Origin of the sequence: Leptolyngbya sp. FACHB-8 (genome assembly GCF_014695575.1) — a bacterium.
Classification (GTDB): Bacteria; Cyanobacteriota; Cyanobacteriia; order Elainellales; family Elainellaceae; genus Vacuolonema.
In genome coordinates this window covers 57,672-115,342 of the sequence record NZ_JACJOO010000068.1, presented here as the reverse complement: position 1 = coordinate 115,342, position 57,671 = coordinate 57,672, and the positions used below count along the sequence as shown (strand labels likewise).

Here is a 57,671-nt window from a genome sequence, read left to right as displayed (position 1 = left end):
ACTCCTCAGCCCACCAAAAATTGGGATGCAGAGGTCTCCAGTGCTGCTAACCCCACACAAATCGCCCAGGCAGTAGACCCCATGGATTCCGGAACCATGGATGCCCCCATGAACGAACCGGAACCTGGGGCTCCCAGTATTACTGAGTCAATGGGTTCGCCTGTCGTTGCAGACGAGCCTATCGTTGCAGACGAACCTGTCGTTGAGACGCCTGCTCCCTTTGCACTGAACGAAGATAGTGCAGCGGCAGTCGACTTAGAGAGCCCTGCTAATCAAGAGCCAGCCAGTCTTTCCACAGACGAGCCGAATACCCTACAGCTCATTCAAACTCAAGATGGGACTGAAATCGCCCAGCGAGTAGGAACCCGTTACCGTTACAACTTCATCGGGATTGGCCCCAACGTTGGCATTACAGGGGATACCGCCATTGGTGACACGAGTTTTGCGATCGTCAGTCGATTCGCCGTTACCCCCGCCTTCTCGGTTCGTCCAGCAGTCTTCATTGAAGATGATGTCAGCATTCTGCTGCCTGTAACCTACGACCTTCCCATCTCTGGTCCCGGTGGAATTGCTCCCTATGTGGGCGGTGGTCTCACTCTAAGCACAGGTGATGACTCTAATCTGGATTTGCTCCTATCCGCAGGGCTTGACATTCCCCTGAATGAGAACTTCGCCATTACTGCAGGTTTGAATGCGGCTCCTTTTGATGAGTTTGACCTGGGAGTGTTTGCAGCAGTGGCTTACACCTTCGGGGGCGTCATCACTACGGATGATGCTGTCGAAGCTAGTCTCTCCGAAGCCGAATCGGAAGTTGAAGAAACGGCTGCGGAATTAGGGCTATCCAGCCGCCGCAATAATCCCAGCTTTATTGGAGTTGGCGCTAACTTGGGAATTGGTGGCGACACAGCTCTGGGTGACACCAGCTTCGCAGTCGTAAGCAAAATTACCGTTGCTCCATCTATTTCGATTCGTCCGAGTCTGCTGATCGAGGATGGCGTGTCAGCTTTGGTTCCAGTGACCTATGATTTTGATGGATTCTCAACTGAATTTCTCTCGTTCTATCCCTTCATTGGAGCAGGAACAGCGTTCTCCTTCGATGATGACGATAATGAGTTTGACCTGCTATTAACCGCTGGGGTCGATATTCCGATTACCTCGAATTTGGCCTTCACATCGTCCGTTAACGCTGGGTTACTCGATAGTTTTGATATCGGTGCTCTGCTCGGTATTGTGTATACGTTCAGTTCCTTCTAACACGGCGATCGCCTATTGTGTGAGGACAAGAAGAGCGGGTAGAAGATGACGTCTACCCGCTCTTTTGATAGGCCATCAGAAGGCTTTTATTCCATAAAGAAGGGGCAGATGCAAAGCATCTGCCCCTTCTTTATGGAATTAGTAACCAGACCGAAAATTGAGGTGATTCTACACAGAGCTTTTAAGCTCTAGAGAGTACCAAGTCACGCTGAGAAACATCCCGGTGCATATACCAGTAATGTTCCAAAGCTTGCTTGGCTTCCTGTTCGCTGGGAAAGCGAAGTTTGACCTTATAAAGAAACGGTAACTCGCGATCGTTAGTGACAGGAGCAGGTTCCCATATCTTCAACAACCAGTCTGTGCCGGTATTGGTAATTGTGTATTTCATAATTCAGATTGAGAAGGGGGCAATGTGATGTTTCTGCGACCTAACAGCCAAAACACATCAGATAGCCAGGAGTCTTGCCAAGGAGCAGGACTCATTTGCTCAATCTGAATCGGGTAGATGGACAGGGCTGTTCTTGGTTTTTAACCTAACCCTGATCAAGACTGCAGCCAGCGGGCTGCATCCTTGGCATGATAGGTCAAAATTAAGTCTGCACCCGCACGTTTGAATCCAGTTAATGTTTCGATTACAACGCGTTGTTCGTCAATCCAACCATTAAGAGCAGACGCCTTGATCATAGCGTACTCACCAGAAACGTTGTATGCAGCTACGGGTAGATGAGTTGCCTGCTTAACCCGCCAAATAATATCCATATAGGCGAGTGCTGGTTTAACCATGAGCATATCCGCTCCTTCGGCAATGTCAAGCTCAATTTCTTTCAGAGCTTCTTCACCATTGGCCGGATCCATTTGATAAGTACGGCGATCGCCAAATTGAGGGGTTGAATCCGCCGCATCACGGAACGGCCCGTAATAAGCCGAGGCGTATTTTGCCGCATAGGACATGATAGGAATGTCCTCGAATCCATTCTCATCTAACCCTTGACGGATGGAGGTTACAAAGCCATCCATCATGCCAGAAGGGGCAATAATATCGGCCCCGGCATTGGCTTGAGAAACGGCAGTTTTCTTCAGTAACTCAAGGGTAGGATCGTTTAATACACGACCGGTTAAATCCCCTGTTTCGAGATAGCCACAGTGGCCATGGGAGGTGTATTCACAAAGACAGGTATCAACCATGACGACGAGGTCGGGAACAGCCTTTTTAACGGCTTCTGTGGCTTTCTGAACAATGCCACAATCGTGCCATGCACCTGTTGCATCAAGATCCTTATCTTCCGGAATACCAAACAGAATGATAGCCGGAATACCCAAATCGTAAGTTTCTTTTGCTTCTTCAACGATTTTGTCAACGGATAGTTGATAAACCCCCGGCATCGAGCGCACTTCATTCGCAATCCCGCTTCCGGGTACGGCAAACAACGGGTAGATGAGGTCGCTGGTGGTCAGCTGGTTCTCAGCCACCATACGGCGCAGCTGAGGGTTAGAGCGAAGGCGACGGGGACGATGAACTGGAAACATAGGGATTGAGCAGAATTCACGTATTAAAGAGTCTAAAGCTTTGAATGAGCGAAACTGTCAGGGTTTACGTTACGTTCTGTGAAATTGCATAGGGCCTATACTCTTCGCCCTCATCTAATCACGATGGCGATTGCTAAAAAAAGAAGTGGCTCGGTGCGTTGCACCGAGCCACTTCTTTCGATAAGGACTAATTAACGAGAGGACGGCATCCTGCAAGGATGTCGTGCATAGCGACAATGGAACCGATGACGGCGATCGCAGGAGCTTCAAAACCCGCCTGTTGCACTTGCTCGGCAATCGTTTCCAGGGTACCGATCAGTTCTTCCTGTTCAGGCCGGGTACCCCAGCGCACCAACGCGACAGGGGTTCTGCCTGAAAGCCCTCCGGCTTGTAATTCTTGAACAATATAAGCCAGGTTGTGAACACCCATGTAGATGACGATGGTTTCGCTGCCCTGGGCGATCGCCCGCCAATTCACAACTGGGCGATACTTCCCAGCCATTTCATGGCCAGTTACGAAGGTTACCGAGGAGCTATAGGCGCGGTGGGTCAGGGGAATGCCGGCATAGGCAGGGGCCGCAATACCGGAGGTGATCCCGGGTACTACTTCCACAGAGATGCCAGCTTGCACCAAGTCCTCCATCTCTTCGCCGCCACGCCCAAAAACGAAGGGATCGCCGCCTTTGAGCCGAACAATGACGGCATGGGTCTGGGCCTTCTCAATCAGGAGTTGTGTAGTGTCCTCCTGCATTAGCGAGTGCCGCCCCCGACGTTTTCCAGCGTTAATCATTTCGGCGTTAGGGTTGCACATTGCGAGAATCTGAGGGCTGACCAGGGCGTCATAAACGACCACATCGGCATGTTCCAGCAGCGTCTTGCCCTTCAAGGTAAACAAGCCGGGATCACCGGGACCTGCGCCAACGAGATACACCTTTCCAGGAGAATGTTGCATGGAGGCAAATAGTTAAAAGAATCTAAAGAACGGAGCGTCGCAGACTTTTGAGGATTATCCTTCGGCATACGGTGGCAGATCGTATCTTTTGTTACGAATGTGCTCTCGAATGCATTTCATGTAGAGATGAAATGCAATTTTCGCATGATTAATGAAGATTCAACACATTTGTCAATACCCATTGTTCCAGGGGGGCAATTTCGCTCAGGGCTGGCAGGGCCTGGAATCGGACGTAAGGGTATCGCTGGGAAAGTTCATTCAGGGTCGTGGCGATCGCGTCGGTAATGCCCGCTGGAAATAGGATGTAGGGAAAAACGATGATTTCCTGACATCCCTGGCGGATTTGTGCTGTGACTTGCTCTTCCAGGGTGGGAGATACTGACCAATAGGCGGCGATCGCCCCCAGACGTTGTGCGAGAGACTCGATAGGGTCATTGCCGCCCGGACGGCGGCTCCCATGGGACATAATGATCATTCCACCGGGACGTGGCCTGGGAAGTACTGACCTCAGGGATTCAAAGAGCTGTGGGTTTGCGCCCAGGTAAGGGCGAATGTGAAGTTGAACGCCTTGTCCCAGGGCTTGTTGGGCGATCGCCACTTCCGCTGGAATGTCATCCATCACATGCACCCCCGGCAATAGGAACAGGGGCACGATCTCCAGGGTTGAGATATGAGCAACGATTGCTTGCTCTGCAAAGTTCTGGATTTGCTGATGCAGAGGCTGGGGTTGAAGTTCTAAACAGGCTGTTTCAACTAGAGGGATGGTGGTTGCCGGCTGAGTCGTTGTTGAAGAGGGAGTCGTTGCCAATGCCGGGGTTGTTTGAGCCAAAGCTTGTTGAACGCGCTGCCCCAGGGTTTCCAGGGCAAGTTGCGGACGGGGATCGCGACTGCCGTGGGCGACCAGAAGGTATGCAGATGTGGGCATAGGGTCAGTGAAGTGGCACGGTCAGCAGGAAAGGCGCGGATTCTACCCGGCCCATAGTCAGATCATAGCCCCTTTCCTGAGGCGATGTCCGGCCAGGCAAATTAAAAATCCAGCATGTTGTAAGGAAGCTTAGACTCCTTGAAACATGCTGGATCGATTGCGGTGTGCAAGAGCTTATGAGTGCCCGTTCATAAGTTGAAACGCGGGGGTCAAGCTTTCGCGAGCCAGGAAGTGGGCCAGGTGGAATGCCCGGTCTTCGGTTTCGAGTAGGATTTTTTCGTAGAGGTAACGGGTCGCGCGATCGCCTAAGCTCTCAGCTTGCCCCGCCTGCCGCCTCAGAAGTTGAATGATGGCTTGCTCCGCAGCCAGGTCATTTTCGACCATTTGACGGCAGCTATATTGACCATCGGGCTCAGGGGTAAAGCAGCAAAGTTCCGCTAATTTGGAGAAGCTAGCAACGGGAACACCGCCTAATCCATTCAGGCGCTCTCCAATTTCATGCACATGGCCTTGCACTTCGTCATAGCTTTCGTTGAAGAACTGATGGAGAGAATAAAATTCAGCTCCTTCCACAACAAAGTGATGCTTTTGATACTGCAAGTACAAGGCTTGAAAACTTGCCAGGGTAATATTGAACCCCTCACAAATTGGCAACGTTACATTGGACTCTAGCCCGATTGGATTAGGCCCCATTGTCGTGAAACTTTGAACTAAATTTGCTGTCGCGTCCATGGTTTTCCCCTAGAAAACAACATCCGTGTGCACCAACAGAGCTTAAGAATGCAATAAGTTTCTGGGCTCTTATAAAAATTATATCCAGCATTCTTAGAGGTCAGTCACTCTCAATCTACCACCTCTTTATTGGGCGTCAATCCCTCATCATTATCTCACTATATTCATTTGTTCGAGCAGGAGGAGAGATACAGTGTGCTATACCGCATCTCTCCTCCTGCTCTAATAGGTGAATGGGATTATTCTAGAGGACGTATTGAACGAAACAGTAACGAAGAATGCCCTACTCTATAAAGGTCGTACGGTTTTTGGAGTGAAAAACTGAACATGTTGTTAACTGGTCTAAAATGTTCAAGAAAATTCAAATGAAGTTTACTGTCATAACTGCAAATTATTCCTAATAAACGCTTTCGGAAATCTGTTGATCCTGGCTTCTCTTTGCCTGGTGATACTTCTACAGCAAGGCTCCTCTAAAAATGAGAAGTTATTTCACTTAAGGGTCAGTATTAAGAGAGTATAGATAAACTCAGATAAGAAGCTTAAATTTTTGCGGCACAGAATTTTTAAGAAAAGCTAGAGAAAATTGAATTCATTCTAAAAATGTTTTTATAAATACATCTTTTAGAGTACCCATCACTTGCTCAGGTCAATTAAAATAAGGCCCACAAAAGTTGTGCTACGTACAAGGCGGGTCACACAGCTTTTGTGGGCCTTACTTTAATCGTAACGGCCTACTTCTTTAGAGTTACTTGCGTTAGCTACTTAGATGAGCATGGACACGTTCAATCAGTAGATAAACGAATTAACGCCTAGCTGAGTTTTTATCTACAGGTTCGAATAGGGCTTGGGGTATGAGAGAGGGGCGTGAGACGTCGTCCTATGCCCCTCTCTCATACCTCATTAACCTGAGTTCGGGTTAAGGGCGTTTTCGAGTGGCGCGCGTCGTGCGGCACTCGAAAACGCTCATTTTGTCGTGCGCTTTGCGCACGACAAAATGAGCACTTCAGCTTATCCCGAACTGAGGTTCATTAGATCGGAAAAGATATATCAGTTTGGTGAAAGTAGTGCTAAATAAGGTTTTGGAGATGAAATGGCGGTAAGTTATTGCATTGCATGATTAGGGTAACGTTACGCGAGAGCGCTATAGCCAGGGGCAACAGGCGATCGCCACAAACAAAAAAGGTGCTGCTCTATACAGCACCCTTAGAATTTGAGTCTCGGTACGTTGGGTTTAGCCCTGAAGATGCGTATTGAGAATCTTAGCCAGCCCAGGAACGGCCTCTTCAATATCTGTCTTTACTGACTTGCGCAGTTTATTGTAGGAAGCACGCACAACGCCATTCTTTGCCTTCTCAATACGGGCATCTGTTGTGCTTAGCAGCATATCAGCGGTTCGAGAGCGATGTTCACTCAAGTATTGCACGGGGTCACCAGACTGAACGCCCTCATTCCAGATGGGCTCAAGGGCGGCAACCGCCTCGGGTAAAAGCCGTTGGATAGCCCCCGGAATGTAACCGGGCTCAACGCCTTTGACAGCGCCATAGGTCGCTTTAAACGCTAGGCCTCCCAGTCCACCTTTGGCGGCAACTTGCTCATCCATCAACTTGACGCAATCTGCGACTACATTAGCCCGTGTATCTGGATTACGAATTCCGTCACTCAGCCCCATGTTGCTTCTTCTCAAGATCAACGTGTGTCATTTTCCGATTATCGTCAGGGTTTTGCAAGATGACGCCCTCATGCGTAATTTCTTGGCATACCTTTACATAGCTGTAAATTTTTGGTTCTATTTCAAACTTGTTGTTATCCCATTAGTTTGAACCGTTTTTCTGAAACTCCTGATTTTGCGTGCGCGAAGCGCACGCAAAATCAGGAGTTTCAGAAAAACGGTCCAGAGTATTGATCAGTAGCTCACCTCATATTTTGCGTCCCTTCAGTCCAATCTGTCAGAACTGGCTTTGAGGCGAGCTGTAGAAGGCTCTAATGACATTAAGTCATTGATGTTACGCTCAATCGTTTTGCAGATGGTATCTAAGGGGAGGTCGTTAGAGTCACGCCCAAACGGGTTTTCAATCTCGATGCCGATTTCTTCAATGCCAAACAGCGTGAAACTAATCAGAATTACCATGGGGCCTGTCCAGAACCCCAGATCTTGAACGAGTTGAAACGGTAGCGTGAAGCAGTACAGCAGGAGCAATTGCTTTAGGTGAATAGCATAAGCCATTGGAATGGGTGTCTTGAGAATACGCTCACAACCGCCAAGGTTATCGACCAGGGCGTTAAGCAATTCCTGCATACCATTGAGCTGGTAGACGTTAATGGCCCCTTGATGAAATTTTTGTTGCAGAAAATCACTAATCCAGAATGCCACCTCTAAAGGAGGATTATTCATAGATTGAAGCTTTTGGTAGCGCTCCAGAGTAATTAACTCGGCCAGTTCTTCATTAGTAGGTTCGTCTCGTAAATGCAGTTTGGTCGCAACTGCAAAAGCTGCCAGTGTATAGAGTGCAGCTTCTTTATCAGCGCGATCGCCCGCCTCCTGTTCCTGTACCACCACCCAGATATTTCGGGCCAAGTTACGGATATTGTTAATCAGATTGCCCCATAGCTTGCGGCCCTCCCAATAACGCTCGTAGGCTGTATTGGTGCGAAAGACCAGCATTAGACCTAGCACCACATTGGGAATAATGCTCACCAGTACGGGAACATAAACTGGAAGCCCATAGTGATATAACACTGCAATCAGCAGTCCAAATAACCCGCAGATTAGTGTTCGTGGCAGGATCGATGGAATGACGGAACCCCGCCATCGCAGCGCATAGAGAAACCAGGGACGAGATTCATCCATAGGGAAGGGGAGAGTATCAATGCATGAGTCTGACTCATTAATGCTTCCCATTATGGAACGCTAACGTTCATTCAGCTTTTGCTTTCGTCAGGTGTAGTTGGGAAAACCGTTACACCTGGTGAAAAACGCGAAATTTTGGTTAACAAGACTGACGCATTTTTGTTGTGTGTGGTGGGCTTCGCCCACCACACACAACAAAAATGCACTAAACATAGCGGGCTTGTGTAAGACCTGGTTAATTGCGATCGCTATAACTAGAGGCCTGCAATCGGAACATTTCTGCATAAGTGCCGCCTTGGCGCATCAGTTCGTTGTGGCTGCCCATTTCGATGATGGTGCCATGTTCGAGGACGACAATGCGATCGGCCATACGAACCGTAGAGAAGCGGTGGCTGACCAGGAAGGTCATTTTTCCCTGAGTCAGTTGTTGGAAGCGTTCGAACAGGTCAAACTCAGCGATCGCGTCTAATGCTGCTGTAGGCTCATCCAGAATCAAAATCTGTGCTGGGGTCATGAAAGCTCGTGCCAGCCCAATCTTCTGCCACTGCCCACCAGAAAGTTCAGCACTTTCAGAAAAGGTTTTGCCGAGAATAGTTTGATAGCCAAATTCCAGGGCATCAATGACACCAGAGGCCCCAGCATTCTGAGCAGCTTCCTGGATGCGGTCCAGGTTCTCCCGTTGGGGAAGGTCACCAAAGCCAATATTGTCCTGCACGCTCAAGTTGTAGCGGGAAAAGTCTTGGAAGACGACCCCTACGTTGCGCCGTAAATCGCTTAGCTCAAACTCATGAAGGGGAATACCATCAATGGTAATTTCTCCCTGTTGAACGTCATAGAAACGGGTGAGAAGCTTCAACAGGGTCGTTTTCCCCGCTCCGTTGAGGCCTACTAAGGCAATGCTTTCGCCGGGGGCTACCGTCAAGTTAATGTCTCGCAAGGTCGGTTCTGGGGCACCGGGATAGGCAAATCCCACATTCCGCAACTCCAAACCCTTGCGCATGGGAGTTGGGAAGGGCTCAGGATGAGGTCGGTTAACGACCTGGGGTTCGAGGTTGAGAAATTCAAAATACTGCGAGACGTAAAGGTTGAATTCGTATACCAAAGCAATGTTGAAAAGAATGCCCTGGATTAGCCCTTGAGATTGCTGAAAGGCCCCCGTGTACATGGTCAAATCGCCCACTGTAATGTGCTGCCTCAGCGTGCCGATAATTACCCAGGCGTAGGCCCCATAAAAGCCCATAGAAGATACCAGACCCACACCAAAGCGTAGCCATGCCTGCTGGCTTGCCATTTCGGCGAGTTCCCGGTTAAAGCGATCGCGAATTTCCTGCCATTCGCCCAGCAAATAACCCCCCAGGTTAAAGAGCCGCACCTCTTTGACGAACTCCTGGGTTGTCAGCACTTTTTGCAAGTATTCAGCCATGCGCCCGCTCTGGGTTTGCCGCCGCATCAACCGAAAGCGCACCCCTGAGAAGCGAATGCCTACCCAGAGGGCCGGGAGGGCGCTGAGCAGCAGCAGAAATACGATCATCGGGTTGAAACTGAGCAGCAGAGTCAGCAAACCTGTAAAGGTCACGACTTGGCCCATGAGGCTGGTGAGTGTGCCCAACACCCTGACTGGATAGCTACTGCCGCTTTGCTGAGCACGGCTGAGAGTGTCGTAAAAATCGGGTAATTCGTAGTGGGCTAAATCGAGTTGAATGGCCTGTTGCAACAGGACGCGGTTGGCATAGAGGGTGAAGCGATCGCTCAACACCTGCGATAGGTAATTATTGGCCTGGGTAAACCCCCCCTGGGCCAGCATCAGCCCCAAACCTGCGGCAACCAACCAGAGGAGGGGCGTCCATTCAATGCCCGGTTGCGTCAGTTCGCCAATAACTCGGTCAACAATCAGCTTGTTCACGTAAAGCTGTCCAACGGGAATTAAAGCCAGAGCCAGGGTGACGATCAGGGTTAGGGTTAACGTGCCCGGGGTCGCTTCCCAGACTAGTTTGAGCAGCCGGGGCGTGTTTGCCACCATTTGCCAAAAACGAGTTTGATTCGTCTCAGTCGGTCGTTTACGTGCCACAGAAACCGTCGGGGGAATAGATGTCTTTTTCATTATGCTGATTACAGCGATCGCCCGTGGCATTACGGTAGAAGAAGCAGGCTGATGTGTTGATGCTAGATGTCGTGAATTGCATATACCGCTTCACCCATAATGCATAACCCACAGCTAACTGATGTGAGTCCTGAAGAACTTTGATTGGCTATTCATTAAGTTGATAGACAAGTAATACCGTTTTCACAGACGGCTGCACAAAAGAAAGACATTGAGTGTAGCCTCTCTCATTCTGTGTAACTTCATACATTCATATGAAGGTATTAGAAAAAACAGTGAAGGTCTTTATGTAAGCCTTCCTCATACAGAAGTTACATTTTTTGAAAAGAACTGAAAATTCATACATTTCTTCTGTCAGTCATACATGTAAACGGTTATGCCTTAGAAAAACTTGATGCATTACATGTATGGCAAGTCATTCAGGACTTACGTATTTGTGTTGTGGGTGGGGTGCTTCGCACCCCACCCACAACACAAATGCGTAAGTCCTGTCATTTTAGGTTTAGTTTCTCGAACAAGACTGACTTCATGGGAACGCTAATTCTTTCCAGAGGCTCCAAAGGAGTAATACAGCGTTTTTCGCTCGGGCGAGGTGCGACAGGTTGATGTAGAGCATAGACCTACATCTATCTCTCATATCTCACTCGGTTAGGAAGGGTTATAAGTAACTCTACTCAATTAAACACAAGACCCTACTTACTCGGTGTTTCGGTTTTATGGTTATTCAATCAATGTTGATATAAATTGTAGGAGTTAGATGTTTCGGGAGCTGCTTTCCGTCCTCAAGAATATAAATTCAGTCTTGATAGTCTGATCTTGAAAGTGTTTTTTAGAAGCGGGATTTCAGCTTAGTACTGCACGGCGAACATCAACCTATGTGTGGTGATGTGAGGTGCGAAGTGCCTCACATCACCACACATAGGCAAACTTAAACCGTCAAGTATCAGTCCGAATCTGGGCATAATAACTAAGTGAGGCACTGAAACTATCTTTCTATCGAACATGATGTTACTCATCTATAGAAGTATTTCCCATAGTTTTCAGGTGTAACATTGCCATGCCCAGGGCCCCCATTCCTGACAATGAACACGAGAGAATCGCGGCACTTTTGCAATATCAGATCCTAGACACGGAAGCGGAGGAGGCATTTGATGACTTGACTCAGCTGGCTTCTCGCATCTGTGGAGTACCCATTGCTCTCATTACGTTGATTGATCACGATCGCCAATGGTTTAAGTCCAAAGTTGGTTTAACGGTCAGCGAAACCAGTCGAGACTCTGCTTTTTGTGCCCACGCCATTATGCAACCCAACGACATAATGGTTGTGCCTGATCCACTTCAGGATCCTCGCTTTGCAGATAATCCTTTGGTGATGACGTACCCTAATATTCGGTTTTATGCAGGTGCCCCTCTGGTAACCCCTCAAGGTTTGCCCCTGGGAACCTTATGCGTGATCGATCGAGTGCCCCGGAACTTGACGGATGCACAATTGGAAGCACTGGAAGCCCTTTCTCGCCAGGTCATCAGCCAGCTAGAACTTCGGCATAGTATTAATCGTCTGGCCCAAGTCAACACAGAATTAGATCGAGCCACTCAACTTAAAGATGAATTCCTGGCCAACATGAGCCATGAACTTCGTTCTCCTCTCAATGCCATTCTCGGTATGTCTGAGAGTTTGCATGATGAAGTTTTTGGCCCATTAAACGAGCGCCAGAAAAAGATGATTTCAACGGTTGAGAGTAGTGGCAGGCATTTATTAGAATTGATTAATGACATTCTTGATCTATCTAAGATTGAGTCTGGAAAACTAGATTTAGAAATCAAAGATATTGATATTCGTCATCTCTGTGAAGACAGTCTAACTTTTATCAGACAGGTTGCTTCCAACAAACGGATTCGACTCTCTTTAGAGATATCGAATACATTAGAAACGTGCCAATTTGATGAGCGGAGGATGCGTCAGGTACTCATTAACCTTCTCAGCAATGCTGTCAAATTTACGCCGGATGGAGGCAATATTTGCTTAGAGGTGGCCGTCAAACAACCTGGTGAGATGCTGGAGGAGCGGAGTGGCGATCGCTTTCCTGCTTCAACTCCTTTTGTTTGCATTGCTGTCCGTGACAACGGAATTGGCATTTCCCGCGAAAACCAGGAGCGTCTTTTTCAACCGTTTATTCAGATCGATGGTAGTTTGAACCGGCAGTACCAGGGCACCGGGTTAGGATTGGCACTGTCTCAACGTATTGCAAATTTGCATGAAGGGTGGATTACCCTCAATAGTCGGGTTGGAGAGGGAAGTTGCTTTACAGTTTATCTACCCCAGCCTTATTTAGCGTTTGCTTCCCCTCGCCCAACCCCCGCATCACCTCAGGAATCTACGGCTATAAAGCCTTCAAAGCCATTGCCCTCCGGCCCTGAAAATTCCTCTCCTCTTATTCTCCTGGCCGAAGACAACGAAGCAAATCAGGAAACCTTGCTGGCCTATCTAGAAAATAAGGGGTATCAGGTGGTGTTGGCGCATGATGGGTATGAAGCGGTAGCGATCGCCCAGGCTCAAAATCCTGACCTGATTCTCATGGACATTCAAATGCCAGGTATTGATGGTCTGGAGGCAATCCGCCAAATTCGTGAGCATCCGCCTCTAAAGCATGTGCCAATCATTGCGCTCACGGCCTTGACGATGCCAGGCGATCGCGATCGCTGCCTTGAAGCAGGGGCTGACGAATACATCAGCAAACCTGTTCAACTAAAAGCCTTAGTAGCGATGATAGAAACTCTTTTAGGAGGGGGAGCAACTTGACGTTTCCTACACTTACAGCGCTTTGCGCTTGAATCAGCCACGGTTGTTTTTGTGAGAGCCGTGCTCCGCGCGGCTCTCACAAAAACAACCAAATTTTAAGCGTTTGGAAAGCGCTGTAGTTAGGAAATCTGCTCATACTTTTCCATTAGGGGATGCCTGGCCTAGATGATTATTCTGTGCTGGTGTTGGTGCTGCTTATAGCAACAGCAGTTCTCATTATGAGCTTCAAAGCCAAGATTGCGCGCCCGAGGGGCGCGCAATCTTGGCTTTGAAGCCCGAAAACCGCTTGCCGAAGGCAAGCGGTTTTCGGGCCTAATTCCATACTGAGAATTGCTGTTATAGCAACGTTAGAGCCTGGTGGATGAACATCCTTCCCAAATTATGTCGATCTGATTTTGAAATGGCGAATTATATTTCTCGCAAAAAGATCCCCGGTTTCTTGAAGAAACCGGGGATCTAATTTTCGCGTTACTTAGAAGCGATTACTCAATCCCTTCAATACGATCTTCCACTTCTTGATACAGTTCGCGGAGGCGATCGAGGTTCTCCTCGCTAGTTTCCCAATAACCGCGACCGTTGACCTCAAGCAGAGTGCCAACAATCTTGCGGAAGGAGTGGGGGTTGAGGTTGAGGAGGCGTTTCCGCATTTCCTCATCTTCGATGAAGGTGGTGTTCACATCTTCATAGACCCAGTTGTCTACTGCGCCAGCGGTGGCCGACCAACCCATCGTGTTCACCAGGCGCTTCGACACCTCGCGCACCCCTTCGTAGCCGTGGGACAGCATCCCCTCATACCACTTAGGATTCAGTAGTTTGGTACGAGCATCCAGACGGACAGTTTCTGACAGGGTCCGCACCTGAGCGTTGGCGGTGGTGGTGTCGGCAATGTAAGCGGTGGGCTGCTTACCATCGCCCCGTAGACGACCGACCAGCTTGGTGGGGTCAGAGTCGAAGTAGTGGGATACATCTGTCAGGGAGATTTCTGACGAATCCAGGTTTTGGAAGGTGACATCTACCGTCTTCAGCGCAGTCTCGAAGATTTCCTTCGATTCCACCATCACACCGGGGTTGTCGGAGTTGAAGGCAAAGCCCTTCCGTGCCAGGTACATATCCTGAAGCTCGGACTCGTTTTCCCAGGTGCTATTTTCCACCGCCAGGTTGACGTTGGAGGAGTAGGAACCGGAGGCGTTGGAGAAGACGCGAGTTGCAGCCTGGCGCACATCGATCTTCATCTCTTCCGCTTGCTTTAGAGCATGTTTACGGACGAAGTTCATCTCCAAAGGCTCGTCTGCTTCGGCAGCCATCTTGATGGCGCGATCGAGCAGGTTCATCTGGTTGATGAACAGGTCACGGAACACACCAGAGCAGTTCACCACTACGTCTACCCGGGGGCGACCCAGATCTTCCAGGGGAATCAGTTCCAACTTGTTTACCCGGCCCAGGGAATCGGGCACAGGACGCACACCCACCAGCCACATCACCTGAGCTAGAGATTCGCCGTAGGTCTTGATGTTATCGGTACCCCACAGCACGAAGGAAATAGTTTCGGGGTAATTACCACCGTTGTTTGCCATTTCCCTTGCCAGGAGCCGTTCCACGACCACCTGAGCAGACTGGACTGCCGCTGCGGTGGGAATGGATTGGGGATCCAGCGCGTGGATGTTCTTGCCCGTGGGCAGTACATCGGGGTTACGGATGGGGTCGCCACCGGGGCCGGGAAGGATGTATTCGCCTTCCAGACCCTTGAGCAGGGCACCCAGTTCGTTATCCGCGCAAACTTGTTGCAGGCAGAACTCCAGATACTCGAACAGGGGCTTCAGGTCGTCGTTGCTGACCTTGGGATAACCTGCTTCTGCGAGGGCTTCTACCCAGGGTTCCTTGCGACCAATGTTGAAGAAGTTGAGCTTGGTGATGAAGGAGACACGACCTTCGGCATCAGTCTGTTCCTTCACCATGGCGGCTACTGCTTTGCGAACGGCCTGGTTGATGTCGAACAGCAATTGCACATCGTCGAGGACGCCGCGATCGCTATTCCGATACACTTCATCCAGATCACGACCCAGGCTCTCCGCAATGATCCGCTGGAGGCTCTTGATATTGTCCTCGGGGCGATCCAGACCGGCGATGTTGACCAGGGTGGCGATCGCCTCCTCCGCACTTGGGGGTTTACCCACCACGTGCAGACCGCAAGGCAGCAGACGGGACTCAATCTCCATCAGCTTGATGTAGACCTTACCCACCAGAGTGTCACGAGCCTCTACTGATAACTCGACGCCTTCCTCCGGCAGCTCAATGTCCTTGTCGAGGTTCACCTGACGGCACTTCTCAACAATCGCATTGATAATCGAGGTGGCCCGACCGCCATCCTTCAAGGTCTGGTAAGAGCTGATCAGTTCGCTCAGTTCCTTCAGTCCCTTGTACAGGCCTGCGTTTTCAGCGGGAGGGGTGAGGTAGCTGATGGTTTCGGCGTAGCTCCGACGCTTGGCGATCGTCGCCTCAGACGGGTTGTTCGCCGCGTAGTAGTACAGGTTGGGGATATTCCCAATCAGGTTATCGGGGTAGCAGTCGCCCGACATCCCCATCTGCTTACCGGGCATAAATTCCAGAGAACCGTGGGTGCCAAAGTGCAGCACCGCGTCAGCTTTCCAAATTTGCTCCAGGTAGGTGTAGTAGGCGGCGAAGCCATGGTGGGGGCTGGCAGAACGGGAGAACAGCAGCCGCATCGGGTCGCCTTCGTAACCAAAGGTGGGCTGTACGCCGATGAACACGTTGCCGAACTGCTTCCCGAACACCAGCAGGTTTTGCCCATCAGTGTTGAGGTGTCCCGGAGGTGCTCCCCAGTTTTCTTCCAGACGCTTGGAATAAGGAGTCAGGGCTTCGTACTCGGGCACCGACATCCGGTAGGCCACATTCAGCTCGGGGCTGGCGTATTGAGCTTGAGCGTCGTGAATTACCGCTTCCATCAGAGCCATCGGAGAATCGGGCAGCTCTTCAACGGTGTAGCCGTTGTTCTGGAGGGCCTTCATCACTTCAAAGATGGAGCCGAATACATCCAAGTAAGCGGCGGTACCCACGTTCCCTTTGTCAGGAGGGAAGCTGAAAACGGTGATGGCAACTTTCTTATCGAGCTTGGGCTTGCGGCGCAGGTTAGCCCACTTCATGGCGCGCTGGGCGATCGCCTCAACCCGGTCTTGCAGTGCAATGGCTTTACCCGTTGCACCATCCCGACCCGACATGATGATGGGTTCGATCGCCCCATCCAGCTCAGGAATTGCGATCTGCAAGGCCACCTGAATGGGATGTAGGCCGAGGTCGCTATCCTGCCACTCTTCGGTTGTCTGGAATACCAGAGGTAGCGCCACCATATAGGGACGGTTCAGTCGTTTCAGGGAGTCGATCGCCTTGGGGTGATCCTGACGAGCGGGGCCACCGACCAGCGCAAAGCCTGTGAGGGACACCACCACATCCACCAGGGGATTGCCCGAAATGGGGTCGAAGAAATAAGCATCTACTGGCTTGGAGAAGTCTAGACCGCCTGCGAACACGGGGATTACCCGCGCACCCATGCATTCCAGCTCTTGTACCATCGCTACATAGTGGGCATCGTCTCCGGTGACCAGGTGCGTCCGTTGCAGCACCAGACCTACCGTAGGAGCCAGAGGATCTTTCAAATCATCCCCAATGTCTCGACGGGAGGTGTTCCAGTTCAAATACTCCTTCAGATCCTCATACATCTGAGGGGCTAGAGGATGCCAGATACCCATATCCGGGTAGGTGACAGGCTCCAGGTAATCAGCTGTGGGCTTAGGATTGGGAATTTCTGGCTTGACGTACTTGTCTACCAGCATCAGCAAGAAGTTTTCCAGGTTGTCGGAGGAGCCACCCAGCCAATATTGGAAGCTGAGCATGAAGTTCCGAGCATCCTGGGCCTTATCCATGGGCAGGTATTTCAGCACCTTGGGTAAGGTGTTGAGCAGCTTCAGCATGGCATCCTGGAAGCTACTGCCGGATTGCTCCTTGCGCTTCTTCATGAACTGGCCGATCGCACTCTTCGATTGGCCGAGCTGTGCCATGGAAAAGGTGCCCATCTTGTTCAGGCGCATCACCTGGGGCATGGAGGGGAAGACAACGGCAACGTCAAGGCGATCGCGCACGGGTTCTACCGCTGCAGTTACCTTCTCGGCTAGCTCTTCAATAAAGATCAGCGAAGCAATAAATACGTTGGCCTCAGCGACATCCTTCTTGAAAGCTTCGTAGTTCTCAGCACCACGGAGTTCTTCGAGGAGGTAGCCACTGATCTCAACGGCGATATTAGGGTTGTTTTGGTTAATGGATCGCACCGCCGCGGACAGCGCGCTCTGATATTGAGGTTCCAGAACGACGTAAACCACTTTGACAAGCGCACGGCCGTTCAGATCATCCGGGGCGATGTGGCGAATGGCGGGCTTGACGTTTGTGAACATTCAATAGGCTCCTTCTCAAAGCATCGGGAAAAACCCGGTCAGCCAGTAGTCAAACCAGACAAAGGGGGAATCCTTTTTAGATAGGTCCCTTTATCACTGGCCAAGACCCAGGCCGCCATCGGCAAAGATAAAAAGTGTTACAGATTAGTTTGTACCAGAAAACCCTTGCAAAATAACCTTTTCACCTGGCATCTGACACAAATTGATAAGAAAGGTGAGATGATAATTTACAAAACTTGACAAATTTGAAAGCATCTGCTCAAAATACTCTTAATATTTCGTGTGTTAGGCAGGCCTTTTGGGAGGTGGGTGATCTGAATTGTCCGTCTGCAAGCCTTTTGGCGTTTTCAAGTCTTTAGCTTGCCTCTGAAAAATTTCCTTATTTCTCTTTGCTTCCACTCGTAAAATCTATAGAATAAAATTTTCATTGTCTTCTATGTTTCTGGATTGAATTGAGTTAATCCTGAGTTCAATAGAGCTTAATTCTAATTACTGAAGTTAGATTTTAAGAGGTGGAACATGCTTGGCACACTCCACCTCTTTTTTAGATTTATTGAGATTGTTTGAGTCATTGAAACCCTAGAGATTGGCTTGAGAAGCTCTACGTTGTTGGCTCTCTGGCGGGAAGGTAGCTCTCGTAACCAAAAAGGTTGTCCTCCGCCTTGGGATGGGTTTATGGAGTTTCTGCTGGCTGAAAGATGTCATTATCAATTATGCCTTTTAAGGGGATTCTGTAGGCCTCGGCTTGAGCCTTAATCCTGCTAGAAGGACGGAAATAAATGACGTCTTTAGAGGCTGAAAGCATCTCTGGTTTGGATAATCTGGCCTCAGGGCTAAGAAGAAGAAACTGAGTCTGCTCCTTCAGCAAATAGCTGAGGGATATCAAATCTCCAAGATTTGTCCAGTCATTTCCTTCATCACTGATAACAAGGGGTTGGGGCAGAGCATTAATGTATTCTGCGATCGCTCCGTTGAAATAGCTCAAATCCTTATTCCACCAAGTATTAGCCTGCGAACTAACCAGGATTGAGGTGAGGCTGCCTACCAGTAACAGTCCGGCAATGCTATACCAGAGCGATCGCCGTATTCTGGCCCAGCTATCTGCTAGCCAAAATCCGACTGCCAACTGCACTCCAGGAAAACAGGGAATGAGATAGCGGCTCACAGTCGATCGCTTATTTCCTAACAGGAGATCGGGTAGCACCAATAGCAGAAAGGGAACGAGAATCATCACCAGAATAAAGAGCCAGATTTTGGAGGGCGATCGCCGCCACACCTCATAACACGACATCAGAATGAGCAAGACATAGGGAACCCGCAACCAGAAGGTGACGGGATTATTGAATCCAAAATCCAGATCAAAAAATAGGGCGGTAAAACTCAGAACCCAAAACTTGATGAGGGTCACGTAGCCGGGAAAAATGGCGGCCCAATCCGTTGTGGCCATGGCTCGACCAAAATTGCTCAGAATGACCCAGAGCCAGGGGGAAAAGAGCAAGGTCGCGGCGGCCATCGACAACAGGAAAGGGCGGAAGGGCGATCGCCCCTTTCTGGCGCCACTGCCCAAGGCGAAACGGGTGGGGGGCATTAACACCTGACGTGCCAGCACATAAAGCCCGTGGGCAATGAGGGTTAGCCCAAAGAAGGGATGGGTGTAGAGCCCTCCAACGGCAGTGCTTGTATACAAACCCCAGTGCCAAAAAGGCCGTTCGGGTAAGCGAAGTGCCCGTAGCAGAAACCAGCTGCTGAGGATGGTGAATAGGGTCAGCAAACTGTATTGCCTCGCTACTTGGGCAAACAGGATGTCAAACGGGGAGAGCGCCAGGAGTAGCGTTGTGAGCCAGGCTGCCAGGGGTGAGGAAAATAGCTCCAGGCTGAGCCAATACATGCCAGGTAGGGCCAGCAGGCTAAACAAAACCGCCAAACTTCGGGATGCAGCAATGGAACTGCCAAACATCTGCATCCACCAGCGCTGCATTAAAAAGTAGAGAGGAGGATGTTGCGGGTCTTCTATGGCAAGGGAGCGAATGGTGTCTTGAGATGAACTGCCGGGTTTGATGGCTTGATAGGCTAAGAGATCGGAGGGGTGGAGGAGGCGATCGCGAAATATCTCGTCTCCAATTTCATGACGCTGGTAGCCAGCAGCTCGTATGGAGGTATAAACCTCGTCGTGCCAGTAGAGTTTGCCATCTAGCCGATAGGTATGTAGAAAGACCGCCACCACCATGAGCGGCACGAGAGCCAGCATGGGAAAGGGGGCAGCGGCCTTGAGAAAGCTATTTTTCTGGAAAATGACGCGTTGGGGCATTAGCTTGCCTGGGCATCTCGCGCTCGTTTTAAAGTTTCTATAGTAGCGTCATGTTTTCCCTCGGCAGCCCAGATTAATGCCGTCCAATTGTTCTGATCACGAGCCCGGAGATCGGCTCCTTGATCGATGAGGAGTTGGGCGATCGCCGTCTGCCCCTGGGCCGCTGCGCTCATCAATGGGGTTAGACCAAATGCTGTCTTGCTGTTCACGTCAGCCCCCTGCTCTAATAGCAGGGAAACAATCTCCTCATGCCCGGCAGCCGCGGCGGCCATCAAAGCGGTCCAGCCGTCTTCATCCCCTGCATCCACAGCTGTTCCTTGAGCCAGTAGATCTTTGACAGTTACTAAGTTCCCAACTTCTGCGGCTTCTCGCAGCAACTCCTCAGGAGATGGGGTCGTGCCACTCACCATAGCTTTGATCGCTTACTTCAAACGTAATGAACATCCATAAGCTTACCGAGGAGCCGTACCACTGAACTAGTCTGGCAATATTCATAGCCATTCAGAGTACTACGGCACCGCAGGGATTTTACCGGTGTGATGTGAAGCACCCAATCGCTCTTTTTGTCCTAATCTGGATGGCTATAGCTCGTGGACGATCGCCCCATGCCCTCCTCTCCCATCGATATTCTCATCCTGTCCAATGGCCCTGGCGAGGTAACAACCTGGGTCAGACCAGTGGTGAAAGCTCTGCGAGAATCCCTGGGAAACGACCGTGCGCTATTTCGCATTTCCTTGGTACTATCCCCTTGCCCTAATGGGACGGGGAAGGAGGTGGCGATCGCCCAGACCTATCCTGAGATCGATCGAGTGCAGGGAGCTGAACACTTTTTCCCCTTTCTGCTGTGGGGAAAGACAGCGGAAGGCTGGGAGTGGGGCGATCGCGGGATTGTTCTCTTTCTGGGGGGCGACCAGATTTACCCTGTGATCATTGGCAAACGCCTGGGCTATCGCACGCTCATTTATGCCGAGTGGGAAGCCCGATGGTTGCGCTGGGTGGATCGGTTTGCGGTCATGTCTCCAACGGTCAAAGAGCGTTGTGCTGCCGAGTTTCAGGATAAGGTGGCCGTCGTGGGAGACTTAATGGCAGAGGCAGGGGCTCATGCTGGGGCTGCTCCTCCTCCTGATGGGCGACAGATTGGTTTGTTACCCGGTTCTAAAGCGGCAAAGTTGACCCAGGGAGTCCCGTTGATGTTGGCGATCGCCCGCCATCTACGCCAGGCTGACCCCACGTTGCGCTTTGTGCTGCCCGTTGCTCCCACGCTGGATCTGCCCACCTTAGCCCAGTTCGCAGATCCAGAGCAGAACCCGATCGCCCATTACTTTGGCGGACTGCGAGCCACCCTCGTCGAAGGCGAACCCCCATCTCTGATGACCGAGGATGGGCTGAAAATCGCATTACATCAAGAGTTTCCGGCCTATGATCTGTTTCGGCAATGCCAGCTGTGCCTGACCAGCGTTGGAGCCAACACAGCTGAATTGGGTTCCTTGGGTGTGCCGATGATCGTGCTGCTGCCAACGCAACAACTGGATGCCATGCGGGCGTGGGATGGTATTCCGGGCCTGTTGGCTAACCTGCCAGGTATGGGTTCTCTCTTTGCCCGCGTGATCAACGGGTGGTTTTTGCGAAAAAAGCGGCTGTTAGCGTGGCCTAATATTTGGGCCGGAGAAGAAATTGTACCGGAACGGATTGGCGAGTTAGACCCGGCGACACTGGCGAAGGATGTTTTGGATTTACTGGAGCATCCAGACATGTTGCAGGGCATGCGCGATCGCCTCCACAAGGCTCGTGGTGCTTCCGGTGCGGCTCGCAAAATTGCCGACATCGTGGAATCGATGCTGATTGAACTCGTCTAACCACATGATCGATACGGAACGCTCTGAAGGGCTCATTTTGAGTGTGCGCTCCGTGCATGCCAAAACAGGCGTTTTCAAGGGCTGCCTAACCCATGGCCCTCAAAAACGCCTGAGCCGAACTCAGGTTTACCTACATGAAATCTCTTTAAAAAAGAAAACCTCCCTCCCCTCAAAAGAGGGATCGGGAGATTAGAATCAGGGTGCATCTACCACTTCAGTTTTCTAGGGAAACCCTTCCTATCCGGAAGACTCTCGGCAGATTAACGCGAAAAATCCCAGAAGAATCTGGGCTGCCGTCCCATTTACCTTGCGGATCAGCGGTTTGAAAGATGTTGAAACGTTAACTTTTCGTACCTTGCGAGTACAGAAGATTAACCTTTGGCAGAAGGGTTGCAGAAAGATTCTAGTGAAGTGGTTTGACGATCTTTATTTCTCTACGGGAACTAATATATTTCGCCCCCTGTCCTGAGATGTAGTGATGGTGGGATCTATCCTGGTGAGGACGTTATCCTAGTGAGTAGGAGCGCCGTCTTATTTTTTTGGCATGAGTAGATTTTCCGGATCATGTCGGCCTCCCGGTGAAACCTGAGGGCACCCCCTGTTCTCAGACTTCACGCGGCTCTGCCCCCTTCATGCGCTACAGAGCAAACTAAGCGTTGAATTTGTCCAACGAGGAGAATACCGAAACCGTGACCCAGGAGTTTCACATTTCGGTCACCCCGGTCGGGAGTGATGAATATTTGGTGCGTACCGAACGGGTCGCGCCCGGTGTCCCCCTTGCCGAAGAACAGGTGGTGTGGACGGTGGATACCTGGCTGAGCCAGGCCCGTCAACTGATGAACAATCCGTTGCTGGAGTTGCTTCAGGGCAACGGTACCCGAGTCGGAGGCTTTGAGTTTCCCCGCAACAGTGGAGGGTCTGGTGATGACCTGCCTGTGCCTCCCTCCTTGATGGAATTAGGGCAAAACCTTTACAACAGTCTGTTTAAGGGCACCCTGCGAGATAGCTGGATGACGGCCCGTGGAATTGCGCAACATAAAGGGGAAATGCTGCGGTTGCGCCTGGGGTTAAAGGGGCCAAAACTGCCACGATTGCCCTGGGAAGTGCTGAATGGAGGCGATCGCGACGGTCTCGGCACCATGCGTCGTCCCATTGCTACCGGGACAGATGTCATCTTTTCGCGTTACACCCCCGGTATCGGCATGATGGGGGGCTATCTGCCACCGCTAGAACGAAATCAGCCCATTCGAATTTTGATGGCGATCGCCGCCCCTACGGATAAGGAGCAGCTAGAGCTGAAGCGGGAGGCGATGAACCTGCAACAGGAACTGGCCCATACCCGTTCCAACGGAGATACCCTCACACCCAACTTCGAACTAACCCTGTTGGAACAACCAGGGCGGGAAGAACTGACCCAGGCCCTAGAGCAGGGACAGTACCACATTCTGCACTATGCGGGGCACAGCAACCTGGGAGTTTCTGGCGGTAACCTATACCTGGTGAATCGTCGGACTGGGCTGACAGAAGTGCTGAGTGGCGACGACTTGGCGGGTCTGCTGGTGAACAATGGTATCCGCATGGTGGTGTTCAACTCCTGTCGGGGGGCCCATAGCGCCATTGGTAACTACACCAATGGGGAAGGTGATCTGAAAGATAATCGGGCTGAGCGTAACCTGGCGGAAGCCCTCGTAGGGCGTGGCATTCCAGCGGTGCTGGCGATGGCCGAGAAAATCCCTGATGATGTGGCGTTGACGCTAACCCGATTGTTCTATCGCAACTTAAAGCAGGGCTATCCTCTGGATCTGAGCCTGAGCCGCGCACGGCAGGGATTAATTTCCGCTTACAGTTCACACCAGTTCTACTGGGCGTTGCCAGTGCTATACCTACATCCTGAATGGGATGGGTATTTGGTGCCGGGGGAGCGCGATCGCCTTAATCCAGCAGATCGGCTACTACTGGCCCCGCATGTATACGACAGGCCCCCCGATCGCAGCGGCGATTCAGCGACGCCCCCGCCACCGCCGAGCAATCTGCCCGACCCAGACGATGAGCTGGAAATGATTTCGCGAGCGGTGCTGTTGGAGGATGACCTGCCCCCAGCGCAACCTACTTCACAGCCTGCCCCTGCTACCATCGAGCCATTGGATGACCTCGTTTACGAGGAAGCCAACGATATGGCGGATTTGCTGAAGCAGCTGACCCCCGATGCTGACGAAGCTCCGCTATCCGACGACTTCGATGAGGATTTGTTTGCTCCTGATCAGGAGCCTCATCAGACTCTCTATGACCCGCTGTCCGCAGAGCCTGAAGCGGAGGACGCAGAAGAAGCCCCTCTACTGCCCCTGATGCCGGAGGCGCGGCCCCTCAGTGCCCGCCCCCTGGATGCTGCGGAGCAGATGATTCAGGACAGCAGTTCGGCTTCCAGGTTAGCTCCTCGATGGCGATCGCCCTACCTCCTCCTACCCCTGGTGGGGGCTACAGCGATGGTCATTGGGCTGGGTGTTACCCATGTTTTGAATCGCGATCCGTCTCCTAATGATCTGCTGCCTCCAGCAGCGGTCAATTCGCCTGTGCCGACTATCGATCCTGCCAAGGTGGATTTGGCTAAAGCCACAACGGAGGATGTAACCCTGGTGGCTATGGATCGGTTCAGCAAGGGAGAGTTGGCAGCGGGAGGAGCGGCGATCGCTGAGCTGCTCAATCGCAATGCCGTCGAGCCGGCTAACACAGCTCTGCGGGTGCTCACGCCGGAGCAAATGGGTGATCCGGAGATGCTATTTTTGCGGGGGCGGGTAGCCTGGCAGGCGATCGCCCAGGGCAATACGGATTATTCCAATGATGATGTCCGTCGTTTTTGGGAAACGGCTGTTGAGAAGAAACCGGATTCCGCCCAGTACCGCAATGCTCTTGGTTTTGCCTACTACAAGGAAGGCAAGTTGACGGAGGCGGTGCAATCCTGGTGCCAAACCATTACCTTGATTCAGGATCCGGCAGCCTTTGTTGAGGATGCTTCGGTGCAGGACATGAAGTGCCCTATGCCCGATGGCCCGGTTAGCACCAATGCGGCCCTGTCTCCTTACGCGGGTATTTCGTTGGCCTTTCAAAAGGCCACCACGGTGCCTGAATTCGCAAATACGCCTGACCTGACGACGCGCGCTACGGATTTACACCAGCTCATTCTGCGCAGTAACCCTAAAGCCGATAACCCGACTACCCTGCCGGACGGTTGGCTGTGGACGACGGAGTTCATTCAGGAATGGCAGGCCCTTCGAGGTGCACCCACTCCTTAATAACCTCAATTAGAGATAAGCCCAAAAGCCCATTTTGTCGTGCGCAGAGCGCACGACAAAATGGGCTTTTTCGAGAGGCGCTTTGCGCCACGCCCGCTCCAGTGGTGTTTCGGGGGCAGCTTTACGGTTGGCTGCATCGCTTCTACAAAATCATGGCTCCCACTTTTTGCCTTCCCGTCGACGCTGAATATCCAACAGCTCGGCCAGACCTGGAGCCCATCGGTCTAGTTCCCGTAGGCGGCTGTTGTGAGGCACATCCAAAGAAGGGCGATCGGATGCAGAGACTTGGGAAGGCATTTCGGCTCCAGATTCCGGCTCTGCATCTAGAATCCCGTTGGATGGCACAGGTGGTATAAAGCGTTCAAGCCCGGTCGTTAGGGAGGTATTCAGCGGAGGGGCTTCGAGTTCTGTAGGGAGTGATTGGGCCAAAGCTTCCAGTCGTTGCAACCGTTGTCGGGTGATAGTGCGACTGCTCTGAAGTTTGGCAGACAGCGCTACACAGCCCATACCACAGCTGGCGGCTAGCAAGAGGAATAACCATAGGGGCGAGTCTTTCTCACTTCCAGCAGCATCTGTCGGTTTTCCCAGCCCAGTATTTGCCATCACTGGCGGCATCGGTGCCTCAGGGTCGTCATTGGCAATGGGATGCTCTGATATCTTAAGATGCACTGGTTGCGACAACTCCGGGTTCATGAGCCCAGACATAGCGATCGCCGCCATCACCAGCATTGACGTCCAAATTCCACTCCAAAACAGTAGCGGGTATTGCCGCCATAGCTGACCTAAAATTTCCCAAATCCCCAGCGAACGCGCTGCATCAGACCGGGAGGATGGTTCTTCCGGCGCGATCGCCTCTGACTCCAGCGGATCCCTGTCCATAGGTTTTAGAAACCATACAGGTGTGTTGACTCATTCTAAAAACATTCGAAAAACTTCGCTACTACGGATGAGAGCGGTCGATGTTAAGAATGCTTACACATCGGCTTCAAGAAGTACGGTGAAACCGTACTTCTTGAGCTACCGTTCCTCCAATGCTAACTGCACCAACCGATCCACCAGTTCGGCAAAGGGGACGCCTGAGGCTTCCCACAGGCGAGGATACATACTCGTGGCGGTGAAGCCGGGCATAGTGTTGATTTCGTTAATGTAGACCTCGCCTGTCGATTCAACATAGAAGAAGTCAACCCGAGCTAGGCCAGCGGCATCAACCGCGAGAAATGCCTCGATCGCCATCTCCTGAATCCGGCGGATCACATCCTCGGGCAGATCAGCTGGGATGATGAGGTCGGCTAGCCCCTCGGTATATTTCGTTTCGTAGTCGTAAAAGTCACTGCTGAAGGTGATTTCGCCAATAACGGAGGCTTTCGGATCGTCATTGCCCAAAACTGCACATTCGACTTCTCGAGGGCTGGGCAACCCGGCTTCAACAATAATGCGGCGATCGTAGCTGGCGGCATTGTCCAGCGCGGTTTCCAGCTCAGCCCGGGTACGAACTTTGGCTATACCAACCGAGGAACCAAGGTTAGCGGGCTTGACGAAGCAGGGATAGCCGAGTTCTGTTTCGACGCGATCGCACAACTTGGGAAATACGCAGGGGTTTGACCAGATCTGCCTGCGATTAATCGCTACATACTTCACCTGGGGCAACCCGGCCTGGGCAAAGGCCATTTTCATGGCAATTTTGTCCATCCCCAGAGCCGAGCCCAGAACTCCGGAGCCCACAAAGGGCACCTGCATCAGTTTCAGTAAGCCTTGAACGGTTCCATCTTCTCCATTAGGGCCGTGTAGTACCGGGAACCAGACATCTACAGCAGCGGCCTGGGCGGTCGATTGCCAGCGCTCCATGGCCTGAGCGGTTGTAGCTTGCAGGGCTCCTGCAGGTGTGGGGGTCTCGGGTTCAGCTTCGGCTTCGGCACTTAGCAGCGGTGGCACCCCAGCGGCGAGAACTTGTTGAGCGAGCTCACCACTTTGCCAACGACCATCCTTCTGGATGTAGATGGGGGTCAACTCATACTGGGTGGCGTTCTGTTGCAAACCTGCGGCGATCGCCTGGGCCGAACGTAACGATACTTCGTGCTCTCCGGAGCATCCACCAAATAATAGCCCGACACGCAATTTCGCCATCTTTACCTCCCACCACTGCGGCGATCGCAGCTAGCGTACCATATAGCGGTTTTCAACGAGGTGGATGGGATGTATTGCAGCAATTCTCATTTTGAATTGAAGCCTGAAAATAGCCCGCCGAAGGCGGGCTATTTTCAGGCTTCAAAGCCGAGAGTTCGCGCCCGTCGGGCGCGAACTCTCGGCTTTGAAGCTCATAATGAGAATTGCTGGATGCATTGCATCCCATTCACCTCAACAATGATGCGGTGATCGCCACATTTAACCTCATAGCGATTTTCAACGAAGTGTGAGGATGCAATGCATCCTCACACTTTAACGGTGATAAGGCGATCGGAACGTTTAACCTCTTTTCAACGAGGTGTGAGGCGGTGACGCTATCTAAGCCTCTTAGCGGTTTGCAACTTGGAGGCTTTAAACCACGCCCTGTTGCCGGAACCATGCCTGGAGCTTAGCCCAGCCATCTGTCGCCGCATCTTCTCGATAGGAGGGGCGGTAGTCGGAGTGGAAACCGTGCGGGGCGTCGGGATAGACAATGATCTCGGAGGAACCGTTTGCCTGGGCGATCGCGGCACGCATGGTTTCTACCGTCTCGATGGGGATGCCTTCATCCATGCCGCCATAGAGCCCAAGCACTGGGGCCTTGAGGTGAGGAGCCATTTGCACTGGAGTTGTGGGTTGCAAAGGCGTAGGATTGCCAACGAGGCGGCCATACCACGCCACGCCCGCTTTCAGTTTAGAGCTGTGGGCGGCGTAAAGCCAGACGGTTCGTCCTCCCCAGCAAAACCCGGTGATGCCGAGCTTGTCGGTATCAGCTTTGCCCGTACTGGCTGCCCACAGCACTGTTGCATCCAAATCGGACAGGACTTGAGTATCAGGCACCTGAGCCACAATAGGCCGAATTTCGTCAACGCTTGCCAGTTGAGAGACGTCGCCCTGGCGGTAGAAAAGTTCAGGGGCGATCGCCAAATACCCTAGCTTCGCAAAGCGGCGGCAAACATCTTGAATGTGTTCGTGAACGCCAAAGATCTCTTGCACCACCAGCACGACGGGCAGGTTTGTTCCGGAAGCGGGCATGGCATGATACGCCGGAATAAACCCGTCGGATACGGGAATTCTAACTTCGTCGGCTATTAGCCCCGTGGCATCGGTAGTAATGGTGGCGGCTGCAATCGGCCGCACCGCCATGGCAAACCCGGCGGCTAGTGTTCCTGCAAGTAGCTCTCGTCGTCCAAACAAACCCATGTTCATGACAGCTCTCCCGTGGATGGAATAATTACGTCGATCCAGGTCTGCTCTGACCGGCATATTAAGAAATATTAATGCTTTTGTTGGGAGGCTGAAATGCTCATCAATCCTCTGCTTGGTGAATAAACGTAGGACAGAACCTACAATTTGTTGGATGCAGAATACGCTACATCGAGCAAAAATGCCCCAGGTTATAGCAGGCCTCCGTCTGCTCTGAAGCGTTGGGCTGGCTAAGATGCCGCATCAGGTGCTTGTGCTCCAAGCAAAGTCGGTGGGCTCATGCACTCCCCTGGCATTCTTTTCGAAGCCGTGAAAATCAAAAAGGGCGCGACTTAGTCGTGCCCTTTTTATGATTCGTTTTTAGAACTGGGGCGCTAGGATTCGAACCTAGGAATGGCGGGACCAAAACCCGCTGCCTTACCGCTTGGCGACGCCCCATCGCGTTCACGTTTTACATATTAACAGGCTTAGCCGGAGGTTTGTCAAGAATTTTGAAAGAATATCAGCAATTATTATTCTGACTCAGGTTTGCGAGCTCTAGAAGTGCGACGGCACAAGGGCTCCTGCCCACCAACAAAGCCAGAGGGTGAGAGCACAGTAGCCCGATCGCACTTTTCTGAATTAGGAGCGCCGTCGATATTGCCGGGGTTCTAAGCGTTCCAGGGCACGACGGGCGATCGCATCGCGGGGATTGAGGTCAAGTGCTTCCCGATAGGCGGCAGCAGCCTCGGCGGTTCGGCCTACTGACACCCAGGCATCTCCCAGGTTGCGATAGGCCAGGGCATAGTCGGGATTGAGCTGAATCGCTCGTTGATAGGCCGCGATCGCCGCGCCCGATTGGCCCAACTCCAGTAAAGAAACCCCCAGGTTGGTATAAGCGATCGCCGGATTTTCTGGTCTCAGGGCGATGGCCTGTCGATGGGCCAGGACGGCTTCCTCCAATTGCCCCAGGCTCGCCAGGGCTACCCCCAAGTTGTCGTATACCTCGGCATACTCCGGTTCAAGCCGAATGGCCCGGCGGTATACGCCTACTGCATCAGCCGCTTGCCCATTTTGCCGAAGTGCAATACCTAAATTGTTGTAAGCACGGGCGTAGTTGCGATTCAACCGCACGGCTCTGCGAAGTAGCTGAATGGCTTCTTCAAGTTCACCTTGCCCTGTCAGGAGGCCACCCAAATTGTTGAGAGTAACAGCGTCATTTGGACTGAGCTCGATGGCCTGACGGTAGGTGGCGATCGCCTCTCCCGTCTGCCCTTGCTGTTCCAATACGTAGCCCAACCAGGCATAGGCGTACCCATTGTCAGGCTGTGCTTGTACTACCGCCTGCCAGAGCCGGGCGGCTTGAGGCAAATTTCCGGATTCATAGGCAGACTGAGCTCGTTCGACGAGGGTATTGGCAGATTGGGCGATCGCCGGTACCCCTGGCATGAGCACATGCAAACCTAGAGCCATAGAAAAAGCCCAGGAATAATTCCGATAATTCATGGCCGCTCTGATCTATCTCGAAACCAACAGGAGAACGTTCCCCATAGTATGCAGCATGATTTTCCCCATGTCGTTAGAGAAATTTTAGATAGACAACCCGGGGACGGGCGTAGGCAACATGTAGCACTCATCGTTCACCGACCCATGGTGGCCGTGGGATGAGATACGGTTCGCCCACTTCAATTCCACACCGCAATTGGCTTGTTAAAAGCCATACACCTCTAGAACACTACTCAACCTGAGTTCGAGTTCGGGACATTTTTGAGTGCCACGCACCCTGCGGCACTCAAAAACGTCGATTTTGTGTACGCGAAGCGCACGCAAATAGGCACTTCAGCTTATCTCGAACTGAGATGGCTCAGTGAACGACTATAGCGCTGTGCACGTTGATTAAGTACGGTGGTGTGGGGCACGAAGTGCCCCACACCACCGTTGCTGTACTTAACGCACTTGCACATCGCTATATGGTGATTCTGTCCAAAAAAATGACTGCTTTCTCTAGGGTCGGTCTATGCTGTTTGAAATGATTCCAACTGTACTGAATTCCATTCGTGAGCGGCTTTGAAGGGCGGGACAAACTATGGTTCCGTATGGATCGACGCGGACAGACCAAGGGCAACTATTGACACAGGCGCAGCAGGGTAACCCTGAGGCGATCGCCTTCCTCCTCAATCGGGCCTTGAACCCTCGTGGGGTACGGGCACAGGTACAACCAGACACGGGAGACGGGCTAACCGTTTTGCTGGAGTCGGCTCAGGTGCCCTCCCAGCAGCAATGGGTGCCCTTTATCCAACAGGGGCTTTCGCAATTGCATATCCCCAATGTGCAGCGAGTGCGCTGTGTGGGAAGGCAGATCGGGCAGGCTGATTACGCCTGGCAGGAGGCGACCGCCCTCTATCGACCCAGTTCTCCCAGTCCACCTGCTGGGGGTAGTGGCTTTCCCCTGACCCAATTTGAAGTGGGCAGTGGCAGTGCGGTAGGCCAACAAATTGTCTATGGCGACAAGGCCCTGCAACTTACTCCCCACGGGGCTGTTGTTATGGCCAGTGCTTATCACCAGGCTCCGGCCATTCGTACCCGTCCTGTCCCGGAACCCGAAGCTTTTATTCGCCCTATGGCTGCTCCTATCGGCCGCCAGGAGGAATTGGAAGGGGCAATTGCCGCTCTGCAATCCCAACCCGTTGAATTTTATGGCGACTTGGGGGTTGGTAAGACGACGTTGGTGCGATCGCTCGTGTATCATCCGGCCGTCCGAACGGCCTGTCCCGATGGGATCCTCTACCACAATGTGCAGGATGAACCCCCGGATGACCTACTGAAATACCTGTTTGACACCTTCTTTGAATACGACGAGCCCATTCCCCACAAGCCAACCCCCGATCAGATCTACCAATCTTTCCGGGGGCGGCGGGCCTTAATTGCTCTGGATGATGTGCAGTTGAACTCGGTCCAGGTCGCTGCCCTGGCAAACCAGCTTCCCAGTCTACATTTACTGCTGGGCAGTCCCAACCATCATGGGTTGCCAGAGAGTTTTGCCATGCCTCTGGCAGGGCTGCCCATGCCCGAAGCGATCGCCTTTCTGGAAACCCAGTTGGGGCGTAGCCTGGGTCCCGAAAATCAAGTGGCTGCCGAAACCCTGTGTCGGGCGGTGATGGGCAATCCGTTGCGCCTGCGACAGGCAATCGCCCTCGTACGCAACCGCCACCTGACGCTGCCCGGACTGGCGCAGCATATGCAAAACCCAGCGGCTCTGGAGCTGCTGGTGCTCCGGGCCTGTGCCACCTTGCCAGAACCCGAGCGTCGTATTCTCGCGGCGCTTGGGGTGCTGGGAGCCGTGCCAGTTCGGAGCCACCATTTTGCTGGCATGACGGGTCTTCAGAGCCCTCAGGGAGCGCTGGATCATCTGGAACAGCGGGGTTTAGTCGTGTCGGATGGGCAGTCTTACACCCTGGCAGCTAATCTTCTGCCTTTGCTGCAGAAGCACTGGAACCTGGCCGGTTGGGTGCAGCCTGTCATTAACTATTTCTTACTATGGGCGCAAAAACATGCCCCTGTGACTGGAGCCCTAGCCCAGGAAAGCCACTTGTTGCTCTGGGTCATGGAGCGAGCAGCTCATCACCAGCAATGGAGTGAGGTACTGCGGTTAGCCCGGGCAATGGATGGTTCCTTTCTGGTATCGGGGTTGTGGGGGCGTTGGGAACAAATCTGGCGGTTTGGCTTGCAGGCGAGTGAAGCCCTGGGAGATCAGGAGGCGATCGCCCATGCTTACCATCAACTGGGCACCCGTGCCCTCTGTCTGGATGACCCCTTCACCGCCAATGCCTATCTGGCCCAGGCACGGGTGATGCGCGAAAGCTTCGGTCAACCTACTGCCGCCAATGCGAGTTACCACAATCTGCAATGGCTTTCGGCCGCTCCTGCGGGGCTCAATCCTGGGGTCGCAACGGAATTACAGGGGGCGATCACTCCGGATGCAACCGTCGCTTATCCTCCTGATAGCGCCGAAGCAGAGCGGAGCTTTACCCTCATGGCTCCTCCTGCCAAGGCTGAGCGCGAGGGGTTGCCGCCTGCTGCCCAGGTAGCGCTAATGGCCGCCGCCTTCTTGGGGGTCGGCAGCTTACTGGCGGTGTATATGTATCGTAATCAGCCCGGTCTGGCTGTGAACCCGACTCAGCTTACTTTTAGTGCTCAGCCGCAACATCGCACCAGCCAGCCCCAAACAGTACGGGTACAGAACACTGGGGACGACGTGTTGGAGATTACTCGGGTGAGCCTGGAGGGCAACCAGCCGACAGATTTCCAAATTGCATCCAATGCCTGTGAAGGGGTGCCCCTGGCCCCTGACCAATCTTGTGAGGTACAGATTACCTTCACGCCTCAGGGGGATGGAACCCGGTTGGCAGAATTAACCTTGAGCGATCGCAACCAGCGGATCGAACGTCGAGTTCAACTTAGCGGTACTAGCTCAGCCACGGCCCCGGGCAACCCTATTACCCTCAGCTTCCAACCGGGCAACCTCGATTTTGGCGACTACGCTGTCAACCAGGCCAGTGAATCCCGTCGTATCGTGCTGCGTAACGAGAGTGGGCAACCTATCACAATTCAGGGAATCAGCCCGGTTGGAGAGGCTCGTTTGGACTTTCCAACTACTCACGATTGTACGGGTGCGCCCCTGGTACCAGGGCAGAGCTGCTCCATCAATATGATCTTCCGGCCCAGTGTGGCCGGTCGTCGGGCTGCTAATCTGGCCGTCACCGATACCGCCAATAATTTATGGAATGTACCGCTCAGTGGTAACGGCGTCACGGATCAGCCCCAGGTGCCTGCCCTTAGTATTCGGCCGGGTACCCTAAACTTCGGGGAACAGCCTGTGCAAACCTCCAGTGCGGAGCAAGTTGTTACCCTCAGCAATAGTGGTACCCAGACCCTTAACATCTCTCAGATTGGGGTGGAAAGTGGTAACGCCTTTGCCATTCGTCGCAATACCTGTACCCGTACCCCATTAGAACCTGGTAACGACTGTACTGTTGGGGTTGTGTTCAGCCCTCAAGCGGGCAATGCCCAGAGCGGCCAGTTAACCGTTGCCAGCAATGATCCTCGAGGAAATGCTCGCATTTTCCTGACGGGTACGGGTACGGTGCCCAGTGCCGCTCAGCTCACAATTACTCCAATCAATCTCGATTTTGGTGCGATCGAGTTAGAAAGCTCCAGCCGTCCCCAAACGGTTACCTTGCGTAACACGGGCACGGCGGGACTGACGATTGGTCAAATTCGTGCCAGCGGTAACGGAGATTTTGTCAGCGATACTGATGGAGCGATTGGTCAGGTTTGTACTAACCGTGCCTTGCAGCCTGGGGAAGAATGCCGCTTTGGGGTCGTGTTTTTGCCTTATGTAGAGGGCGATCGCGTGGCTCAAATCACTATTCCCAGTGATGCACCTCAAGGGTCTGTAGCGGTTCAACTGCGCGGGCAGGGGCAGGTCCAGCGCTTCCCTACCCTATCCGTTAGCCCGGCCAGTCTCTCCTTTGGAGTCATTCCGGTCGGTAGCAGCAGCCCGCCTCAAACCATCACCCTGCTCAACAGTGGTGGGGTGCCCTTGAATATTGGCAATCTCGCCATTGGTGGAGCCAATGCTAATGACTTTATCCCGGCAAATACAGGCAGCTTTACCCAAATTGCCTGTTCAAATACGGTGCTTGAACCGGGGCAGCGGTGTCAGCTCCAGATCCTCTTTGGGCCGTTGGAAGCGGGCGATCGCCAGGGCCAACTAATTATCCCCAGCAATGATCCGAATGGCGAAATTCGGAGCAGCCTAACAGGCTCTGGCCAGGGAGAAGTTGCCCCTACCCCCTGATATAGCCTGACGTAAGTTGGTAAGGACAGGTTATTTTTGGAAACTATGCTGCGCGCCCTTCTTCAAGAATAATCTTCTGGTGCGTAGCGCTATGCATAACCTCCGTCAGGTTAGTTAGGACATCAGGAGCACTGTTGCCGCTTGCTCCTGATATCCTAACTAACTCGACACTAGCAATGAGTTCTGTAATGCGTGCTTGAAGAGGTGATTTTGCAGGCAGTACGCCTGAAATTAACGTCTCATACGAACTCTGCCTCGTATAGAAACGGTGTGTTTTTTGTTGGGATGCTTTCTACACGGCATCCCAACAAAAAACATACTGCTACTCTATAAGCGGATTCCGTATCCAACGACATTAGGTTAAGGAGAGGAGTTTTGCTCCTCCGACAAAACTTCCAGGAGTGCGGTCTCTAGATTGTCAATTTCGAAGGTTTCGTCGTTCTCCACCCGCATTTGCGAGAAAATGCGATATTGATCCAGCTCAGTAAGGTGAACAGATAGCTTTTCTTCAATGCGAGAATGCCCCTGCATACTGATGAGGTTAAATTCTATATTCTCGGCATAAATGGCCATGGTGATGTCAAAGATTTCGAAGAAGTGGATAACCCACTTACATTCCTCCTCAGAGTAATCTTTGTAATACTTCACCAGGTCAGCAATACGGGCTTCTAAATGGGTGCGAGCATAGCGGCAGACAATCACCAACTTAAGCAAAAGTACGACCAGAAGCAGCGGGTTGCCGTGCGAGAGAATCTGGATAAACAGCGCGGAGGGTTCCCGGTGGTTTTCTGTGGTCAGGTATTCGATGACTCGGTTGCAGGTTCGTAGTAATAGCGCATCATCAATATTTTTGTCGTGGTAATCCACATACAGCCCATTGAGGCGTTCAGAGAGCTGATCGGTCAGAGTTTTAACGAAGTCCTGGTTGTTAATGGAGAATAGAAGGTACTTTCGCAGGCTTCGCTTGAAATCGGAATAGCGAAGGTTTTGGGTTTGCCTGAGAAAAATATTAGCTAGATTGGTGTAGCTAAATTTGCCCTGCCGCGCCACAATCATCTTGACTAGCCGCAGTACATTGTCACCCAGAGTCGTAGGGTTTTTCAGATTGGTTTGTACTACCGTTGAATTGGCGGAATGGGCCGTATAAAACGCCAAATCAAATTTAAATTTTTCTTTGAGCTGCTTGGATAGAGCGCGGGCCGCGTGACGTTGTTCAGCCGAGTTTCTTAAATCAATATATTGAGGCACCAACAGGTAGGAGGTGTATCGTTCTGACCAGTGGGTAAAGGACTGGGTATCATACCGGGCAGCAAACAGCTTTAGTTGCTGAAAATCGTCGCTTTGAACGAAGTTTTGTAGCCAGACTCGCAGTCGCCGCAAGGTCGGCGACATTGAAGGTTTTTCAAGAATAGGGTCTTCAAAGATTTTGATTAATTGCTGGATATAGATATGGTTACGGCGCAGGTCCCAGTTGTTAATCAGGATATAACAGGATCGTTTGAGGGTGTTGCGAAACTCTTCCTCTTGATTTGCAAAAACAATTTCGTATAGCGAAGGTAAAGTATGGGAGCTAACGGTATTGACATGGTGGATAAATAGCCGCCGGAATTCTTCCAGTACCTCTTCTGGAGACCATTCTTTAACGATCTCAAGCAGGTAGTTGTAAATTGTTTCCTGGGCCCGTGGGATGTCCCGCTGGATGCGGCCTGGTTTGGCTGTAGACCCCGACAGATGACCCTCTTGCACTTTGTTTAAAACCATTACAACCCTTTTTGTTCGTTCTGGAGGAGAAGAACCCTGGCTTGAGTGAATGTATTAGTACCCGGCCCCTGACTAACGCCATTAACGGGAACCAGGAATAGCCTTTGATTAGATTGGCTCAATGGGAGAGTGCTCCCTTGTTCCCGCACTATCGAAAGCTATCCATTTGTTTGGCCTTTTCTGAGAAGGAATGCGATTACTTCTACACTGTCCCGAAGAATGATTTCTGAATACTGTTAGTTTCTCTTGAAATGGCTAAAAGCCTAACTAAAACGAACGCTCCTGTCGGTAGATGCACCCGGTGACATTTATACATCACCAGCCAGACTAGGAATTCCTAATTGACAAATAATAACAGGCTAAAAAAGATAAAGCCCCAGCAGGCTGAAGGCTTTTAAGATTCTCCCTGGTGAATGTATTGTACAAGAGACGCCCAGGTTACCGTTTCCGCTGGTTTGCGTAACTCATCAGGGAAATTTGGCAACCGATGGCTGATTTTTTCAAAGTGAAATGTGCTGATTACTACCTCAATTTAGATATCAAAATTGGGGGTAGATGAGCCCTATTAGAGCTTTTGTGCGGCATAGAGCAGATATTGCTAAATCCACTATGTCGATAAAAATTCGGATACGGACACTGGCTGATGTTTTTTATTGTACAGGTAGTCCTCGTAGTCGGGTAGCCAGTAGTGTACTTCCGCAAAGGATGGAGGAAAAAGGCTAGTTTTAGAAGTTGCGCTTCGCGCAACTTCTAAAACTAGCCTTTTTCCTCCATCTTTAAGAAATAGGAGTACCGGGTAGCCTACTGAATGGAGGTTCGTATCAGTTGGGGGGCAGCGATCGCCCCTTTCAACAGGCCTGCTCCCTGGCTGTGGGGACGGTAGACCCCAGCCCAATGGGCAAGGAGTTGGTCGCTTAGGGCTTGAAGCTCCTGAGGTTGAGCGAGATCCCAGGCCATAGTAGTTATCGAGCTTGGCCAGCCATGGGAGGGTAACTTGGCAGTGCCATTGAAGCTTCCGGCGATCGCCCCAACCATTAATCCTGTTACTCCGGCATGTTTATGCTCTGGCATCGAGAAGGCCAGCCTCATATCTTGAGGGCTACGGAGGAAGCTATAGATCGCCAGAAGCAAGGATAGGGGAAGTGTTTCGCTGGATAGTTCCAGATCAAGGTGTTGAAGGTGATGCTGGGCGATCGCCCAACTATAGCGCTCCTGATAGGCTATCTGAAGATGGTGTAACTGTTGAGCCGCAGGGCTGGTCGAAGGTAATTCTAGACTCTCAATCAGTTGCAGAGGTAGCCGCTCCAGCTCCAACTCTTCTACCAATGCCAAAGCCAGCACTTCTGCGAGAGTCATGGCTGCTAGGGTTGATCCTGGGGGCAGATTCCAGGCGTTCGCAGCGGCCTGAAGTGCCTGATGCAGTTGAGCTTCGCGATCGTGGTAGTACAACATCAAAGGAATGCTAACTACGGCTAGACGGGCACCTGGGTTAGAAGGTGAACCTGCTATAAGTGCAGGCCAGGGAATGGATTCACCGCCCTCTTCACCAACATGCCGTAGCAGAGCAACCATGCTCTTCCCGACCTCTAGCGGCTGTTCATCTGCTCTCTCTGCCATGGTGTGGCCTAACACCGCTCCCAACAGAGTGCCGCGAAAACGGGCCATCAATGAGTATTGCATTGTCGCCTCCACCAGATTGGCATGGGGAATGGCTCCATAGTAATCGGTAAGACGACGCTATAGCGGCCCTCGACTACAAGGAACATAAGGGATGGGTTTATAGGGATGCTTTGCGCTCCCACAAGACCACCCACAATTCACCAGCAGTTCTCGTTATGACCTTCAAAGCCAAGATTGCGCGCCCGTCGGGCGCGCAATCTTGGCTTTGAAGCCCGAAAACCGCTTGCCGAAGGCAAGCGGTTTTCGAGCCTAATTCCATACTGAGAATTGCTGACAATTCACCTAAGCTAACCTGCACTGGATTACGAACGATGCTCCATGTTGCTCATAATGTAGGACTACTGGAAGGGTTGTTTTTTCGTGCGCAAAGCGTAAGGAAAAACAACCCTTCCAGCCGCTTTAAAACATGCCCTAGTATTTTGCCTAAGGCGAATACATGCGTTTTAACTCAGTAATCTGGTCGGCGATGGATAACACTGATTCTGGCATGTTTGGACCCGTTAGCACGACCTCAACTTCTGGGGGACGGGTACGGAGGAATTCCAGCACTTCGGCTTCGGGGATAAGGCCAAAGTTAATAGCCAGGCTCAGTTCATCCAGGACAACCAGGCTATAACGGCCTTCTCGCACCATCCGGCGGGTGTGTTCCCAGAGATTCTGGAGGGCTTGCCGTTCAGTGTCCTCTAGTTCTGGCGTATCGATGTATCGAGGCAGATCACAGCGAAACCAGTCTAACCGTTGCCCCAAGCGTACAGGATGATCACTACCCTGCCGAATTCCACCCTTGAGAAATTGCACCACCAGCACTGAGTTACCCTGACCCGCAGTCCGGAGTGCCTGGGCAATGACATCGGTGTAAAAGCTGCGGTGGGGGCCGGTAAACACCCGCACCAACCCTTCAATCATGGGAAGAATAGGACGCTCTGCGCCAACGACGGAGGTTTCGAGTTGGAAGACCATAGCAAAATTATGACGACTGGGAGGACGAACGGGGCAGGGATGTAGCGAACTGAGCTGTAATACAAGTGTACCTCGACCCCCTCAATCCTGTAAGCATCAACTCACAAAATGTAGCGGTAGGCCAGGAATTTCCCTCCCATCAAACACTACATATAAAAATCCGTCAATAGAGACCAGCACTAAACTACCGAAATATAGAATTTGTTTCTCTCTGGTGATCATTCCCCCCTTAAATGTCAGAACCCTCTTCGCTGTTTATGGAAGCAGCAAAGAGGGTTTCGGTAGTTGGGCACAGCAGCAAATTTGGGTTCTGTTCTAGACATGTAAAGGGTTGTGATGGTGCTTAGCACCATCACAACCCTTTACGCATTTGAAAAATGGCCCAAATTTTTAGTCCACAGTGCGCGCTGCATATAGGGCTGCCCCAATTAGCCCTACACCCTGGTTGAGAACGACATGGACAGGTACTTTCTTGAGCAGGGCGCTCATACGACCTTTTTTGGAAAAGGCTGCCATGAAGCGTCCTGACTTTAACAGTGACAAGTTCTTGGCAGCAATTCCTCCGGCAATGTAAAGCCCGCCGTAGGGCAGCAGCTTGAGGGCCAGGTTGCCTGTTTCGGCACCGTAAGCATCAACGAATAGGTGCATGGCATCCTGGCAGAGCGGATCGTGGCCGCTTTGAGCTGCACGGGAGACTTCGGCAGAAAGGTCAATGGTTTTAGCGTCGTGGCCAATTTCATGTTCCCAGGCGCGGTAAATTTCGCTCATGGCAGGGGATTCTCGGTCAGGGGAGCGATCGCGCAAAAACTGATAAATAGCAGCAATGCCCATTCCTGATACGACCCGTTCTGCGGAGATGCGATCGACGTGGTAGCGATCGAGCAAATAACGTTGCAGTTGAAATTCTAGCTCTGAGCGAGGCGCAAAATCGGCATGGCCCCCTTCGCTTGGGTATGTCCGATAGCCATCCACATGGCGAATGAGAAATCCCTGTCCCAGGCCTGTTCCCGCACCAATGACACCAATCGGAGCGGCTGGATCAGGTTCCCCGACCTGTAGCGTGTAGATGTCTTCCGGCGCAAGGCCCAATACACCATAGCCTGTGGCGGCAAAATCATTAATCAAGCTGACTTGAGGGATAGTGAGCTCTTGGCTCAGGTCAGATGCTTGCAGAAACCAACCCAGGTTGGTGAGCTCGGAGGTGTTGTCCATGACAGGGCCAGCAATGCCGAAGCAAGCTCCCTGGGGCTGAACATGAGCGCCAAGCTCAGTCTGAGCAATCTGCAAAAATTCTTGTACCAGGGGAATTAGATCAGTGTACTCCCGGCTGGAAAAGGTCTTTTGAAGAAGGGGTGTGAGCGCTGGCAGCGCTTCGGGGGTTGTTCTGGGAGCGGTCGAAACAATGCTCAAAATGGTTTTTGTGCCGCCAATATCTCCGGCTAGAAGCGTTGCCATAGTCTTCAAATGCAGGGTTTACAAACGCTAAAGGGAACATCAGCAAAGGACAGATCGCCCCTGGTAAGCTGAGTGTATTTCTGGAACCTTGATCCTGCAAAGGCTCCAGAAATACACTCGGTTTACAGCCCGAAGGGACTTTATGGGCTCTGATATACCCATTTCTCCCCTTCAGCTTAAAGACTAATGGGTCGGGTTTGATAGGTGTTCTGAACAATTTCGCCTTAAAGGATGAATTTCCAGCCTATTTTTGTTCTGACAATCTCTCCTGCGGTGCTTATACACCTGGCACTTCAAGTACTGCAGGAGATACGAAGCACAGTCTATGAGCTGTAATAGTCTTCGGCTGAGACGTCCTATACGCCATACAACTGCCTGAAGCGTGTCCTACTTTATAAAATAGTGAGAACAGAATGGCATTGGACTGGCTTCTTAACTCAGCTTGCCTCCGTCATTTGTTTTGGAATGGATGGTCTTGGCTGTGAATAATGACTCGCCGAATGTGCCCTCCCGCCCTGAGCCCTACCCCAGAGTTTATCCCTGGGATACGGGTCCGTTCGTGGCTGAATTACAAGAACTACTGTCGGCTCACGGATATCCTCTCAAGAGTGATGGTGAGTATGGCTGGCGTACAGAAGCAGCGGTACGGGCATTTCAGCGGGAGCATCGGTTGCGGGTAGACGGCATGGTCGGCCCAGAAACTTGGGCGATGTTAACGACGGCGGTGAAGGCGGGCATTCGTACCCTACGGCAAGGACATCGAGGCCGCGATGTGCGTGACCTGCAGGGATTGTTGCAGGTGCATAATTTTATGGTGCATCGCAACGGCTTTTTTGATGATCAGACCCAGCAGGCTGTGAATACATTCAAAAAACGTCACAACCTGCGGACGGATGGTACCGTGTGCCCCGTTACCTGGACGCTGTTACGAGCAGGGAAGCCAAATCCTGCTGCTGTAAAAACCCACCCAGGATGGTTGCGATCGCTTCATAAATGGTGGTAAACCAAGCTGAAGTCCTTGATGTATCTGGCATAACATCACGAAACATTGCCACGCACTGCCGATTAATTCTGTGTCCTATAAAATGGCGCTGGCTGTGCGATCGCAGTTCCTATCAGGTCTGTAGCCTACCGACTGGATTGATTGGCCCTATTCCATCCTCGAAGGAGACGTTCATGATATTGCCTAATTGGCGAAAGCCCTTGGCGGCCCTTCTGCTGTCGCTGATTCTGTTGGTCTCAACGGGATGCGCCCAAACCGATAACTCGCCCTATGCAGATGCCCAGCGCGAGAGTACAGAGCGAGGAGCCACCCCAGCCGTATCTGCGGATGCTGAGAAGGGCGGTGAGTTTAACAAGTTCTTTCCCTCGTCTGGGCAAGGCTACAACGTCGTATTTTCTCAAGAGAAAAAAGGCTTTGCTGAAGCGAAGTTGAAGCAGGGCGGCACCGATGTCGCTATGCTTTCCATTTCTGATACCGTCAGCAGTCCGGCGGCCGCCGAAAAGTATAAGTCCAGTACTGAAAAGCTGGCTGGCTATCCTCTGTTGGAGATTGGTAATACTCAGACCGGTGTTTTGGTGGGCGATCGCTACCAGGTAAAAGTCATCTCCCGCGACTCGTCTTTCGCCCCTCAGGACCGCCGAGATTGGCTGCAAAAGTTTGACTTGCAGGGTCTTTCCAATTTGAAGTAGTGTCGGGCTGATAAATGGGGCGTTGGGCCAGCTCAAACCTTTAGTGGCTTCGCCAAGGTGCAAGCCTGCGTCTCCCTGCTGCCCTGGAGAAAGACAAAGAAACGGCTTGAAATAGCATTAGTCCTGTATATCTGCATAGGAGATTTGCAACCATGAGCAAAGCCATTTACCAGTATGTAGATGAGCTGCCAACAGGCGGTATCACGGTTATGGCGCTCAAGTCGTTAGATGCAATCGTGCCCGGCAAGTGGGAAAACCTGACGGGGTTTACGAACACCGTCAAGGCCGTGACGGGCGAGACTGATGCCGCCTTGATTCAGCAGATTGGCGATCGCGCTGTCCACCTTTACAACGATAAATCTCAGGGCTATCAGCGGGCGATGTGGCTCTACGAGACGGTAGACAGCGCCTCTGGTGCTTTGGGTGCCGCAGCTCTGGCCAATCAAGCCGGTGGCGGTATTCCCCTCTTTGGTGGTCTGGTCGAAAAGCTCACCCCCAAGCCCGAAAAGGCTCAGAGTCTTGATCTGAGTATCAAACTGGTGACGGAACTGGTGGCCTTCTGCCAGATCAACGGCATTCCCGGCGACAGTATTGGCGACTTCCTGGCAGCTCTGGGTGATTACAGCGGTGAGTCCCTCACCCGCATGGCGGCTCTGGTCTGCTTTGATGGCTTGATTCCCCTGGGTGCCCCGTTCATTGAAAAGGCCGCCACAGCTTTACAAGGCACCTCTCCTAAGGAACTGGAGCAGAATCAGACCTACAAAGGCGTCAACGAGCTTATTCCCGGCAACAATTCCGAAAGCAAACTGAATTTTATCGGGCAAAGCTTTGACTCGGTTAAAGGCTGGATGAGCGGTTTCGTTACCAACAACGGCCTGACTCAGGAAAAAGTGCTGGACAACCTGATCCGGGTCGTCGACATCTCCAAAGATAAGCTGAACTATGTAGGGGCTTTTCTGGATATTACGGTCAAGTATTACTCCCACACAGGTACACAAACCCTGGCCCGTCGCTTAATTGAGCGGGCAGTGGCGGAGATTTAAGTTCAAGACAAGTTGTTTTTTCGTGCGCGCAGCGCACGAAAAAACAACCACTCCAGCGATTAAAACGCGCCTTAGCTCTCTGCTTTCTTCAATGTCTGCTTAGCCTTTTGCCAGAGTTCCTCTAGTTGGTCAAGGCTGTAATCTGACAAGGAGCGATCGGCAACAGACTCCATCAACGTGAGCCGCTGGATGAAACGCTGGTTGGTGGATTGCAGTGCTTCGTCGGGGTCGAGGCCATGCCAGCGTGCCAAATTGACGATAGTAAACAATAGATCGCCCAGTTCTTCTTGCTGACGGGCAGGAGATTCGTGAGCGATCGCCTCCTTAAACTCCCCCAACTCTTCCTGAAATTTTTCCCACACCCCATCCACTGTCTCCCACTCGAAACCGGCGGCAGCGGCCTTCTTGGAGATTTTGAGACTGGCCGTGAGGGGAGGAAGCGATCGCGCATATCGGCTCAGGCGAGGAGCCAGCTTGTCGGTTCCATGGCTCTCCTGGTCTTCCTGGGCTTTAATTTGCTCCCAGTTTTGATGCACCTCATCCATGTGGGCGACGGTCACATCGCCAAACACATGAGGATGGCGGCGAATCAGTTTTTGGGTGATGGTATCGGCAACTGTAGCCAGATCAAATTGCTGGCTTTCACTGGCGATCTGCGCCTGAAGCACCACTTGCAGCAGCAGGTCGCCCAGTTCGTCAGCGATCGCCTCCGGGTTCTCCTGCCGAATCGCATCTACCACTTCGTAGGCTTCTTCAATGACGTAAGGAATGAGGGTTTGGGGGGTTTGCGCCAGGTCCCATGGGCACCCTCCATCGGGCGATCGCAACTGGGCCACAACCGCAATCAACTGTTGCAGCGCTGCCAACACGGGAGGCAATTCCGCCTCAACTGTATCTGAGTAAGCCATAGGAGCGATCGTTGTAGAACAGTATTAATTTAACTTGAGTTCGGGTTAAGGGCTTTTTTGAGGGACGCGCTTTGTGCGCCCTCCCAAAAAGCTCATTTTGGCGTGCGCAGAGTACAACTCTAAAACGGGCACTTGAACTTATCCCCGATGGAGGTCGATTTAGTATTTGTTGAATAGAAGGCAGAGGGCAAAAAAGGTAGAGAGTGGGAGAAAAACTATAGAGCAAAGGACAGATGGAGTGGGCAAAGGTTTGTCAGTAAGATGCAAGCATTGTCTTGGGCGTTCGAGCGCTTACAAGGGTTTGTCTTTCCCGGTTCTGTTTTTCTTCTGCCCTCTGCCTCAGCTGAAACTTCTGAGTCTAAAAGATCGTCGGTACTGTCTTAGGGGCGTGGTTGGTTGCTGTGGGAGGGGAGCAAAATGCCCCTTCCACAACAACCAACCACACATTTGAAGCACAACCTAATCGTCTATACGTCGCGGCTGGCCTGAAATACTGGGGAGAAAAAACGCATGAAGTGGTGGAATTTGGTGTTAGGAGCTCTGGTGGGTTCGGCAGGTTTACTAGGTGGGCGGGCGATCGCGGCTGAAGAGATCGTCCTGACCTATGGCTCATTTCAGCGTTCGGTGGGTGTGGAAGAATTGACAGCTTTGGTACAGCTGGGTGAGGTGACAAACCAACTCGATTCCTATTTTGACCGCGCGGAAGTATCTCCTGAAAGAGTACGGCAACTGTTGACGGAGGAAATTCCAATGCAGGGTGTTGCTGCTGATCGGATACTGAACAATCCTCTGGGCGATGCATTGTTGGATCGCGTGAGTGAGGTTATTTATCCAGAACCGCGCTCTGCCGGACGGGGCGCTATGCGAGCTGCGATCGTCCTATCTTCCGTCGATAATGACAAACTTTCGCTGCTCGAAATTCTGCAGAACTATCCCACGTCTCAAGTGTATGTAGATGTTGAAAGGCTGGCCGATGCTTACAGCGATATTCAAGGCGCTAGCCAAACCGTCCAAGATGTTTTAAATATTTTGGGCCGATTGGAAGGGCTGGCCCGTTAGATATAACCCTGTATAATAGAAAATTATTTAGGGATATCAACGAACGCCAAAAGAGGAATGTGCTGTCGCGATCCGTCAGCACATTCCTCTGAGTGTCAGGTATAAAGATTAAGCCAATTAGTAAGCTAGCGTTTCTAGGGTTTCGCGCAGGTAACGACGCACGCGTTGATCCATGGAAAGCGCTTCAATAGATGCGTCACTGTTACGCTCCTGCTCCCAGGTTTGGAACCCGGAACTAGCAGCGATCGCTTGCTTTAGATTGTGCCAAATGTTGGAGTCGTTCACAGAAGAGTTTTGAGGAGTGATGGAAGGAATCATAGAACCTCTTTAGCTGCGTGTGGACAAACCAGTCAAACCAGAAAGCCCTTCTTCCTTAAGATATCGTAACTGTCTCTTAAGTCTGTGCCAAGAAACACCATCTCGCAATCCCCCGACAAGATGAGTTCTCCCAAGAAGCTGTTGCGATCGCTGAAAAAGCGTTATATATCGCACTTTTTTGTGGATAAAGCTTATGAAAAATAACTGTACAGCTTTTTTCTATGATTTGTGAAATATTTTTTGAGACGGGAGCGGACGTATACCCAGACATAGGCAAAAGGCAGGTGCAAAGCACCTGCCTTTTGCCTATGTCTGGGTGGAGGAGGGTTGAAAAGTTCCAGCAGGGGTTGAATTTCGTGTGCATCATGCACAGAAATTCAACCCTTTAAAGCCCCCTCTTAACTGCGAAGGTTTGCCTGGAATTTCTCTTCCAGCACTTCCCGCACTTTCTGGTGGATGGGTTCTACATCCTCATCAGTAAGGGTGCGATCGCCCGCTCGATAGATTAGCCGGAAGGCCAAACTGTGCTGACCTGCGGGAACCTTATCCCCTCGATACTCATCGAACAGCTCCACCGATTCCAGCAGGGGCTTACCCACTTGTTCTACCGCACGCTCAATTTCTGCCACCGAGAACTGAGTTGGTGCAAAGAAAGCAATGTCGCGATCGGTTGCCGGGAATGACGAGTAAGTCTGGAAGACGGGAGTTAAGTTCGTCTCCTGATCCATCTGATTCAACAATTGATCTAGCTCCAGCTCGAAAGCATAGACCTCATCGGGCAACCCCCGCTCCTGGCGTACTTGAGGATGTAACTGACCAAAGCGCCCCAACAGCTCACCGCCGACCCATAAGGACGCGGTACGCCCAGGATGTAGAAGAGGATTGCGGCGATCGGGTTGATACTCCACTTCAACACCCAACCGACGGAAGACACTTTCCAATACACCTTTAGCTTCGTACCAGGTCATTGGCTGCTCGCGCCCGCTGCGGACCCAACGCCCCTGGCTTGCATCGCCGCCCAGAATCCCGGCAACGCGATCGGCTTCCATCAGGCCATCTTCGTCTTGCCAGAAGACACGGCCAATCTCATAGGCGTTGAGGGGGCCATTCCCTTGCTCCAGGTTGTACTGGAAGGCATCAATCAGCCCCTGCAACAAGTCAGGCCGTAGGGCGGAGTACTCAGCGAACAGCGGATTGGTCAGCACAACCTGTGAGTCGCCGTCGGGTTTACCGACGGAATAATGCACCACTTCTGTTAAGCCCACCGCTCGTAAAGCCTGGTGAACAGCCCGGGTCAGTTCCTGGTCTACCGGCAGATAGCCGGGCTCGGTTTCCTTTGGCAGGGTATCAACAAATTTATTGAATCCGTAGAGTCGGGCTACTTCTTCGACCAGGTCAATCTCTCGCTCCAAATCGCGGTAGCGGTAAGGAGGAACGGTTACTGTCCAGATCGTGCGATCGGGGGTGATGGGAGTGAGCTGGCAACCGAGAGCTGTCAGTGTGCGCTCAACGTCCTCGGCCTGAAGTTCGCCGATTACGGAGTCACCTTCATCGGGGTCGCCTAATTCAACCGGGCCCAACACTGCATTCACACGCTCTAGACGTAGCTCAATGGTGCGGGTTGTAGAGGCTTGTCCAGCGGTGGCATCGGCGATCGCCTGGCTATCTGGCGTTCCCCCTGCCAACTCGCTAATTAAAGCCAGTGCTCGACGGCAAGCTAGCAGCAACTCTGCCGGGTTAACCCCCCGCTCATAACGTGCAGAAGCTTCTGTCCTTAATCCTTGAGACCGAGCCGACCGACGGATCGCAACCGAGTCGAAGAAAGCCGCTTCCAGCATCAGGTTGACGCTACCGCTATGCACTTCGCTGTCTTCGCCACCCATGACCCCGGCCAGAGCTACGGGGCGATCGCCCGCAGTAATTAACAATGTCTGGTCGGTCAGCGTCCGAGATTGGCTGTCCAGAGTGGTCAGGCTTTCTCCGGCATGGGCTGTGCGTACACCAATGGTGAGGTTCTGGGTGTTGGCGATCGCGCGCAACCGATCCGCATCAAAGGCATGGAGGGGCTGACCCCATTCCAGCAACACATAGTTGGTGATATCCACCACGTTGTTGATGGGACGTGTGCCAGAGGCCAGTAACCGACGCTGTAGCCATTCAGGAGATGGGGCGATCGTCACCCCTGAGATGAGTGTACCGATGTAGATGGGGCAGGCTTTGGTGTCCTCAATCTTTAAAACCAAATCGTTACCAGCTTCGGGAAGTGGCGTAGCTGGGATTTCTGGCAACTTGAGGGTGGCTCCCGTGATAGCAGCGATCTCCCGGGCAATTCCGACAAGGCTTAAGGCATCAGCTCGGTTCGCGGTGGAGGTTAAATCTAGAATGACGTCATCCAGACCCAGTAAAGGTCGTACATCCTGGCCAGGGGTCAAAGTTTCCTGAGGAAAAATGTGAATCCCGTCTGATTCCTTCGCTAATCCCAACTCGGCCAGAGAGCAGATCATCCCGGCTGAGGGAACGTCCCGTAGTTTACGAGGGCGAATTTTTAGGTCAATGGTGGGCAGGTAGGTGCCAACGGTCGCGACAGGCACGTAGATATCCGCCCGGACATTAGCCGCTCCACACACGATCGTGGACGGCTCTGCGGCTCCAATATCCACCTGGCAAACACTCAGACGATCGGCATTGGGGTGTTGCTCACGGGCTAAAACTCGCCCCACGACGACTCCATCCGCCCAGGTGCGACGATCTTCAATATCTTCGACTTCAAACCCTGCCATGGTGAGCGCTTCCGCAAGCTCTTGGGGGGTCATGGAGATATCGACCAGTTCTCGCAACCAGTTTAAAGAAATACGCATGTCTAACCGTTCCAGAAATTTTGAGAGAATCGCCTCCGGCGGCCTCCCGGTTAAGGGGGTGGGGAACCTGTGCAAAGCGCCAAAAACCGCACCTGTACTTGCCTACCCGTTAAGATTGTATCGTTTTGTTGAGGTCAAATCTCACTCGCATGTCGATATCCAGCAATTCTCATTTTGGAAGCCAGCCTGAAGACTGCTCGTTCCAAGCGAGCAGTCTTCAGGCTTTAAAGCTCATAATTAAGAATGGCTGGTCGACATCCTCTCAAGAAACTACCCTTTGCTGGGTATGAGCGGGAGTTGAGAGTAATTACCCTCAACTCCCGCTCATACCCAGCAAAGATACTTGTTTGTGTCCTATTTCATTAAGTGAGCCGCTGCCCATTTAATCGCTTTTCAAACTGCTTCTAAATGTAGCCTGGGTTTATTAGCTAAAAAACTTGTTGATTGGTCGAGACGCTAGCGCAAAGCTCCCTATAGATCTCAGTAGATCTATTTAGGAATCCTCAATGTTTTTTAGGGACAAACTAAATATAGTTGACTTTGCCTTTCGTTAGGCACCCTATAAGACGGGGGAACCCCTACATGGGTAAAGTTGGCAAGCAAATGAATTATAGCGTTCTCACCCGCTTATAGTACACAGTGGTTGTAATGGGGGGTGAAACACCTCGTTTGCCACACTCCACTAATATCTAACAGCGCTTTTCAATCGCTTAAAATCCGGTTGTTTTTGTGAGAGCCTCATGGAGCGCGGCTCTCACAAAAACAACCGTGGCTGATTCAAGCGCAAAGCGCTGTTAGATAACTGAAATTGCTACGAGAGAATATTGTCTTTAGTTTTCCTGACAAGCCACGCAATACCAAACCAACATGAAGCGGTATAGGAGATGTGGCGTTTAATATAAAAACGATATAGAAGGCTTAAAAATTCTGGAATAGCTACCCGGCTTACTGGAGAACAGAACAGAGAGTTTATAATTAGTCTGGAGAGTATTTGAAGCGTGAATTTCCACTTAACTGCAACGGCAAATTAACCCTTCCAATGCCCTTTAATACCGTGTTTCGCCAAATTCAAGTAAATTTAGATACAAAGTATTCAGTGAGGGGCATCAACCTCTGGTCTAGAGGGTGTTTTTCTGTTAGACAGTGCAATACGTCGCTGTTTTTCCTAGGTAAAACTGGGAAGATCTGAGTGGCTGTTTTGAATGTTTAAGTCAAAGTTGCATCGTATCTTTCCTGATACGAATTCCGCAGGGAAGCGCAAATCCTGAGTATATCTCTGGGAACACTAGAAAAAAGACCGGAAGGTGCTTCTTGCTGAAATCCGCTCAGAGCCTATCTCTTGAAAGGATTTCGCCCTTAGTTTGGGATGCAAGGTTGATGCTTTGATACAGGTCGACTCCGTGAAAACATGGGCTTTTATCGGGATTTTAATTAAATCCTGGTCAACTTTAACAAGTCTTCAACGGATGTCCCGAAAGAACAGCACGGCCTGCTGTTGCTAATAGAAGGATAATCATAGATAAAGGTGTCAATCTTCGAAACGAGATGACCTCCCGGCGATCGAGCATACAGAGTGAAGCCGAATGAGCTACTGCCTGAACCCAGCCTGTCCCAACCCTGAGAACTTGCTCGACACAGAGCTATGTCAAGCCTGTGGATCCAAGCTATTATTACGCGATCGCTACCGCGTCCTCCAGGAGCTAGGTCGCGGAGGGTTTGGGGCAACCTTCCTAGCTAAGGATGAGTCTTTGCCCGGTAGTCCCTACTGCGTTATCAAACAGTTACGGCCTGCTGTCTCTTCTCCTAACGTGCTTCAAATGGCCCGTGACCTCTTCCGACGAGAGGCAAAGACCCTGGGTAAAATCGGTAACCACCCACAGGTCCCCCGGCTATTAGACTATTTTGAATCCAATCAAGAATTTTATCTTGTTCAAGAATATATTAGTGGCTCAACCCTGCAGCAGGAAGTAAAGAAGAATGGGCCTTTTTCTGAGGCCGGGGTGAAGCAGTTCTTAAGTGAGGTGCTGCCGATGTTGCAGTACATTCACTCCAGTCAGGTGATTCATCGGGACATCAAACCCGCCAACCTGATCCGCCGCAGTCAAGATAAAAAACTAGTACTGATCGATTTTGGCGCTGTTAAAGATAAGGTCAGCCCTACCCGAGCCAATGCCTCAGAGCAAACGGCTTTGACGGCCTATGCTATCGGTACGCCGGGCTATGCGCCTCCTGAGCAGATGTCCATGCGTCCGGTCTATGCCAGTGATATTTATGCGGTTGGGGTTACCTGTGTTTACTTGTTGACGGGCAAATCACCGAAGGATTTAGACTACGACCCCACCACGGGCGAACTCATGTGGAATCGCCATGTGCATGTCAGCGAGCATTTCGCGACCGTGCTGCACAAAATGCTAGAAATGTCGGTCCGGCATCGCTACCAGAATGCCAATGAAGTGCTGCGGGCGTTAGATTTGGAGCCCTATCTGGATAGCCTGGCTCAAAGTATGGTGAAACCTGCGGCGCGCTCGAACTCGCTACGGAACGATAGTGCTCCTTCGTCCGGCGATTTGAGTGGTAGCCTCTTCCCGTCCTCCCCGTCGGCCCGCATGGCAGCAGCAATTCGAGCACGCCAGCAAAAAAATGGGATGGATTCTACGGGTATGACGGGTGGGTCTATTCGTCGGGGCCCCGCTGCTACCCCTCGTGTCACGACCACTACCCTGGAACGTCGCAATTCCATTCCGCCTAACAATGGCGACAACTCTAGCGGAAACTCAAAACCCAAACTCACAGCGGAAGATGTAGTTTTGGCCTACACCAAAGGGCGGCGGGACTTTACCTTCCATGATTTGAGTTCGCTAAATTTGGCCAGGGCTACTCTGACGGGGGCAAACTTCCACCAGGCTCGCCTGCATAAAATCAATTTACAGGGAGCCAACCTGTTCAATTCAGATTTTGGACGAGCTGGGCTGAGCCATGCGCAACTTAAGGATTCCAACCTGGCGCGGGCCTACTTGAGCCACGCCGATCTTCAGAATGCGGATTTGCGGGGAGCAGACCTCAGCTATGCCTATCTAAGCAATGCCAACTTGAGAGGGGCGAACCTCTGTGGAGCTAACCTCACCGGGGCGAAGATTACAGATGCCCAGTTGGCCCAGGCTCGGACGAATTGGGGGACCACACACCCCAGCGGTAAGCGTGGCATCTGGTAGTGCCCATTCCAGGATGAAGCCGTGCGATCGCATGGCTTCATCCTGGAACACCTGGTAGCTTAGATAAGCTCCTTTAAATTCCAACGTTATGGCAGATCCGTCTCAGACTCCACGTTCTTCCGCGAGATTGTCTCCTGAAAAGTATGCCCGTTTGCGGGAAGAAGCTCGTGCTCCTTACCGGGGCTTGCGGATGTTTATGTACCTTGTGTTTGGTCTCTCCGGATTTGTGGGTGGGCTGGTGTTTCTGGCCCAAATCCTGGCAGGTCGAGATGTGATGGGGGCGCTTCCTAATTTCGCCCTACAAGTGGGGGTTGTGGCTCTAATGGTCTGGTTGGCGAAAGTAGATCGAGCGATCGCCCGCAAAGAACGGGAAAAGGCCACCTCTGAGCGATGAACGACTGAAAACGGAAGAAAACATTAAAGCTGGCGAGTATGTTCACAAATTGCTGCAATCTATAAAAAGTTAATACGGGGTCATCCTTTATAAAGACCCTGACTTTTACCTCTCTCTATAAATAAAGGGCACCAGCATCGTTTAGAGGCTGGTGCCTTTTGACTTTTAGCGTTGCTCAGGATGCTTTCAGGGATGGGGGTGCTGCACTAAAGTCAACCTCAATGGCCTGAAGCTGTTCTGGGGTGGGGTAGGGCACGTGCAGCCATTGCCCGGCCAAGGTTTCCCACCAGTGGGGATCGTGGGGTAGGGAGGCGACCTGAATGGTACGGCACCCTACAAACCAGGCTCCAATCAAATCGGTGTGAAGGCTGTCCCCAATCACCACAACAGCCCGAGATCGAAGCCCCATCTGCTTAAGAGCTTTCCAGAAGCCCCAGGGCAGAGGTTTACGCGCTGGGCTAAGGGCCGGTATGTCTAAGCGCAGCATCCAGTAATTGATGCGGTGGCGGCGCTTGCCATTGGAGAGGATGCAAAAGCGCAGCCCTCGTTGTTTAGCCAGTTGAATCCAATTCTCAATACCCGGGGAGAGGTAGCGATCGTCCTCAGTCACAATAGTGTTATCCAAGTCTAGAATGATGCCCTGAATTCCAGAGCGGACGAGATCGTTAATGTCGATGTCTGCGACCGTTGGGGCAAAACTTGGCGTGCTGGTAGCCAGCGTAGGCCGCTGGAAAAAACGGTATGGGATACCTGCGCAACTCGCGTTACGAAAAGGACGAAAGAGACGCATAAGGATGGTATTGGGAACTGGTTAAAGAACACCCATTTTGGCAAGGGCTAAAATTCCCGTTGTAACCACAATCCAGGAAACAACGGTCAGTAGAATTGGCAGATCACTCAGTAAAACCTCGTCAGGGCGCTCGGTACGGGCAGAAATGCTGCCCTCAAGCCGTTGCCGCCGCCGGATTTCCTTAGGGTCACTGAGAAACTGATACCGGAAAATGCCGTAGAGAACAAAGGGTACGGTGAGCAACATCCAGGATGTCGATGCACCTCCCACTTCAGGGCCAGAACTCCAGAGAGTGTAGGTAAGAATGGCCCCGGCGGTTACAACACCTTCCATTCGCTGCAACAGAAATAGGGAGTAGCGGCGCAGTACAGCACGGGAACTGCCACCCTTGGCAACCGCCAATCGCATCTCGGCCTTGCGCTTCTCAATTGCAAGAAACAAGGCCAACATGGCAGTACAGAGCAGGAACCAGGAGGAGAGGGTGATGCTCGTTGCAACCCCTCCTGCTAAGGCCCGTAAAACGAAGCCGCTGGCGATCGCAATCACATCCAACACAACGGTGTGCTTCAGCCGCAGATTGTAGGCCACCTGCAAAACGGCATAGCAGGCCAGCACCACCGAGAGCATAGGTGTGTAGAGACCGCCAACCAGCAACGCTCCGCCCATCAAAAGAATGGCCATGGTGATGGCGGTAGGAATGCTGATTAAGCCAGCGGCAATAGGGCGTTTGCATTTGACGGGATGCCGACGATCAGCTTCGACATCCATCAGGTCGTTAATCAGATAAAAGCTACTTGAGATGCAACAAAAGAGGGTAAATGCGAGAAGGCTTCCAGAAATGGTTCGCCAATTAATTGCAAAGGCAAACAAAGGAGCGGCAAAGATAATGAGGTTTTTAGTCCATTGGCGTGGTCTGAGCGCCTTGAGATAAGCCACCCAGATACCAGAGGCATAGACCTTCTTGTGACTTGGTTGAGGATCTTCTGAACTCGGCAGCGAACCTTTAGGTTTTGAGGAAACCATAGGTCGGAACCCCCTGTTTTGTTTGCTCAATAGCCTACGTAATTTCCCCGAAAGAGATCCAACGGTATTGCGCAGCTTCATGTAATCTTCAAAAACAGGTGAGGGAAAAAATGGTTACTTTTTAGTTCGTCCTATGCATAAAAAAGTAGCTTCTATATCCTTTTAAGGAAAGTTTTTAAGGCGCTAATTTGTTGCCAACAGAACTTTTTACTTAGAGATGAGGTGGTATTGCAAGAAGATCCGGTTGAGTCGAAAGCTTTGTAAGACAAAGGGTTTGCGCAATACGTACAAAGTTTTACTGCTGGTTTTAATGAAATAGTTCATTCTAAAATTCAAGCAAAAAGATGATTAAGTTGTTTTTGATACAAAATCTTAGATGGTAACGCTCAAACATAGAAAATTTAAGGGTGTTTGTGATGTTACTGGTCGATATGCAAATTGTTTTTGTAGTCCCTTAAAACACAATCATTCTGAATTTTTATTGTGAATTCCTTATAAAGCACATCTAAAAAACTATTGACAATAAAAAATAGGCTGCTTACGATGCATCAAACCGTTTTAGCGGGTAGTGAGTATCCAATATCTGCCGTTAGATGAAGAGTGTTCTAAATGTTGGCGTTAGTGCCTGTTGTTTGGTTCGCTGGTTGGAATTTGCATTGGCTTAAGATTGAAAGCTAAGTTTTTAAGAAACTTCAGGTGATGGTCTTGCATTGATCGTGTTGTTTCTGTAGAGCTGCAACGTGTTGCAAATACTCACCTGATGGCTTGTCCAAGCTTAGCCTGGAAACTACTGTTTATGGTGGTTTTTAACGCTCTCGGTTTGTTGTGTTTTTCGAACTCTCAACTGCTTTTCCCCTTGACCAGGAGCTGCGCTATGGTTTTGGAGTCTATTCTTTCGAACCGTAAAAAAGGTGCCTTTTATCGGGGCATCAATACGATTACAGCTCGTCATGAGTTTGGGTTACTTGCATTGATTCTGGTAGGTTTTCTTGGGGTTATAACGATGCTGTCTGCGCAGCTTTGGCCTGTGTGGATGGATGAGGTGTTGTTGACTGACCCAGCAGCTAATTTGTTCTTAGGAAATGGGTTTACTTCGTCTGCCTGGTATTACCAAACGCGGGATGAGGTTTGGGCCTGTAATGCGCCACTTTATGCGCTGTTGTTGTTTCCCTGGCTTAAAGTATTTGGGCTACAGGTCGCGACAACTCGTTTATTAAATTACGTCCTTATATCACTTTCGATGGTCTTGATCTGGTGCGCTGTGTATCGGCTCAACCTGGTTTCGACTACGCGCGATCGCTTCATCCTAATTGCCCTCATTCTCTGTAGCTATGGAGTAAGTTTTACTTACCTGTCAGGCCGTTATGACTGTCTTGCGATCGCTCTCTTTTCAGGCTTGATGCTGGCCTATACGTTTCCATCATCGCTGCCTCGAACGGCTGTGTTTTTGGGGATTGGATTTTTGATTCCATTGGCTGGTTTTCATCTGCTTCCTTATGGGGTCATTTTGGCGGCGTTACTGTTTCCCTTTTTGGGAAAACCCGTTCTTAAGGCAGGCATTCCGATTGGCGTTGGCATGGTGTTGGGATTGGGCGCAACGGTTTTTCTTTATGCACAACAGGGTGTTCTGGATACCTTTATTGAGACGTTAGGTGGGCATACGTTGGGTGGTCTTGACGTGGTGCCTGATTCGGCAAAGGATGCCGGTGTGGGCCAAAAAATGATGTTTGCTCTGACGAATCTGGGGCCGATTTTGGTAAGCCGATTCGCGGGCATTGGGGAATGGTATTTCCAGGATGGGAGTTTTGTGTTGTTGATGGCTGGGGCGATCGCTCTGGCTTCAATTCAGCGAATTAACCAGACGTTTTATTGGCGATCGCCTTTGGGGTTTGGGTTGTTGGCAGGAGTTGTGGTTCCCTTATTGATGGGTTTGGTGCGCAACTATCCCAAATACTATGGTTGGATGGGAATTATTCCGTTGGTGATTGGAATAAGCGCGGCGTTGGTTGGGGTGCGGGGTTCTGCATTGAAGAAGCCTGGGATTTTGTGGGTGGCTGTGCTGTTGATCGCTTCGAGTATTCCGGGGTTGCCAAATCGGTTAGTGCCGGGGCTATTGCATTGGCAGGATCGCGATTATCAACGCGTTGAGCAGTTTGTGCAGGCGAATATTGCGGCGGATGAGGTTGTTTATAGTGATTTTGCGCCTTATTACGCGATTCGGAAGCGGGTGGATACGGTGTTATTTCCGTCTTATTTGGATGTGATGTCAGATGAGGACAAGCAACAGTTGACAACGTTGCTTTTGGAGCTGACTCAGGAGCATAAAAATTATCAGGATATTAATTTGTTTGAGCAAATTGGGGGGGGCTGGTATGAGACGAATGCTCGGTTAGATACAAGTCAATTTCAACTGCGGATTTTTAAGCGGAAGGCAGCTTAGGCCGCGTTTTGAGGTTGTTTAAGAAGTTCAGGACTTATACATTTATGTTGTGTGATATGCGCAGCAACCACACAACATAAATGCGTCAAATATGGTGAGCTTGCGTAGGTTCTAAAGTTATTAAGAGGGTTGTTTTTTGTGCCTTTGAGCATGGAAAATCAACCCTTTCGGATGGGTGTGTCTGGATGATGGGGTCTTAGGGAAATCTGTCGCTTGGGGGCGCTCTGCCCCCTAAACCCCCAAGCTGGAGGACAAAGCGCCGTTCCCCAGACCCCCTTGCGCAAGGGAATATCGGTGTGTGTGAATGTGGCGCTTTGCATCAGTGGGTTTTAAATTAGGTTTATGCGCCGTTGGTACGGAGTTTTTGTGGGATGAATTTTATAACGCTGGAAGAGAGTGTGGAAGCTTTGCTCCTACACTCTCTTCTGTCTCAGAAATAGTTGTGGGCGAGGAATTTGGGTGCCCATGACATTTAGGGGAAATCGATGCAATATAGAGCTTTGAACAATCGCATTAGTTTTTCACCGGCCTGGGGATTTTTCTCAACCTAAACCTGGAGTTGTGACCTCCCGCGCCTCAGGGTTGCTGCTACCTCGTGTTCTTTTGCTGTCAGCTTTCCAGCCGGGAAGTCTGGTTTCTATGTCTTTAAAAAAAATAAGAGCTAAGGATGGTGTCGCTTGTGGGCGGCGGTTCTTTGGCCTGGATAAGCTTTGTAAGTTTTCTGGATTGTTGGTGGTTTTGGGAGGATGTTTTTTCCCTGGAACCGCTGTTATCGCTCAACTTCCTTTAGAAGCCGATAACACTCTGAATAATCCAAGCCAGGTGGTTCCCTTTTCACCGATAGACTTTGGCATTGTTGGAGGCGATCGCCGCGGTTCTAACCTCTTTCATAGCTTCCGTGAGTTTAATGTCAGTGAGGGAGGAAGTGTCTACTTCGGGACGGATGCAGGGGTCGCTAACATCTTGACTCGGGTTACAGGTGGCAATGGTTCCCAAATCCGAGGTGTTTTGGGGGTAGTGGGTAGTAATGCAAATTTGTTTCTGCTCAACCCCAATGGTATTCTCTTAGGCCCCAATGCTCAGTTGGATTTGCGAGGATCGTTCCTGGCTAGTACGGCAGAGGGTTTTCTCTTTGCCAATCGGGATAATTTCAGCGCATCAAATCCGCAACCGCCGGGGTTGTTAAGTGTGAGTGCGCCGATTGGGTTGCAATATGGCGATCGCCCTGGCAACATCACCAGCTATGCCACATTTTTAGCGGTGGATTCAGGCCGCAGTCTGGTGCTGGCTGGTGGAGCCGTACGATTGGATGGTTCGTCTCTGGCCTTTCAGTTCCCCAACGGAGGAAGGCTGGAATTAGGTTCTGTGAGTGGGGCGGGGGTTCTGCCATTACGGGTGCAAGGCCATAACCTGGCTCTGCGTCCTCCTGCTACAGGGCTGGAGCGGGGCAGAATTACCATGACCAATGGTTCAACCCTGGATGCTCGGGCTCAAACTCAGGGGGCGATCGCCCTCTATGGGGGCAATATCAACATTTTGGAGGGGAGTGCGCTGCTCTCCGCTCTCACACCGGGGTCGGCGTTGCCTGACCTGAGAGGGGGCAATATCACCATCAATGCCACAGGAACGGTCAGGGTAGTGGGGCCGGATACGCGTATCGTAGCTGACGTTCAGGCGGGCGCTCGAGGGGATGCTGGAGATATCACCATTGTGGCGCAGAACCTGAATGTGCTTGAGGGTGTGCAACTCAATACCAATATGTACGGTGCTGGAAGTGCAGGCACCGTTCAGTTGATTGGAGGCGACCGCATTCG

38 protein-coding genes and 1 tRNA gene (2 of these 39 cut by a window edge) are annotated in these 57,671 nt (G+C 51.5%); 13 read left to right on the top strand and 26 right to left on the bottom strand.

Translation table 11 applies throughout. The annotated features are described in order from the left end of the window. On the top strand, positions 1 to 1,254 hold the 3' portion of the coding sequence (locus H6F91_RS18440; protein WP_190789423.1) for a hypothetical protein. The gene continues 189 nt to the left of window position 1, outside the view; the window shows 1,254 of its 1,443 coding nt (coding positions 190-1,443); the start codon falls outside the window, past its left edge; the stop codon is at positions 1,252 to 1,254. Between the two features lie 181 nt (positions 1,255 to 1,435). Here the strand turns inward: H6F91_RS18440 and H6F91_RS18435 are convergent, their stop codons facing one another. The 9 genes from H6F91_RS18435 to H6F91_RS28340 form a co-directional block, all read right to left on the bottom strand. Further along, on the bottom strand, positions 1,436 to 1,642 hold the full coding sequence (locus tag H6F91_RS18435) for a hypothetical protein (RefSeq protein ID WP_190773308.1): 207 nt from the start codon (positions 1,640 to 1,642) through the stop codon (positions 1,436 to 1,438). 155 nt (positions 1,643 to 1,797) lie between these two features. After that, on the bottom strand, positions 1,798 to 2,781 hold the full coding sequence (gene hemB / locus H6F91_RS18430; protein WP_190773309.1) for a porphobilinogen synthase: 984 nt from the start codon (positions 2,779 to 2,781) through the stop codon (positions 1,798 to 1,800). 187 nt (positions 2,782 to 2,968) lie between these two features. Next, positions 2,969 to 3,733, bottom strand: coding sequence for a uroporphyrinogen-III C-methyltransferase (gene cobA, locus H6F91_RS18425; protein WP_190773310.1), 765 nt, complete (start codon positions 3,731 to 3,733; stop codon positions 2,969 to 2,971). Between the two features lie 148 nt (positions 3,734 to 3,881). After that, entirely contained in the window at positions 3,882 to 4,658 is a 777-nt protein-coding gene (locus H6F91_RS18420) for a CbiX/SirB N-terminal domain-containing protein (RefSeq protein WP_190773311.1), read from the bottom strand. Positions 4,659 to 4,832: 174 nt separating this feature from the next. After that, a complete protein-coding gene (locus H6F91_RS18415; protein WP_190773312.1) occupies positions 4,833 to 5,390 on the bottom strand; it encodes a Dps family protein in 558 nt (185 codons plus the stop codon). A gap of 1,231 nt (positions 5,391 to 6,621) precedes the next feature. Beyond that, the gene (locus H6F91_RS18410) at positions 6,622 to 7,059 is read right to left on the bottom strand and encodes a hypothetical protein (protein WP_190773313.1); all 438 of its coding nucleotides are present in this window, start codon (positions 7,057 to 7,059) and stop codon (positions 6,622 to 6,624) included. Positions 7,060 to 7,323: 264 nt separating this feature from the next. Continuing rightward, positions 7,324 to 8,238 (bottom strand): bestrophin family ion channel, encoded by a 915-nt coding sequence (locus H6F91_RS18405; protein WP_190773314.1) that lies wholly within the window; start codon positions 8,236 to 8,238, stop codon positions 7,324 to 7,326. 235 nt (positions 8,239 to 8,473) lie between these two features. Further along, entirely contained in the window at positions 8,474 to 10,306 is a 1,833-nt protein-coding gene (locus tag H6F91_RS18400; RefSeq protein ID WP_347280060.1) for an ABC transporter ATP-binding protein, read from the bottom strand. Further along, positions 10,296 to 10,421, bottom strand: coding sequence for a hypothetical protein (locus H6F91_RS28340; RefSeq protein ID WP_277874405.1), 126 nt, complete (start codon positions 10,419 to 10,421; stop codon positions 10,296 to 10,298). The genes H6F91_RS18400 and H6F91_RS28340 overlap by 11 nt, the downstream gene beginning before the upstream one ends. A gap of 975 nt (positions 10,422 to 11,396) precedes the next feature. On the opposite strand from H6F91_RS28340, the gene H6F91_RS18395 reads away from it, so the two are divergent. Then, positions 11,397 to 13,139 carry a hybrid sensor histidine kinase/response regulator gene (locus H6F91_RS18395; RefSeq protein ID WP_190773315.1) on the top strand — a complete coding sequence of 581 codons (1,743 nt, stop codon included), beginning with the start codon at positions 11,397 to 11,399 and terminating at the stop codon, positions 13,137 to 13,139. Positions 13,140 to 13,621: 482 nt separating this feature from the next. On the opposite strand, the gene H6F91_RS18390 is transcribed toward H6F91_RS18395, so the two are convergent. From H6F91_RS18390 to H6F91_RS18380, 3 genes are all read right to left on the bottom strand, one after another. Next, positions 13,622 to 17,602 (bottom strand): magnesium chelatase subunit H, encoded by a 3,981-nt coding sequence (locus H6F91_RS18390; RefSeq protein ID WP_190773316.1) that lies wholly within the window; start codon positions 17,600 to 17,602, stop codon positions 13,622 to 13,624. A gap of 673 nt (positions 17,603 to 18,275) precedes the next feature. Beyond that, complete coding sequence (locus H6F91_RS18385) at positions 18,276 to 19,910, bottom strand: glycosyltransferase family 39 protein (protein WP_190773317.1); 1,635 nt, start codon at positions 19,908 to 19,910, stop codon at positions 18,276 to 18,278. Continuing rightward, positions 19,910 to 20,320: an ankyrin repeat domain-containing protein gene (locus H6F91_RS18380; protein WP_190773318.1), complete on the bottom strand. Its 411-nt coding sequence runs from the start codon at positions 20,318 to 20,320 to the stop codon at positions 19,910 to 19,912. Before H6F91_RS18380 ends, H6F91_RS18385 begins: the two co-directional genes overlap by 1 nt. A gap of 195 nt (positions 20,321 to 20,515) precedes the next feature. Between H6F91_RS18380 and H6F91_RS18375 the strand changes: the two genes are divergently transcribed. Both H6F91_RS18375 and H6F91_RS18370 read left to right on the top strand, forming a co-directional pair. Beyond that, positions 20,516 to 21,766, top strand: a complete 1,251-nt coding sequence (locus H6F91_RS18375; RefSeq protein ID WP_190773319.1) for a lipid-A-disaccharide synthase — start codon at positions 20,516 to 20,518, stop codon at positions 21,764 to 21,766. 656 nt (positions 21,767 to 22,422) lie between these two features. Beyond that, positions 22,423 to 25,056, top strand: a complete 2,634-nt coding sequence (locus H6F91_RS18370; protein WP_199307908.1) for a CHAT domain-containing protein — start codon at positions 22,423 to 22,425, stop codon at positions 25,054 to 25,056. 150 nt (positions 25,057 to 25,206) lie between these two features. Here the strand turns inward: H6F91_RS18370 and H6F91_RS18365 are convergent, their stop codons facing one another. The 5 genes from H6F91_RS18365 to H6F91_RS18345 all read right to left on the bottom strand — a co-directional run bounded on the left by H6F91_RS18365 (position 25,207) and on the right by H6F91_RS18345 (position 29,910). Beyond that, positions 25,207 to 25,935, bottom strand: a complete 729-nt coding sequence (locus tag H6F91_RS18365) for a hypothetical protein (RefSeq protein WP_190773320.1) — start codon at positions 25,933 to 25,935, stop codon at positions 25,207 to 25,209. A gap of 138 nt (positions 25,936 to 26,073) precedes the next feature. Beyond that, positions 26,074 to 27,180, bottom strand: coding sequence for a D-alanine--D-alanine ligase family protein (locus H6F91_RS18360; RefSeq protein ID WP_190773321.1), 1,107 nt, complete (start codon positions 27,178 to 27,180; stop codon positions 26,074 to 26,076). 411 nt (positions 27,181 to 27,591) lie between these two features. Next, positions 27,592 to 28,422 (bottom strand): dienelactone hydrolase family protein, encoded by an 831-nt coding sequence (locus H6F91_RS18355; protein ID WP_190773383.1) that lies wholly within the window; start codon positions 28,420 to 28,422, stop codon positions 27,592 to 27,594. A 369-nt stretch (positions 28,423 to 28,791) separates the two neighbouring features. Continuing rightward, positions 28,792 to 28,863, bottom strand: a tRNA-Gln gene (locus H6F91_RS18350). A gap of 183 nt (positions 28,864 to 29,046) precedes the next feature. Next, positions 29,047 to 29,910, bottom strand: coding sequence for a tetratricopeptide repeat protein (locus H6F91_RS18345; RefSeq protein ID WP_190773322.1), 864 nt, complete (start codon positions 29,908 to 29,910; stop codon positions 29,047 to 29,049). A gap of 580 nt (positions 29,911 to 30,490) precedes the next feature. Here H6F91_RS18345 and H6F91_RS18340 point away from each other — a divergent pair. Beyond that, positions 30,491 to 34,264 carry a choice-of-anchor D domain-containing protein gene (locus tag H6F91_RS18340; protein ID WP_190773323.1) on the top strand — a complete coding sequence of 1,258 codons (3,774 nt, stop codon included), beginning with the start codon at positions 30,491 to 30,493 and terminating at the stop codon, positions 34,262 to 34,264. Positions 34,265 to 34,624: 360 nt separating this feature from the next. Here the strand turns inward: H6F91_RS18340 and H6F91_RS18335 are convergent, their stop codons facing one another. The 4 genes from H6F91_RS18335 to H6F91_RS18320 form a co-directional block, all read right to left on the bottom strand. Then, positions 34,625 to 36,025 carry a hypothetical protein gene (locus tag H6F91_RS18335; protein ID WP_190773324.1) on the bottom strand — a complete coding sequence of 467 codons (1,401 nt, stop codon included), beginning with the start codon at positions 36,023 to 36,025 and terminating at the stop codon, positions 34,625 to 34,627. An 801-nt stretch (positions 36,026 to 36,826) separates the two neighbouring features. Beyond that, a complete protein-coding gene (locus tag H6F91_RS18330; RefSeq protein WP_190773325.1) occupies positions 36,827 to 37,705 on the bottom strand; it encodes an ADP-ribosylglycohydrolase family protein in 879 nt (292 codons plus the stop codon). Positions 37,706 to 38,128: 423 nt separating this feature from the next. Then, positions 38,129 to 38,665 carry a P-loop NTPase family protein gene (locus tag H6F91_RS18325; RefSeq protein ID WP_190773326.1) on the bottom strand — a complete coding sequence of 179 codons (537 nt, stop codon included), beginning with the start codon at positions 38,663 to 38,665 and terminating at the stop codon, positions 38,129 to 38,131. A gap of 390 nt (positions 38,666 to 39,055) precedes the next feature. Then, entirely contained in the window at positions 39,056 to 40,120 is a 1,065-nt protein-coding gene (locus H6F91_RS18320) for a glucokinase (RefSeq protein ID WP_190773327.1), read from the bottom strand. A 481-nt stretch (positions 40,121 to 40,601) separates the two neighbouring features. On the opposite strand from H6F91_RS18320, the gene H6F91_RS18315 reads away from it, so the two are divergent. From H6F91_RS18315 to H6F91_RS18305, 3 genes are all read left to right on the top strand, one after another. Further along, a complete protein-coding gene (locus H6F91_RS18315; RefSeq protein ID WP_347280059.1) occupies positions 40,602 to 41,123 on the top strand; it encodes a peptidoglycan-binding protein in 522 nt (173 codons plus the stop codon). Then, the gene (locus H6F91_RS18310; RefSeq protein WP_242035862.1) at positions 41,114 to 41,812 is read left to right on the top strand and encodes a hypothetical protein; all 699 of its coding nucleotides are present in this window, start codon (positions 41,114 to 41,116) and stop codon (positions 41,810 to 41,812) included. Before H6F91_RS18315 ends, H6F91_RS18310 begins: the two co-directional genes overlap by 10 nt. Before the next feature lie 152 nt (positions 41,813 to 41,964). Continuing rightward, the gene (locus tag H6F91_RS18305; protein WP_190773329.1) at positions 41,965 to 42,855 is read left to right on the top strand and encodes a hypothetical protein; all 891 of its coding nucleotides are present in this window, start codon (positions 41,965 to 41,967) and stop codon (positions 42,853 to 42,855) included. A 71-nt stretch (positions 42,856 to 42,926) separates the two neighbouring features. Here H6F91_RS18305 and mazG read toward each other — a convergent pair whose 3' ends face one another. After that, complete coding sequence (gene mazG, locus H6F91_RS18300) at positions 42,927 to 43,763, bottom strand: nucleoside triphosphate pyrophosphohydrolase (protein ID WP_190773330.1); 837 nt, start codon at positions 43,761 to 43,763, stop codon at positions 42,927 to 42,929. Positions 43,764 to 44,273: 510 nt separating this feature from the next. Here mazG and H6F91_RS18295 point away from each other — a divergent pair. Beyond that, a complete protein-coding gene (locus tag H6F91_RS18295; protein WP_190773331.1) occupies positions 44,274 to 44,822 on the top strand; it encodes an alpha/beta hydrolase in 549 nt (182 codons plus the stop codon). 117 nt (positions 44,823 to 44,939) lie between these two features. Here H6F91_RS18295 and H6F91_RS18290 read toward each other — a convergent pair whose 3' ends face one another. Further along, the gene (locus H6F91_RS18290; RefSeq protein WP_190773332.1) at positions 44,940 to 45,140 is read right to left on the bottom strand and encodes a hypothetical protein; all 201 of its coding nucleotides are present in this window, start codon (positions 45,138 to 45,140) and stop codon (positions 44,940 to 44,942) included. Between the two features lie 398 nt (positions 45,141 to 45,538). After that, a complete protein-coding gene (gene pheT / locus H6F91_RS18285; RefSeq protein WP_190773333.1) occupies positions 45,539 to 47,998 on the bottom strand; it encodes a phenylalanine--tRNA ligase subunit beta in 2,460 nt (819 codons plus the stop codon). 1,583 nt (positions 47,999 to 49,581) lie between these two features. Here pheT and H6F91_RS18280 point away from each other — a divergent pair. Both H6F91_RS18280 and H6F91_RS18275 read left to right on the top strand, forming a co-directional pair. Further along, complete coding sequence (locus tag H6F91_RS18280) at positions 49,582 to 51,210, top strand: serine/threonine-protein kinase (RefSeq protein ID WP_190773334.1); 1,629 nt, start codon at positions 49,582 to 49,584, stop codon at positions 51,208 to 51,210. A gap of 88 nt (positions 51,211 to 51,298) precedes the next feature. After that, the gene (locus H6F91_RS18275; protein ID WP_190773335.1) at positions 51,299 to 51,604 is read left to right on the top strand and encodes a DUF3493 domain-containing protein; all 306 of its coding nucleotides are present in this window, start codon (positions 51,299 to 51,301) and stop codon (positions 51,602 to 51,604) included. 175 nt (positions 51,605 to 51,779) lie between these two features. Here the strand turns inward: H6F91_RS18275 and H6F91_RS18270 are convergent, their stop codons facing one another. Beyond that, positions 51,780 to 52,394: a YqeG family HAD IIIA-type phosphatase gene (locus H6F91_RS18270; protein WP_190773336.1), complete on the bottom strand. Its 615-nt coding sequence runs from the start codon at positions 52,392 to 52,394 to the stop codon at positions 51,780 to 51,782. Between the two features lie 21 nt (positions 52,395 to 52,415). Next, positions 52,416 to 53,417 (bottom strand): decaprenyl-phosphate phosphoribosyltransferase, encoded by a 1,002-nt coding sequence (locus H6F91_RS18265; RefSeq protein ID WP_190773337.1) that lies wholly within the window; start codon positions 53,415 to 53,417, stop codon positions 52,416 to 52,418. An 874-nt stretch (positions 53,418 to 54,291) separates the two neighbouring features. Between H6F91_RS18265 and H6F91_RS18260 the strand changes: the two genes are divergently transcribed. Continuing rightward, entirely contained in the window at positions 54,292 to 55,857 is a 1,566-nt protein-coding gene (locus H6F91_RS18260) for a hypothetical protein (protein ID WP_190773338.1), read from the top strand. A 639-nt stretch (positions 55,858 to 56,496) separates the two neighbouring features. Next, positions 56,497 to 57,671 carry the 5' portion of a filamentous hemagglutinin N-terminal domain-containing protein gene (locus H6F91_RS18255; RefSeq protein ID WP_190773339.1) on the top strand. The gene runs 2,395 nt beyond the window's last position, so 1,175 of the gene's 3,570 nt are visible here — the first part of the coding sequence; the start codon lies at positions 56,497 to 56,499; the stop codon falls past the right edge of the window.

What these genes read in the sequence shown, in the direction of transcription:
- H6F91_RS18295 (WP_190773331.1), top strand. Translation starts at nt 44,274, where the DNA reads ATGAAGTGGTGGAATTTGGTGTTAGGAGCTCTGGTGGGTTCGGCAGGT.
- H6F91_RS18280 (WP_190773334.1), top strand. Translation starts at nt 49,582, where the DNA reads ATGAGCTACTGCCTGAACCCAGCCTGTCCCAACCCTGAGAACTTGCTC.
- H6F91_RS18365 (WP_190773320.1), bottom strand. Translation starts at nt 25,935, where the DNA reads ATGGACAGGGATCCGCTGGAGTCAGAGGCGATCGCGCCGGAAGAACCA.
- cobA (WP_190773310.1), bottom strand. Translation starts at nt 3,733, where the DNA reads ATGCAACATTCTCCTGGAAAGGTGTATCTCGTTGGCGCAGGTCCCGGT.
- H6F91_RS18340 (WP_190773323.1), top strand. Translation starts at nt 30,491, where the DNA reads ATGGTTCCGTATGGATCGACGCGGACAGACCAAGGGCAACTATTGACA.
- H6F91_RS18420 (WP_190773311.1), bottom strand. Translation starts at nt 4,658, where the DNA reads ATGCCCACATCTGCATACCTTCTGGTCGCCCACGGCAGTCGCGATCCC.
- hemB (WP_190773309.1), bottom strand. Translation starts at nt 2,781, where the DNA reads ATGTTTCCAGTTCATCGTCCCCGTCGCCTTCGCTCTAACCCTCAGCTG.
- H6F91_RS18395 (WP_190773315.1), top strand. Translation starts at nt 11,397, where the DNA reads ATGCCCAGGGCCCCCATTCCTGACAATGAACACGAGAGAATCGCGGCA.
- H6F91_RS18320 (WP_190773327.1), bottom strand. Translation starts at nt 40,120, where the DNA reads ATGGCAACGCTTCTAGCCGGAGATATTGGCGGCACAAAAACCATTTTG.
- H6F91_RS18335 (WP_190773324.1), bottom strand. Translation starts at nt 36,025, where the DNA reads ATGGTTTTAAACAAAGTGCAAGAGGGTCATCTGTCGGGGTCTACAGCC.
- H6F91_RS18435 (WP_190773308.1), bottom strand. Translation starts at nt 1,642, where the DNA reads ATGAAATACACAATTACCAATACCGGCACAGACTGGTTGTTGAAGATA.
- H6F91_RS18325 (WP_190773326.1), bottom strand. Translation starts at nt 38,665, where the DNA reads ATGGTCTTCCAACTCGAAACCTCCGTCGTTGGCGCAGAGCGTCCTATT.
- H6F91_RS18405 (WP_190773314.1), bottom strand. Translation starts at nt 8,238, where the DNA reads ATGGATGAATCTCGTCCCTGGTTTCTCTATGCGCTGCGATGGCGGGGT.
- H6F91_RS18380 (WP_190773318.1), bottom strand. Translation starts at nt 20,320, where the DNA reads ATGGTGAGTGGCACGACCCCATCTCCTGAGGAGTTGCTGCGAGAAGCC.
- H6F91_RS18305 (WP_190773329.1), top strand. Translation starts at nt 41,965, where the DNA reads ATGAGCAAAGCCATTTACCAGTATGTAGATGAGCTGCCAACAGGCGGT.
- H6F91_RS18345 (WP_190773322.1), bottom strand. Translation starts at nt 29,910, where the DNA reads ATGAATTATCGGAATTATTCCTGGGCTTTTTCTATGGCTCTAGGTTTG.
- H6F91_RS18415 (WP_190773312.1), bottom strand. Translation starts at nt 5,390, where the DNA reads ATGGACGCGACAGCAAATTTAGTTCAAAGTTTCACGACAATGGGGCCT.
- pheT (WP_190773333.1), bottom strand. Translation starts at nt 47,998, where the DNA reads ATGCGTATTTCTTTAAACTGGTTGCGAGAACTGGTCGATATCTCCATG.
- H6F91_RS18375 (WP_190773319.1), top strand. Translation starts at nt 20,516, where the DNA reads ATGCCCTCCTCTCCCATCGATATTCTCATCCTGTCCAATGGCCCTGGC.
- H6F91_RS18330 (WP_190773325.1), bottom strand. Translation starts at nt 37,705, where the DNA reads ATGCAATACTCATTGATGGCCCGTTTTCGCGGCACTCTGTTGGGAGCG.
- H6F91_RS18310 (WP_242035862.1), top strand. Translation starts at nt 41,114, where the DNA reads ATGGTGGTAAACCAAGCTGAAGTCCTTGATGTATCTGGCATAACATCA.
- H6F91_RS18390 (WP_190773316.1), bottom strand. Translation starts at nt 17,602, where the DNA reads ATGTTCACAAACGTCAAGCCCGCCATTCGCCACATCGCCCCGGATGAT.
- mazG (WP_190773330.1), bottom strand. Translation starts at nt 43,763, where the DNA reads ATGGCTTACTCAGATACAGTTGAGGCGGAATTGCCTCCCGTGTTGGCA.
- H6F91_RS28340 (WP_277874405.1), bottom strand. Translation starts at nt 10,421, where the DNA reads ATGCAATTCACGACATCTAGCATCAACACATCAGCCTGCTTCTTCTAC.
- H6F91_RS18355 (WP_190773383.1), bottom strand. Translation starts at nt 28,422, where the DNA reads ATGGGTTTGTTTGGACGACGAGAGCTACTTGCAGGAACACTAGCCGCC.
- H6F91_RS18265 (WP_190773337.1), bottom strand. Translation starts at nt 53,417, where the DNA reads ATGGTTTCCTCAAAACCTAAAGGTTCGCTGCCGAGTTCAGAAGATCCT.
- H6F91_RS18260 (WP_190773338.1), top strand. Translation starts at nt 54,292, where the DNA reads ATGGTTTTGGAGTCTATTCTTTCGAACCGTAAAAAAGGTGCCTTTTAT.
- H6F91_RS18410 (WP_190773313.1), bottom strand. Translation starts at nt 7,059, where the DNA reads ATGGGGCTGAGTGACGGAATTCGTAATCCAGATACACGGGCTAATGTA.
- H6F91_RS18360 (WP_190773321.1), bottom strand. Translation starts at nt 27,180, where the DNA reads ATGGCGAAATTGCGTGTCGGGCTATTATTTGGTGGATGCTCCGGAGAG.
- H6F91_RS18270 (WP_190773336.1), bottom strand. Translation starts at nt 52,394, where the DNA reads ATGCGTCTCTTTCGTCCTTTTCGTAACGCGAGTTGCGCAGGTATCCCA.
- H6F91_RS18385 (WP_190773317.1), bottom strand. Translation starts at nt 19,910, where the DNA reads ATGCCCCAACGCGTCATTTTCCAGAAAAATAGCTTTCTCAAGGCCGCT.
- H6F91_RS18290 (WP_190773332.1), bottom strand. Translation starts at nt 45,140, where the DNA reads ATGATTCCTTCCATCACTCCTCAAAACTCTTCTGTGAACGACTCCAAC.
- H6F91_RS18275 (WP_190773335.1), top strand. Translation starts at nt 51,299, where the DNA reads ATGGCAGATCCGTCTCAGACTCCACGTTCTTCCGCGAGATTGTCTCCT.